Annotated in this window: 48 protein-coding genes (2 of these 48 cut by a window edge); 23 read left to right on the top strand and 25 right to left on the bottom strand. The window is 67.5% G+C overall.

Annotation, left to right across the window (positions count from 1 at the left end):
- Both FOZ70_RS19440 and FOZ70_RS19435 read left to right on the top strand, forming a co-directional pair.
- Positions 1 to 501: the end of an MFS transporter gene (locus FOZ70_RS19440; RefSeq protein WP_219706520.1), read on the top strand. The gene continues 900 nt to the left of window position 1, outside the view; 501 of the gene's 1401 nt are visible here — the last part of the coding sequence; its start codon lies beyond the left edge, outside the window; its stop codon occupies positions 499 to 501.
- 138 nt (positions 502 to 639) lie between these two features.
- Positions 640 to 1188: a GNAT family N-acetyltransferase gene (locus FOZ70_RS19435; RefSeq protein WP_219706519.1), complete on the top strand. Its 549-nt coding sequence runs from the start codon at positions 640 to 642 to the stop codon at positions 1186 to 1188.
- A gap of 119 nt (positions 1189 to 1307) precedes the next feature.
- On the opposite strand, the gene FOZ70_RS19430 is transcribed toward FOZ70_RS19435, so the two are convergent.
- Both FOZ70_RS19430 and FOZ70_RS19425 read right to left on the bottom strand, forming a co-directional pair.
- Positions 1308 to 2234 carry an ADP-ribosylglycohydrolase family protein gene (locus FOZ70_RS19430; protein WP_219706518.1) on the bottom strand — a complete coding sequence of 309 codons (927 nt, stop codon included), beginning with the start codon at positions 2232 to 2234 and terminating at the stop codon, positions 1308 to 1310.
- 169 nt (positions 2235 to 2403) lie between these two features.
- Positions 2404 to 3306 carry a hypothetical protein gene (locus FOZ70_RS19425; RefSeq protein WP_219706517.1) on the bottom strand — a complete coding sequence of 301 codons (903 nt, stop codon included), beginning with the start codon at positions 3304 to 3306 and terminating at the stop codon, positions 2404 to 2406.
- Positions 3307 to 3623: 317 nt separating this feature from the next.
- Between FOZ70_RS19425 and FOZ70_RS19420 the strand changes: the two genes are divergently transcribed.
- Entirely contained in the window at positions 3624 to 4037 is a 414-nt protein-coding gene (locus tag FOZ70_RS19420; protein ID WP_059553645.1) for a PPC domain-containing DNA-binding protein, read from the top strand.
- 124 nt (positions 4038 to 4161) lie between these two features.
- On the opposite strand, the gene acnB is transcribed toward FOZ70_RS19420, so the two are convergent.
- Entirely contained in the window at positions 4162 to 6747 is a 2586-nt protein-coding gene (gene acnB, locus FOZ70_RS19415; RefSeq protein WP_042976365.1) for a bifunctional aconitate hydratase 2/2-methylisocitrate dehydratase, read from the bottom strand.
- Between the two features lie 602 nt (positions 6748 to 7349).
- Between acnB and FOZ70_RS19410 the strand changes: the two genes are divergently transcribed.
- On the top strand, positions 7350 to 8105 hold the full coding sequence (locus FOZ70_RS19410; RefSeq protein ID WP_219706515.1) for a BPL-N domain-containing protein: 756 nt from the start codon (positions 7350 to 7352) through the stop codon (positions 8103 to 8105).
- Positions 8106 to 8116: 11 nt separating this feature from the next.
- Here FOZ70_RS19410 and FOZ70_RS19405 read toward each other — a convergent pair whose 3' ends face one another.
- The 3 genes from FOZ70_RS19405 to FOZ70_RS19395 all read right to left on the bottom strand — a co-directional run bounded on the left by FOZ70_RS19405 (position 8117) and on the right by FOZ70_RS19395 (position 10215).
- The gene (locus FOZ70_RS19405; RefSeq protein WP_048022623.1) at positions 8117 to 8590 is read right to left on the bottom strand and encodes a nuclear transport factor 2 family protein; all 474 of its coding nucleotides are present in this window, start codon (positions 8588 to 8590) and stop codon (positions 8117 to 8119) included.
- A 302-nt stretch (positions 8591 to 8892) separates the two neighbouring features.
- Complete coding sequence (locus FOZ70_RS19400) at positions 8893 to 9141, bottom strand: hypothetical protein (protein ID WP_021161497.1); 249 nt, start codon at positions 9139 to 9141, stop codon at positions 8893 to 8895.
- A 639-nt stretch (positions 9142 to 9780) separates the two neighbouring features.
- A complete protein-coding gene (locus tag FOZ70_RS19395) occupies positions 9781 to 10215 on the bottom strand; it encodes a universal stress protein (RefSeq protein ID WP_021161496.1) in 435 nt (144 codons plus the stop codon).
- Between the two features lie 368 nt (positions 10216 to 10583).
- On the opposite strand from FOZ70_RS19395, the gene FOZ70_RS19390 reads away from it, so the two are divergent.
- The 6 genes from FOZ70_RS19390 to FOZ70_RS19365 all read left to right on the top strand — a co-directional run bounded on the left by FOZ70_RS19390 (position 10584) and on the right by FOZ70_RS19365 (position 15813).
- Positions 10584 to 12068 carry an amidase gene (locus tag FOZ70_RS19390; RefSeq protein ID WP_060126379.1) on the top strand — a complete coding sequence of 495 codons (1485 nt, stop codon included), beginning with the start codon at positions 10584 to 10586 and terminating at the stop codon, positions 12066 to 12068.
- A gap of 623 nt (positions 12069 to 12691) precedes the next feature.
- On the top strand, positions 12692 to 13378 hold the full coding sequence (locus FOZ70_RS19385) for a hypothetical protein (RefSeq protein WP_027789362.1): 687 nt from the start codon (positions 12692 to 12694) through the stop codon (positions 13376 to 13378).
- 120 nt (positions 13379 to 13498) lie between these two features.
- A complete protein-coding gene (locus tag FOZ70_RS19380) occupies positions 13499 to 14329 on the top strand; it encodes an arylamine N-acetyltransferase (protein WP_048022621.1) in 831 nt (276 codons plus the stop codon).
- Positions 14330 to 14416: 87 nt separating this feature from the next.
- Entirely contained in the window at positions 14417 to 14593 is a 177-nt protein-coding gene (locus FOZ70_RS19375; protein ID WP_021161490.1) for a ribbon-helix-helix protein, CopG family, read from the top strand.
- Position 14594: 1 nt separating this feature from the next.
- Positions 14595 to 14945: a hypothetical protein gene (locus FOZ70_RS19370; protein ID WP_021161489.1), complete on the top strand. Its 351-nt coding sequence runs from the start codon at positions 14595 to 14597 to the stop codon at positions 14943 to 14945.
- 7 nt (positions 14946 to 14952) lie between these two features.
- Complete coding sequence (locus FOZ70_RS19365) at positions 14953 to 15813, top strand: class I SAM-dependent methyltransferase (RefSeq protein ID WP_060277720.1); 861 nt, start codon at positions 14953 to 14955, stop codon at positions 15811 to 15813.
- 89 nt (positions 15814 to 15902) lie between these two features.
- Here the strand turns inward: FOZ70_RS19365 and FOZ70_RS19360 are convergent, their stop codons facing one another.
- The 4 genes from FOZ70_RS19360 to FOZ70_RS19345 all read right to left on the bottom strand — a co-directional run bounded on the left by FOZ70_RS19360 (position 15903) and on the right by FOZ70_RS19345 (position 22832).
- Positions 15903 to 20744 (bottom strand): NAD-glutamate dehydrogenase, encoded by a 4842-nt coding sequence (locus tag FOZ70_RS19360; protein WP_059484029.1) that lies wholly within the window; start codon positions 20742 to 20744, stop codon positions 15903 to 15905.
- Positions 20745 to 20939: 195 nt separating this feature from the next.
- The gene (locus FOZ70_RS19355) at positions 20940 to 21128 is read right to left on the bottom strand and encodes a 4-oxalocrotonate tautomerase (protein ID WP_048022618.1); all 189 of its coding nucleotides are present in this window, start codon (positions 21126 to 21128) and stop codon (positions 20940 to 20942) included.
- 59 nt (positions 21129 to 21187) lie between these two features.
- Positions 21188 to 21964, bottom strand: coding sequence for a class II aldolase/adducin family protein (locus FOZ70_RS19350; RefSeq protein WP_027789355.1), 777 nt, complete (start codon positions 21962 to 21964; stop codon positions 21188 to 21190).
- Complete coding sequence (locus FOZ70_RS19345) at positions 21939 to 22832, bottom strand: urea transporter (protein ID WP_219706513.1); 894 nt, start codon at positions 22830 to 22832, stop codon at positions 21939 to 21941. Before FOZ70_RS19345 ends, FOZ70_RS19350 begins: the two co-directional genes overlap by 26 nt.
- A 257-nt stretch (positions 22833 to 23089) precedes the next feature.
- Here FOZ70_RS19345 and FOZ70_RS19340 point away from each other — a divergent pair, with 257 nt between their 5' ends.
- A complete protein-coding gene (locus FOZ70_RS19340; RefSeq protein ID WP_059622609.1) occupies positions 23090 to 23650 on the top strand; it encodes a putative glycolipid-binding domain-containing protein in 561 nt (186 codons plus the stop codon).
- Here FOZ70_RS19340 and FOZ70_RS19335 read toward each other — a convergent pair.
- The 5 genes from FOZ70_RS19335 to FOZ70_RS19315 form a co-directional block, all read right to left on the bottom strand.
- Entirely contained in the window at positions 23605 to 24516 is a 912-nt protein-coding gene (locus FOZ70_RS19335; RefSeq protein WP_219706511.1) for an alpha/beta fold hydrolase, read from the bottom strand. The genes FOZ70_RS19340 and FOZ70_RS19335 overlap by 46 nt on opposite strands.
- 4 nt (positions 24517 to 24520) lie before the next feature.
- A complete protein-coding gene (locus FOZ70_RS19330) occupies positions 24521 to 25426 on the bottom strand; it encodes a metal-dependent hydrolase (RefSeq protein WP_021156859.1) in 906 nt (301 codons plus the stop codon).
- The gene (locus FOZ70_RS19325; RefSeq protein WP_021156860.1) at positions 25423 to 26358 is read right to left on the bottom strand and encodes an SDR family oxidoreductase; all 936 of its coding nucleotides are present in this window, start codon (positions 26356 to 26358) and stop codon (positions 25423 to 25425) included. The genes FOZ70_RS19330 and FOZ70_RS19325 overlap by 4 nt, the downstream gene beginning before the upstream one ends.
- 21 nt (positions 26359 to 26379) lie before the next feature.
- Complete coding sequence (locus FOZ70_RS19320; protein ID WP_060220334.1) at positions 26380 to 27969, bottom strand: NAD(P)/FAD-dependent oxidoreductase; 1590 nt, start codon at positions 27967 to 27969, stop codon at positions 26380 to 26382.
- Positions 27970 to 28215: 246 nt separating this feature from the next.
- Positions 28216 to 28887, bottom strand: a complete 672-nt coding sequence (locus FOZ70_RS19315; protein ID WP_219706507.1) for a lysoplasmalogenase — start codon at positions 28885 to 28887, stop codon at positions 28216 to 28218.
- Between the two features lie 410 nt (positions 28888 to 29297).
- Between FOZ70_RS19315 and speB the strand changes: the two genes are divergently transcribed.
- Positions 29298 to 30260, top strand: a complete 963-nt coding sequence (speB, locus tag FOZ70_RS19310) for an agmatinase (RefSeq protein ID WP_059589102.1) — start codon at positions 29298 to 29300, stop codon at positions 30258 to 30260.
- A 253-nt stretch (positions 30261 to 30513) separates the two neighbouring features.
- Here speB and FOZ70_RS19305 read toward each other — a convergent pair whose 3' ends face one another.
- Entirely contained in the window at positions 30514 to 31812 is a 1299-nt protein-coding gene (locus FOZ70_RS19305) for a citrate synthase family protein (RefSeq protein WP_219706559.1), read from the bottom strand.
- Between the two features lie 103 nt (positions 31813 to 31915).
- Between FOZ70_RS19305 and FOZ70_RS19300 the strand changes: the two genes are divergently transcribed.
- Entirely contained in the window at positions 31916 to 33349 is a 1434-nt protein-coding gene (locus tag FOZ70_RS19300) for a CoA transferase (RefSeq protein WP_219706505.1), read from the top strand.
- Between the two features lie 276 nt (positions 33350 to 33625).
- On the opposite strand, the gene FOZ70_RS19295 is transcribed toward FOZ70_RS19300, so the two are convergent.
- The 4 genes from FOZ70_RS19295 to FOZ70_RS19280 form a co-directional block, all read right to left on the bottom strand.
- Complete coding sequence (locus FOZ70_RS19295; RefSeq protein ID WP_048022540.1) at positions 33626 to 34606, bottom strand: sulfonate ABC transporter substrate-binding protein; 981 nt, start codon at positions 34604 to 34606, stop codon at positions 33626 to 33628.
- A 123-nt stretch (positions 34607 to 34729) separates the two neighbouring features.
- On the bottom strand, positions 34730 to 35566 hold the full coding sequence (locus tag FOZ70_RS19290) for a MerR family transcriptional regulator (protein WP_021156869.1): 837 nt from the start codon (positions 35564 to 35566) through the stop codon (positions 34730 to 34732).
- Between the two features lie 87 nt (positions 35567 to 35653).
- Positions 35654 to 36199 carry a GNAT family N-acetyltransferase gene (locus FOZ70_RS19285; protein ID WP_048022539.1) on the bottom strand — a complete coding sequence of 182 codons (546 nt, stop codon included), beginning with the start codon at positions 36197 to 36199 and terminating at the stop codon, positions 35654 to 35656.
- A gap of 134 nt (positions 36200 to 36333) precedes the next feature.
- Complete coding sequence (locus tag FOZ70_RS19280; RefSeq protein ID WP_219706502.1) at positions 36334 to 37353, bottom strand: AraC family transcriptional regulator; 1020 nt, start codon at positions 37351 to 37353, stop codon at positions 36334 to 36336.
- 424 nt (positions 37354 to 37777) lie between these two features.
- On the opposite strand from FOZ70_RS19280, the gene FOZ70_RS19275 reads away from it, so the two are divergent.
- Together FOZ70_RS19275 and FOZ70_RS19270 are read left to right on the top strand one after the other, a co-directional pair.
- Positions 37778 to 39142, top strand: coding sequence for an MFS transporter (locus FOZ70_RS19275; RefSeq protein ID WP_219706500.1), 1365 nt, complete (start codon positions 37778 to 37780; stop codon positions 39140 to 39142).
- Positions 39143 to 39262: 120 nt separating this feature from the next.
- A complete protein-coding gene (locus tag FOZ70_RS19270; protein WP_042972972.1) occupies positions 39263 to 40348 on the top strand; it encodes a porin in 1086 nt (361 codons plus the stop codon).
- A 13-nt stretch (positions 40349 to 40361) separates the two neighbouring features.
- Here FOZ70_RS19270 and FOZ70_RS19265 read toward each other — a convergent pair whose 3' ends face one another.
- A complete protein-coding gene (locus tag FOZ70_RS19265) occupies positions 40362 to 41234 on the bottom strand; it encodes a LysR family transcriptional regulator (protein WP_219706498.1) in 873 nt (290 codons plus the stop codon).
- A 131-nt stretch (positions 41235 to 41365) separates the two neighbouring features.
- Between FOZ70_RS19265 and FOZ70_RS19260 the strand changes: the two genes are divergently transcribed.
- Complete coding sequence (locus FOZ70_RS19260; protein ID WP_219706496.1) at positions 41366 to 42364, top strand: quinone oxidoreductase; 999 nt, start codon at positions 41366 to 41368, stop codon at positions 42362 to 42364.
- A 59-nt stretch (positions 42365 to 42423) separates the two neighbouring features.
- On the opposite strand, the gene FOZ70_RS19255 is transcribed toward FOZ70_RS19260, so the two are convergent.
- Complete coding sequence (locus FOZ70_RS19255) at positions 42424 to 43938, bottom strand: MDR family MFS transporter (protein ID WP_219706494.1); 1515 nt, start codon at positions 43936 to 43938, stop codon at positions 42424 to 42426.
- 231 nt (positions 43939 to 44169) lie between these two features.
- Between FOZ70_RS19255 and FOZ70_RS19250 the strand changes: the two genes are divergently transcribed.
- The gene (locus FOZ70_RS19250; RefSeq protein WP_060052250.1) at positions 44170 to 45729 is read left to right on the top strand and encodes a methyl-accepting chemotaxis protein; all 1560 of its coding nucleotides are present in this window, start codon (positions 44170 to 44172) and stop codon (positions 45727 to 45729) included.
- 56 nt (positions 45730 to 45785) lie between these two features.
- Here FOZ70_RS19250 and FOZ70_RS19245 read toward each other — a convergent pair whose 3' ends face one another.
- Both FOZ70_RS19245 and FOZ70_RS19240 read right to left on the bottom strand, forming a co-directional pair.
- The gene (locus tag FOZ70_RS19245) at positions 45786 to 47453 is read right to left on the bottom strand and encodes an ATP-binding domain-containing protein (RefSeq protein WP_219706492.1); all 1668 of its coding nucleotides are present in this window, start codon (positions 47451 to 47453) and stop codon (positions 45786 to 45788) included.
- A gap of 126 nt (positions 47454 to 47579) precedes the next feature.
- Positions 47580 to 48434, bottom strand: coding sequence for a helix-turn-helix domain-containing protein (locus FOZ70_RS19240; protein ID WP_006485970.1), 855 nt, complete (start codon positions 48432 to 48434; stop codon positions 47580 to 47582).
- Positions 48435 to 48658: 224 nt separating this feature from the next.
- Here FOZ70_RS19240 and FOZ70_RS19235 point away from each other — a divergent pair, with 224 nt between their 5' ends.
- Positions 48659 to 49993, top strand: a complete 1335-nt coding sequence (locus FOZ70_RS19235) for an FAD-binding oxidoreductase (RefSeq protein ID WP_021156879.1) — start codon at positions 48659 to 48661, stop codon at positions 49991 to 49993.
- Between the two features lie 82 nt (positions 49994 to 50075).
- Positions 50076 to 51170 carry a potassium channel family protein gene (locus tag FOZ70_RS19230; RefSeq protein ID WP_021156880.1) on the top strand — a complete coding sequence of 365 codons (1095 nt, stop codon included), beginning with the start codon at positions 50076 to 50078 and terminating at the stop codon, positions 51168 to 51170.
- A gap of 178 nt (positions 51171 to 51348) precedes the next feature.
- Here the strand turns inward: FOZ70_RS19230 and FOZ70_RS19225 are convergent, their stop codons facing one another.
- Entirely contained in the window at positions 51349 to 52278 is a 930-nt protein-coding gene (locus FOZ70_RS19225; protein ID WP_021156881.1) for a LysR family transcriptional regulator, read from the bottom strand.
- Positions 52279 to 52587: 309 nt separating this feature from the next.
- On the opposite strand from FOZ70_RS19225, the gene mdlC reads away from it, so the two are divergent.
- The 4 genes from mdlC to FOZ70_RS19210 all read left to right on the top strand — a co-directional run.
- Positions 52588 to 54177, top strand: coding sequence for a benzoylformate decarboxylase (mdlC, locus tag FOZ70_RS19220; RefSeq protein WP_219706491.1), 1590 nt, complete (start codon positions 52588 to 52590; stop codon positions 54175 to 54177).
- A gap of 55 nt (positions 54178 to 54232) precedes the next feature.
- Complete coding sequence (locus FOZ70_RS19215; RefSeq protein ID WP_059650337.1) at positions 54233 to 55684, top strand: aldehyde dehydrogenase; 1452 nt, start codon at positions 54233 to 54235, stop codon at positions 55682 to 55684.
- Positions 55685 to 55825: 141 nt separating this feature from the next.
- Positions 55826 to 55951 carry a hypothetical protein gene (locus FOZ70_RS38105; protein ID WP_258025663.1) on the top strand — a complete coding sequence of 42 codons (126 nt, stop codon included), beginning with the start codon at positions 55826 to 55828 and terminating at the stop codon, positions 55949 to 55951.
- Positions 55948 to 57086: the 5' portion of an MFS transporter gene (locus FOZ70_RS19210; protein WP_048022527.1), read on the top strand. 208 nt of this gene lie beyond the right edge of the window; only the first 1139 of its 1347 coding nucleotides appear in the window; the start codon lies at positions 55948 to 55950; the stop codon falls past the right edge of the window. The genes FOZ70_RS38105 and FOZ70_RS19210 overlap by 4 nt, the downstream gene beginning before the upstream one ends.

Here is a 57086-nt window from a genome sequence, read left to right as displayed (position 1 = left end):
ATCTACAAGAACTTCTATCACGCGCCGCTGCAGCTCGCGCTGAACCTCGCGGTGATCGGCTCGGTGATGGGCGTGCTCGGGTCGCTGGCGTCGGCGCTGCTCGTCGACAAGCTCGGCCGCAAGCCGGTGATCGTGTGGTCGTTCGTGCTGTGCGCGCTGTCGCTGGCGTTCGCGGGTGTCTGTCACGCGTCGTCGGTGTATGTCGTCTCGATCTTCTGCTCGCTGTCGCTCGGGTTGATGGCGTCGGGGTTCATCACCGCGTACGTCTATACGCCGGAGCAGTATCCGACGAGCATCCGCGCGTCGGGCTGCGGGCTCGGCAGCGCGTGGCTGAAGATCGCGTCGTTCGTCGCGCCGATGGTGGTGCCGCACGCGATCATCGGCGGGAATCTCGCGCCGGCGTTCTACCTGATCGGCATCGTGCCGCTGATCGCGGCGGTGACCGTGCACTTCGTCGGGATCGAGACGAAGGGGAAGGTGCTCGAAGCGCTCGAAGCGTAAGCGCGGCCGGCGGTAACAGATGACGTGCGCAGGCCCGGGCGATGCCCGGGCTTTTTGTTTTTCGCGGCGACGTTGGCATGGCCGACTCGAGGCTTGCGTGTTCTAATTCACGCTCCCGTTTTTCGATCGAGTGTCGTCATGCCCCTGTTCGAACCCGTCACGCTGGAAACATCCCGCCTCGTCCTGCGGCCGCTGCGCGAAGCCGACGCGCACGCCTTCTTCGAGATCTGGTCGGATGCGGAAGCGATGCGCTATTTCTCGTTCTCGCCGATGACGCACATCGAACAGGCCGTCGAGCGCGTCACGCGCAACCTGAACACGTCCGCGAGCGGGCAGAACCTGATCTGCGTGCTCGAACTGCGGGAAACCGGCGAAGCACTCGGCGAATGCGTGCTGTTCCATGCGAACGAGCAATGCCGGCGTGCGGAGATCGGCTTCAGCCTGCGGCGCCGGTACTGGCGCGGCGGCTACATGCGCGAGGCGGCGTCGGCCGTGATCGATCACGCGTTCGGCACGCTGCGGCTGAACCGGATCGAAGCCGATATCGATCCGCGCAACGTCGCGTCGGCGCGGCTGCTCGAACGGCTCGGCTTCGCGCGGGAAGGGTTGCTGCGCGAACGCTGGATCGTCGGTGACGAAGTGTCGGACAGCGCGCTGTACGGGTTGCTGGCGAGCGATCGCGGCTGATGCTGCGGCGGCGGTCTATTTCGCGGCGGAGACGATCGCGCATGCGTTGATGCAATTGCATGGCGCAATCGGGCTCGGCCCGCCAGGTTCGAATCGACGGCCGGCCGATGAGGTTGTATTCACAACTGTGCGAGCCAGCCCTCGACCTTGTCTTTCCCGCGCAGCGTCGCGACCCATCGGTCGGGCAACGCCCGTTCGCCGTACAGCACGCCGGCGAGGCCGCCGGCGATGGCTGCCGTCGTATCCGTGTCGTTGCCGAGCGCGATCGCGCGCTTCACGCAGTCCTCGTAGCTGCGCGTCGACAACAGGCAATGGATCGACGACCAGAAGCTGTCTACCACGTAACCCGATCCTTGCGGCGCGTCGAGGCGGCCGTCGAGCACGATCTTCAGTTCGATTTCGTCGGCCGTGCCTTCGTAGCGCGCGAGCAGTTCGTCCTCGGCTGCGCGCACCGCATCGGGCGCGGGCTGGCCATCGACGATCCCCAGCGCCGTCAGGCAATAGAGCGCGCAGCAAAGCTGCGAACGCACGTGCCCATGCGTGACGACGCTCTGCTTGTGCGCGAGCCGGATTGCGTCGTCATAGGACGCGGCGACCATCACGACGGGGAAGCAGCGCATCAGCGAGCCGTTGCCGTTGTCGCGCTCGTCGCGGGGCCCGGCCGATGCGGGCGCGGCGCCGGCCGCCAGCGCATGGAATGCGCGTTGCGTCTGCAGGCCGACGTCGAATACGCGGCCGTCCGGTGTGAATGCGCCGCGATGAAACCAGTCCAGCAGGTTGCCGGCGAACGTATCGAGATCCAGGTCGCGCTCGCGCAGCAGTGCGTCGAGCAGCGCGAGCGCCTGCGCACCGTCGTCGCTCCAGGTGCCGGGCGGTACGCCGTCGTGCGCGCGGGCGAAGCCCGGCGGCGGGGTCATGTCGATCGCGGCAGGGGGCGGAATCGAAGCGGCGTCGTGGAATTCGTACGGCACGCCGAGCGCGTCGCCAATCAGCAGACCAAGCAGGCCGCCGCGCAGGCGGGATCGTCGGTTCGGAATCGGTGTCATCGAAAGGAATTCGGGTTGGGGCGGCTTGCGTCGCGGAAGACCATGCACAAGACCTTGAGTCGAACCCCGTCATTATGCCGTCGCCGCCAATTGACGTATTTATCGGACTGTTCGCCGGGCGCCTGCGCGCGGTGGCGGCCGCAGTCGTCGTTGAAACGACCCGCGACGATTACGTCAACGCTCGCCCGGCCGGCACGTCGACAGGCACTTCGCGCTCCAGTGCCTTGGCGGCGAGTTCCCCGACCCAGTCTGCATCGGCGGGGTCGACGACGCCATATTGGTCCGGCGGAAAAAAAGCATGGTGGTGAGCCGCCGCAGACAGACGCTCACATTCGGCGCGAGCCAGCAGATAGGATGTCACGGCCAATGGCGCCGCCGGTCCACTCCATCTCAATCCGATGCGGACATGGGTGCGTGGCGCAAATGCGATTGCCAATTCTCGCCGCGGGATCAATCGTTTCGTCTCCGACGGGAACGTTGGCGGCGCGTACCAATTGTCTGCCGCAATTCGATGATCCAGCACCAGCCAATGACCGACGGACGTTCGGGCCAGGATCCACTGCCTGAGTCGGGTCCTGCTGGATTTGAGCTTGCCGTCGATCCATTCGTCGACGTAGAGGGGTTCCGGATCGTAGTCGTCCGACCACACGACGATTGCCGAGCATAGCGTATGGCGCTCCAATTCGACATGTCCGTTGGACGGCATTTCGCGCCAGTACCGCTGTCGGGTGCCGTACGTCGCGACGCACCAGTTCAGGCCGATCCACGCCGCGATGAAGAGCGCCGTGACCCATATGATGGTGACGGCTGTTCCGTCCACCGCACGATCCATGTCGAAGGTCGGATCGACCGTTCCGTGGTAAGCCAGCATACCCAGCAAATACGCGAGCACAGGGATCACAGGCCCGACTACGACCGGCAGCATCAGAATGGCGAGCCAGCTTCGGACATGCACGGTCCCCGCCGACCTGGCGCGCGCACGCTCCTCGTCGCTCATCGCCGCGACTTCCCGCGCGGCAATGTCGTCGCTCGGGGTGTGGAACCGCTCATACGTATTCGGGCATTCGGGCATTCGACGGGGCGTTCGGTGAAGGGGGGGGCGATAAAGCAGGGATTTCCTCGAGGAACTGATTCTTGCATACGTTAGGGGCGGTTCTCAGACGGACGCGTGTGTGTTTCACACGGAAAACAAGACCGATGCGCTGCGGCCGGTGCGAAACCATGCGGCAGGGGCCCGTATGCGCGGTTGGCCCGGGGTCGAACGACATCGGATGAAACGACGCCGGGAAGACACCGACGCGCGGGATTATCGAGCGCGGATGACTTGCCGGATTCACGGGACGAACGTACGCTGGGTCGATACCGCGATCGACCCACAGGTTCTCGACCATGCAAGCCCATCCTTTGCGTCTTTCCCCCGGCGACGATCTGCGCGGCGCCATCGAGGCAGCGCTACACCAGCATGAAGCGCGTGCGGCCTTCGTGATCCAGGGCATCGGCAGCCTGAGCGTCGCGCAGTTGCGCTTCGCCGGCGTCGATCAGCCGACCGAGCTGCGCGGCGACCTCGAAATCCTGACGCTGGCCGGCTCGGTGTCGCCGGACGGCGCGCACCTGCATATGTCGATTTCCGATGCGGCCGGCCGCGTGACGGGCGGCCATGTTGCGAGCGGCTGTGTGGTGCGCACGACGGCCGAGATCCTGCTCGCGCTGCTGCCCGCGCATCGCTTCTCGCGCGAGCCCGACGCGGGCACCGGCTTCAACGAACTGGTGATCCGTCGCGAGCCGGGCGGCGACACCCTATGAATGCGACTATGCATCGATCGCTGCGTCCTTTTCTCGCCGCATAAAAAAGCGCCGCGGCCTTTCGGCCCGCGGCGCCTTCCAGTGCGCTGCGACGTCGACCACCCGCCGCAGCCCGACTACGTGCTTACACCTGCACGGTGTCGGCCACTTCCTTGAAGTCTTCGATCTGGTCGAAGTTCATGTACTGGTAGATCTTGTCGCCATTGGCGGTGAGCACGCCCATGTCGGCCATGTACTCTTCCTTGGTCGGGATCTTGCCCAGGCGCGAGCAGATGGCCGCCAGTTCCGCCGAGCCGAGATACACGTTCGTGTTCTTGCCGAGACGGTTCGGGAAGTTGCGGGTCGACGTCGACATGACCGTCGCGCCTTCGCGCACCTGAGCCTGGTTACCCATGCACAGCGAGCAGCCCGGCATTTCGGTACGCGCACCGGCCGTGCCGAACACGCCGTAGTGGCCTTCTTCCGTCAGCTGCTTCTGGTCCATCTTGGTCGGCGGCGCGACCCACAGCTTGACCGGAATGTCGCGCTTGCCTTCGAGCAGCTTCGACGCGGCGCGGAAGTGACCGATGTTGGTCATGCACGAACCGATGAACACTTCGTCGATCTTGGCGCCGGCGACGTCCGACAGCGTCTTCACGTCGTCCGGGTCGTTCGGGCAGGCGACGATCGGCTCGTGGATGTCGGCGAGGTCGATCTCGATGACGGCCGCGTACTCGGCGTCGGCATCCGGCGACAGCAGTTGCGGGTCGGCCAGCCACTGTTCCATCGCCGCGATACGGCGCTGCAGGCTGCGCGGATCCTGGTAGCCCTGCGCGATCATCCACTTCAGCAGCGTGATGTTGCTGTTCAGGTATTCGATGATCGGTTCCTTGTTCAGGCGCACCGAGCAACCGGCGGCCGAACGCTCGGCCGACGCATCCGACAGCTCGAACGCTTGCTCGACCTTCAGGTCGGGCAGGCCTTCGATTTCGAGGATGCGGCCCGAGAAGATGTTCTTCTTGCCTTGCTTGGCGACCGTCAGCATGCCTTGCTTGATCGCGTACAGCGGGATCGCGTTGACGAGGTCACGCAGCGTGACGCCCGGCTGCATCTTGCCCTTGAAGCGGACCAGCACCGATTCCGGCATGTCCAGCGGCATCGTGCCGGTGGCGGCCGCGAACGCGACCAGGCCCGAGCCTGCCGGGAAGCTGATGCCGATCGGGAAGCGCGTGTGCGAATCGCCGCCGGTGCCGACGGTGTCGGGCAGCAGCATGCGGTTCAGCCACGAGTGGATCACGCCGTCGCCCGGGCGCAGCGCGATGCCGCCGCGCGTGCTGATGAAGTTCGGCAGCGTCTGGTGCGTCTTCACGTCGACCGGCTTCGGATATGCGGCGGTATGGCAGAACGACTGCATCACGAGGTCGGCCGAGAAGCCGAGGCAGGCGAGATCCTTCAGTTCGTCGCGGGTCATCGGGCCCGTGGTGTCCTGCGAGCCGACCGAGGTCATCTTCGGTTCGCAGTACGTGCCCGGGCGCACGCCCTGGCCTTCCGGCAGACCGCATGCGCGGCCGACCATCTTCTGCGCGAGCGAGAAGCCCTTGCCGCTGTCGGCCGGCTGGTGCGGCAGGCGGAACAGCGTCGACGGCGCGAGGCCCAGCGCTTCACGCGCCTTCGCGGTCAGGCCGCGGCCGATGATCAGCGGAATGCGGCCGCCGGCGCGCACTTCGTCGAACAGCACGTCCGACTTCACCTGGAATTCGGCGATGACCTTGCCGTCCTTCAGCGCCTTGCCTTCGTACGGGCGCAGTTCGACCACGTCGCCCATTTCCATCTGCGACACGTCGAGCTCGATCGGCAGCGCGCCGGCGTCTTCCATCGTGTTGTAGAAGATCGGGGCGATCTTGCCGCCGAGGCACACGCCGCCGAAGCGCTTGTTCGGCACGAACGGGATGTCTTCGCCGGTGAACCACAGCACCGAGTTGGTGGCCGACTTGCGCGAGGAGCCGGTGCCGACCACGTCGCCGACGTAGGCGACCAGGTGACCCTTTTCCTTCAGCGATTCGATGAACTTGACCGGGCCGCGCTTGCCGTCTTCTTCCGGCGTGATGCCCGGGCGTGCGTTCTTCAGCATCGCCAGCGCGTGCATCGGGATGTCCGGGCGGGTGGTGGCGTCCGGGGCCGGCGACAGGTCGTCGGTGTTGGTTTCGCCCGTGACCTTGAACACGGTGATGGTCAGGCTTTGCGGCACTTCCGGACGGCTCGTGAACCATTCGGCGTCGGCCCAGCTTTGCAGCACGGCCTTCGCGTGCGCGTTGCCCTTGTCGGCGAGTTCCTTGACGTCATGGAACTGGTCGAACATCAGCAGGGTTTTCTTCAGTGCGTCAGCGGCGACGGCAGCGACAGCCTCGTCGGACAGCAGCTCGATCAGCGGCTGGATGTTGTAGCCGCCCAGCATCGTGCCGAGCAGTTCGGTCGCGCGTTCGCGCGAGATCAGCGGGCAGGCGGTCTCGCCCTTGGCCACGGCGGCCAGGAAGCCGGCCTTCACGCGGGCGGCTTCGTCGACGCCGGCGGGCACGCGATGGGTGATCAGGTCGACGAGCGTCTGCTCTTCGCCGGCGGGCGGGTTGGTCAGCAGTTCCACCAGTTCGGCGGTCTGCTGAGCCGTCAGCGGCAGGGGAGGAATACCGAGCGCGGCGCGGGCGGCCACGTGAGCACGAAAGTTTTCAAGCATGGGGAGACCTGCTGATATTGCGTTTGAGGGGAAGGCCTTGCCGGCACTCCGGGGCTGTTCCAGGCACTGCTTTGAGCGGGATTCTAATCTCAATGATCTGTAACGTCAAATGTCTTATGTCTTATATAAGAGTTGAGAGTTGGGGTGCGGGAAAGTGTGGGGGGCGGGGGAGCCGGTGTTTGCGGATGTGCTTCGGCGGCTCGCCAGGGCATGCCTGCGGGCGAGGTGTCTCGGGTGTCCCGACTGTTGATGGGAGAAGCGGGGGCGGCGGTGTGCGTGACCGTGATCCGGGGCCGTCCGTCCGCGCCGGGTCGCCCGCGTTGCGGCGCCGGCCGCTGTCGTGTGAACAGGCAAGGGGCGCCCGAGGCTGCGGCCCGCGCGGGGGCGCTTCCGGAAGCCCGGAAGCCCGGAAGCCCGGAAGCCGGCGGCGCACATTTCTGTACAAGCACACAGGAAACGGTACACACATACCGCTTTCGGGCGCCTACGCTGTATTTCACGTGCCTTTCAGCGAGATTTCAAAACACGGCGGCATTGGCGCGTGCCGGTTGCTTCGTCGTGAACGGCCGACCGCGAACCCTCGAGTCCCGTCAATCCGGAACATGCGATCCAGAGAATCGATTTTCGTTGTCCTGTCGCTCGTCGCGTCGTCGCTCGTTCATGCGGCGGCGGCCGACGACGAAACGCGCGGCTTCGACAGCCGTCCCGTCGCACTGGTCTATCGCGGCCCGGCCGCATGCGACGGTTGCCCCGAGACGATTGCGAGGCGCCTGCGGGAATCGGAGCACAAGTTCCGGGTGCTTTACGTCGGGCCGGCGGAAAAGCGCCGGATCACGCCTGCCGTCCTGTCCGGCGCCGCGCTGTATGTCCAGCCCGGCGGCGGGCAGGACATCCCCGGCGCGGCGGCCAGCATCGGGAAAGACGCGATCGAGGCCGTGCGGCACTACGTGTCGAACGGCGGGCGCTATCTGGGCATCTGCATGGGCGCCTACCTGGCGGGCGACCCGGGTTTCGGGCTGGTCGCGGGCCAGATCGACTCGGAGGTCGACCGGCCGCGCTCGACGCTTCACGGTATCGCGGACACGGTGACGCCGGTGGTATGGCGCGGGAAAAAACGCTGGATCTACTTCCAGGACGGCGCAATGCTCCCGGCCGCCCCCGGCGCGGCCGTGCTGGCGATCTATCCGAACCGCGACATCGCAGCCGCGACCTATCGCTACGGCAAAGGGCGTGTCGGGCTCGTCGGCCCGCATCCCGAAGCCGACGAAAGCTGGTATCGCGAGTACGGTCTCCGGAATCCGGACGGCGTTCTGCCGGACATGGCGTACGACCTGATCAACGCGACGATGAAGCCATGACGGTGCGCGAGCTAATTCCGCCGCGCGCGATACGCGTCGAGGTTCTTCCGCGCCTGTGCGCGGATCGCGCGTTGCACGAAAGGCGTCCAGCCGAGCAGTGCGCCTTTCAGTCCAAGCGCCTGACGCGCCCAGCGCCACAGGTCGAAGCTGTCGCGATGCTCGACGATGCGCCCGTCGCGAAACCGGAACCGCGCGTCGATCCGGTTGACCACCATCCGGCCGGTCGTGGTGAACCGGTAATGGGCGATCCATTCGGCGCGCCCGGCCTGCTGATCCGCGGCGACGTCGCTGAACGTCAGGGAAAAGTCCTGCGCACGCGCGACCAGCATGCGCCACATGTCGCGTGCGAGGTCGCCGCGCAGCTCGCCGAACGCGGGATCGCTGAAGACGACGTCATCGGCATAGCAGGCGAGCATCGCGTCGATGTCGCGCTGCTGGAACGCCGTGTAGAAGCGCTGGATCAACTCGGTGTGCGGATGGCTCATCGTTGGGTGGGGTGTCGTTGCAGATGAAACGGAGTCTCGACGGAGTGGCCGGACGTTCGACCGGTTGATCGACGGGGCATGCCATACGGCAGGAATGCCCCGATCGAGCGGATGTCGACGTGTCTTCCACGCGACGATGCAGGTCACGTGCCGCGTTCGGCATGACTGCCGTCCTGAACGTGACATGCGTCGCGGCATGTCGCGATATCGATCGAAACAAGCGGGAAGGGATGAGGGCGTGCGCGGCTCCTCCGGTTCAGCCGTCGCGACCCGAGCCCGGCCGGAGCGTCGGCGAATGCACGTCAGCGATTCGCCAGTGCGACGTCCTGGTTGCCGCGCCCCGTCACCAGGCAGCCCGACATGAATGCCTCGCCCTGGCTGCTGGCCGCTGCTTCGCCGAAGCCGCGGCCGAGCGCGTCGACCTTCACTTGCGCGGCGCCCTGTTCGCATGCGAGCGGGCTGGTGTCGCGGCCCTGCGCATGCAGGATCGCGCGATCGCCGATGAGGTACGCCAGCAGCGCGAAAACAGCGATATGTACGGCTCGTCTCATGGTTCGTCTCCTCGTCGCACAAGCGTAACGCGGACACGTTCGACGAAGCACTTGGGGGTTCCCCCGGTAAACGTCTGCTGAATCGAGGGCGGGCGGGGTGATCGTGTCCCGTTTTTCGCGTGTTGCGGGCGGAGCGAAGGCAAGGTTTCCATGCGGCCGGCGGGCGAAACCGGACGGGCGGCGAGACATTCGCGCGACGGTTTTCAGCGCGACAGGCCCGCGATTCGCGCGAGTTTGACGAATGTCAGGAGACGGGCGGGAGGGGGCGGCCGGACGGCCGTTCACAGCGATAGCATGAACGCATGATTTGACGGAACGCGATCGCGGAGGAATGCATCGGTTCCGGCAAGCAGGTGCGAATTGAACATCGCTGTCGAAATAGTGAGGAATCCAAATGCTTAACGTCTCTTCCGTCCTGATCAGCCTCGCTCCGATGTGGGCCATCCTGCTCGTTGCGTCTTCGGCAGCCGCCTATTTCGTGTTCTGGCGCAAGGTCATCAAGTAAGCGCGGCGTGAACGCCGGTGCGTGCGTGGGCGGTAACGCGGAACGCGGTAACGCACACCGGTGTCGCACGGCTCGCTGCAAACCCACGGTCCGTCAGCGAACGGCCGCCGTCGCGTTGCCGCGCGTCATCGCCGTCATTGCACGGCCGTGACCGGCACGTTCGTAATCCGCACCAGCCGGCTCATCACGCTGCGGCGGAACACCGACATCAACGCATGTAACGGATCGTGCCGCGGCGCGGCGACCACGATCTCGTCGCACCCCGTCTCGGCCGCCACGGCGGCGATCGTATCGGCCACCGGGCCGACCTTCATCACGACGCTGTACTTGACGCCGGCTTCCTGCAGGATCCGCTCTGCCATGGCCAGGTCGGCGGACGCGAACTTCTCCTCGATCGAACGCAGCCGCGACAGCGGATGGTAGGCCTCGAGCCGCGTCGATTCGAGCGGCGCCTGTACGTTGATCAGTACGATTTCCGACGCGCACCGTTCGCGATACAGGAATGTCGCGTGGCGAACCGCCTGAAGCGAGCGGGGCGAGTGGCCGACCGGAACCAGCAGCTTGAGCATGAACGTTATCCAGGAAACGAGATGATTCCAGCGTAGCGTGCGGCCGGGACGAACGATCTAAAGAGAACGGGCGGCCGCGTAAAAATGTCGTTAACGCGCACCGTCTCGTCACGCACCTGATAGAAATATAAGAAATTTAAGTTTATGCGCATAAACGATTTCATCCGCGCGGGCGGCGCGTGCGAAGCGCGGCCCGTCGCCCCGATTCAGTCGGAACCGCAATGAATCGCGGCGGAAAATATCGGAGGTTGCCGATCCGGCGTCGCGTAGAGTAGTGCATCGGCCGCGGCGCGGCCCCCGCCCGGCCGTTTCGGGGGCGTCCGCCGCCATGCGGCCCGCCATTCCATTCCGATTCCAGGAGACTCCGCATGCCGCACGGCGCCCCGCAGCTTCTCGCTCCCGCTTCCATCCCCGTCGACCCAATCGTGCGCCTGTCGGCCGGCGAACTCGCGTCGGCGATCCGCGGCAAGGCCGTGTCGTGCGTCGAGACGATGCGCGCGTATCTCGATCACGTCGAGCGCGTGAACGGCGCGGTCAACGCGATCGTCGCGCTGCGCGATCGCGACGCGCTGCTCGCCGAAGCCGCGGAAAAGGATGCGGCGCTGGCGCGTGGCGAGTACCACGGCTGGATGCACGGGATGCCGCAGGCGCCGAAGGATCTGGCGATGACGAAGGGGCTGCGGACGACCTACGGCTCGCCGATCTTCCGCGAAAACGTGCCGCAGGCCGATTCCGTGTGCGTCGCGCGGATGCGCGCGGCCGGCGCGATCTTCATCGGCAAGACCAACACGCCCGAATTCGGGCTCGGCTCGCACACGTTCAACGAAGTCTACGGCGCGACGCGCAACCCGTACGACCTGACGAAGAGCGCGGGCGGCAGCAGCGGCGGCACGGCGGCGGCGCTCGCGTCGCGGATGCTGCCGGTCGCGGACGGCAGCGACTTCGGCGGTTCGCTGCGCAATCCGGCCGCGTTCTGCAACATCTACGGCTTCCGCCCGTCGCAGGGGCGCGTGCCGCGCTGGCCGGGTGTCGACGTGTTCGTGCAGCAGCTCGGCATCGAAGGGCCGATGGGCCGCACGGTGGGCGACGTCGCGCAGCTGCTCGCGATCCAGGCCGGCTACGACCGCAACGATCCGCTGTCGCTCGCGGAGGATCCGGCCGTGTTCGCGCAGCCGCTCGACACCGACCTGCGCGGCAAGCGCATCGCGTGGGTCGGCGACTGGAACGGCTATCTCGCGACCGAGGCCGGTGTGCTCGCGCTGTGTGAACAGGGGCTGGCGACGCTGCGCGAGATCGGCTGCGACGTCGATGCCGCACTGCCGGCGTTCGCGCCCGACCGGATCTGGCGCCTGTGGCTCGCGCACCGGCACTTGTTGTCCGGCGGCGGGCTGCTGGCGCACTATCGCGACCCGGCGCGGCGCGCGTTGCTGAAGCCCGAGGCGATCTACGAGGTCGAAGGGCTGCTCGCGATGCAGGGTGCGGCCGTGTTCGAGGCGAGCGTCGAGCGCACCGCGTGGCATCAGGCCGTGCTGAGCTTCTTCGACCGCTACGACTTCATCGCGGCGCCGACTGCGCAGGTGTTCCCGTTCGACGTCGACCAGCGCTGGCCGATGGAGATCGCGGGCCGCGCGATGGATACCTACCACCGCTGGATGGAAACGGTCGTGCCGTGGACGCTGGCCGGCTGCCCGGTGATCAGCGTGCCGGTCGGTTTCAACGACGCGGGGCTGCCGATGGGGATGCAACTGATCGGGCGTCCGCGTGCCGATCTCGCCGTGTTGCAGCTCGCGCGCGGTTACGAGCAGGCGGCCGGATGGGTGGACGGGCGGCTGCCGGCGTGGATGGCGGGGTGATACGGCGGCCGGGCGATAGCCGGTTGCGGAGGGGGGCAAGCGGGCGGCGGCAAGCCGCTCGTTTTGCTTTTGTTTCCGAACGTGTTGCCGGGGAATGTCACGCCGAGCCCGTGCTGTTCGTCGGCGCGCATCACGCTGATCCCGGCACGGGCGCATTTGCGCGACGGTGTGGCGTCATGTGATTGATGCGGCACGGCACGTTCCGCGTCACGCCGCGCCGTGCTGTTCGTCGGCGCGCATCACACTGATCCCGGCACGGGCGCATGTGCGCGACGGCGCGGCGTCATGTGATTAATGTGGCCCGGTACGTTCCGCGTCACATGCCGCCGGTCGATGTTGAATCCGACGTGCGGTTCAAGACGTGCGACGGCTGGCAGGCCACTGGCCGCGTCACCGTGCAGACGCCGACTTTCGCCGCCATTGATGCGCGTCGAGAACGAATGTCGGCACACGCTCGATATCGCGCGGCAAACCGGGACAAATCCGCTCGAGCGCGTACGCCGGTCGCGGAATTGCAAGCCGCTGCACCGCATGATTTCGTTTCGATGTGTTTCAGTCGTTGCGGCGGCGCGCGGCGCGCTTCGACAATATTGGCCTCGATCATTCCGGCACGAGGAACACACATGAAACACATTCGCGCGACGGGCCGGTACCTGGCCTCGGCAGGCATCGCGTTCGGCATCCTGGCAAGCGGCGCCGCGCACGCGCAGCTCGACCTGCAGTCGCTCGGCGCGTCGCTGCTCGGCGGCGGGCAGCAGCAGGCGGCACCCGCGCAGGGCGGCGTTTCCCAATTGCTGCAGGCTTACGTCGGCGCGAACCAGCAGGTGCTGACCGGCCAGTCTTCGCTCGCGTCGGCGATGGGCCTGACCGGCGCGGCCGGGCAGGCGCAGCAGGCCGCGAGCCAGCTGGCCGGCGGCGACGCGCTGACGCCGGCCGCGCTGTCGCAGATGGGCGGCGCGCAGCAATCGGTGTCGCAGGCGCTCGGCCAGGCGTTCGCGAGCGGCGGCGCGACGCACGGGCCGATCGACAAGCAGGCGTTCAGCAACGGCCTCGCGTCGCTCGGGCAGGGGCTCACGCAGTATTCGCAGCTGCAGTCGGGGCTCGGCAATCTCGGCTCGACGAGCGCGGCGTCGCTGTTGCAGTCGGGCCTGAACCCGCAGAACATGCAGGCTGCGTCATATATCGCGCAAAGTGCGCCGGGCCAGCTGCAGTCGCTCGCGGCGACGCTCAGCCAGGCCGTGCAGTTCGCGACGAGCCAGGGCATTTCGGTGCCGTCGGTCGCGTCGTCCGCGCTGAAGCTGCTGCCGTAACGTTGCGCGGGGCCGCGCGATGCAGTGCCGGCATCGCGCGCGACGGCGAAGATCGCCCCGCACAACATGGGGATTTCGCGCGATGTTATCGTGGCGTGTCCCTTTTTTCGGTGCAGGTTCATGACTGACTCGTTCGACCTCTCGCGCTATTTCTCCCGCATCGGCTACGACGGCCCGGTCGCGCCGACGCTCGATGTGCTGCGCCGGCTGCACCTGCTGCACCCGCAAGCGATTCCGTTCGAAAACCTCAATCCGCTGACCGGCGCGCGCGTTGCGCTCGACCTGCCCGCGATCGTCGACAAGGTGATCGAACGCCGCCGCGGCGGCTACTGCTTCGAACTCAACAAGCTGTTCTACACCGCGCTCACGACGATCGGCTTTCGCGTGACGCCGATGATCGCGCGTGTGCGCTGGATGCAGCCGCCGGAAGTCGCCACCGCGCATACGCATATGCTGCTGCGCATCGATCTCGACGGCGCGGCCTGGCTCGCCGACATCGGTTTCGGCAGCGCCACGCTGACCGCGCCGCTACGGTTCGTGCCGGACGAGCGGCAACTGACGCCGCACGGCGCGTTCCGCGTCGTCGCCGCGCCGGTCGACGGTGAATTCGACATGCAGTTCGAGACGCCCGACGGCTGGCAGACCACCTACCGCTTCCAGTCGAAGCGGGTCGAATGGATCGATTACGACGCCGCGAACTGGTTCACGTCGACGTATCCCGAATCGATCTTCCTGCACAACCTGATCGCATGCCGCGTGCTGCCGGACGGCCGCGCTGCGCTGCGTAACACCACGCTGACGATCCGCGATGCGGCGGGTGCCGGGCAGTCCGTCACGTTCGACGATGCGGCCGCATGGGCCGCATGCCTGCGCGACACGATCGGCATCGATACGACGGGATTCGATCTCGACGCGCTGTTCGCGCGGCTGGCGGCGCGCGCTGCGACGTAACGCGGGCTCACGGTACCCGATCGCAGCCCGCGCAGATGGGCTGCATCCGCACTTGATTTTTGCTAGATTGCTAGCATACTAGCCATCATGACCGACGAAGAAGTGAAGCAATTCAACGTGTATCTGCCGCTGAGCCTGATCCGGCAGGTCAAGCATCGCGCCATCGAAACGGAGCAGTCGCTGTCCGCGCTGGTGGCCGATGCATTGCGCGCGTACCTGGCCGCGCCGCAGCCGGGCGCGGGGCCGTCCATCGAGGAGGAGTGACATGTCATCCGAGCGAATCGAAGCCGTATACCTGACGACGCACAACTGGGGCAAGTCGGCGAAGTTTTTCCAGGCGCTGGGCTTTACGCTGGAGTTCGAAACCGATCACAACTCGGGCCAGCTGCGTCATGGCGACGGCCCCTTCCTGTTCATCGCCGAAGTGCCGCCGGGCGAAACGCCGGACATGCAGGTCGTGCTCAAGGTGCCGAATGAACAGGCGGTGCAGCCGCAGCCGATCGTCGACGTCGTTACGCCGTTCGAGGATACGCACTGGGGCACGCGCGACATGACCGTACGCGATCCGGACGGTCGCGTGTGGCGCCTGCAGGCGCCAGGGCAGCAGGGCGCGTGAGGCCGACATGACCGAACCCCGTGAAAGCGCGCCCGACAGCACCGCCGCGCGCGTCGCGCTGTGGCGTGCGCTGCACGTCGAACTCGATGCGCCGCCGCATGTGCTCGCCGACGAAGTCGGGCGGCAATTGCTCGCACCGGAGCCCGGCTGGCAGCAGCGCGGTGACATGGATCCGCAGTTCACGCGGCCGTTTCGCGCGTCGATCGTCGCGCGGGCGCGCTTCATCGAGGATCTCGTGGTGGAGCAGGCCGCGCGCGGCGTGAGCCAGTACGTGATCCTCGGCGCAGGGCTCGACAGCTTCGTGCAGCGCCGGCCCGACATGGCGTCGCGTGTGACCGTCTTCGAAGTCGACCAGCCGGCGCCGCAGCGCTGGAAGCAACGGCGCCTCGTCGAGCTGGGCTTCGGCGTGCCCGACTGGCTGCGTTTCGTGCCGGTCGATTTCGAGGCGAAACAGTCGTGGCGCGCGGCGCTCGTCGGTGCGGGCTTCGATGCCGGCAAGCCTGCGGTCGTCGTGTCCACCGGCGTCAGCATGTACCTGACGCGCGAGGCGAACGCGGCGGCGTTGCGCGAAGTCGCCTCGCTCGCGCCGGGCTCGACGCTCGCGATGACGTTCCTGCTGCCGCTGGAAAATGCGGATCCGGACGTGCGTCCGGGGCTGGAAATGGCCGCGAAGGGCGCGCGCGCAAGCGGCACGCCGTTCATCAGCTTTTTCATGCCGGCACAGATGCAGGCGCTCGCGCGGGAGGCCGGCTTCACGAAGACCGAGCACGTTGCGGCTGCCGAACTGACGCGTCTCTATTTCGCGGATCGTGCGGACGGACTCAGGCCGCCGAACAACGCGGAGGAACTGCTGGTCGCGACGGTCTAGCCTCGCGCGTACGCAAGCATGCCGGCAGCGAGCCGGTTCCGGTCACGCGGAACCGGCGACGCTTGTCCACCGGGCGCCCGCCAGCCTGGTCACGCGCGTTCGAGCACGGCCATTTCCCGCACGACCACGAGCAGCACCGCGAGGCTTGCGCCGCCGGACGCGCGCAAGTCGGCGAGCAGGTGTTCGTAGCGTGCGAGCGCGGCTTCGCGGCGCGCGCGCCACGCGCCGACGATCGTCTCCGGCGTGGTCGAATCCGGCGATTCCGCAAGCGCGCTCGCCGCGAGCGTGCGCTTGAGGCGCGCGACTTCCGCGAGCGCAGCCGCGCGCGCCAGCATGTCCCAGTGCGTCGGGGTCGGCAGCGTCGCCGCGCGCTCGCCGATCCAGCTGTAATTGAGCAGCGTGCCGAGCGAGAAATACACGCCCGCGACGAGTTCGAGGCTGCGGTTGCTGGTCGCGGCCACTTCGGCGATGTCGAGCAGCGCGGCCGAGATGTCGCCGCTCGCGACGCGCACCGCGAGCGCGCTGTCGACGCCCGCTTCGACCAGCACGCGCTGCCGCCCGGACAGCGCTTCGAGGTCGTCGGCCGGCAACAGCGACGGCAGTTGCGGCGCAAGCCGCTCGGCCGCGTCGCGGCAGCGCGCGATCAGCTCGGCGACGCCGCCGTCGGCCACCGCGCCGGATTGCAGATGCCGCAGGAACCACAGCGCCGCGCGCTCCAGCAGCCGCGCGACGTCGACGAACATGCGCGCCTGCACGTCGTCGGCGACGCGGTTGTCGAGCGCATCGATGTCGCGCCACACCGCATCGAGGTCGAACACGTCGCGCGCCATGATGCACGCCCGCACGATGTCGCCGGGCTTCGCGTCGGTTTCTTCCATCAGCCGGTGCACGAATGCGCAGCCGACGCGGTTCACGAGCGCGTTGGTGAGATGCGTCGCGAGGATCTCGCGGCGCAGCGGGTGGCGGCGCATCGGTTCGCTGAAGCGCTGCTGCAGCGGCTTGGGGAAGTAGTCGACGAGCATCGCGGCAACCAGCGGATCCTCGGGCACGTCGGATTCGAGCAGCGCGTCGTACAGCCACATCTTGCTGTACGCGAGCAGCACCGCGCGTTCCGGCGACGTGAGGCCGAGCTTCGCGGCTTGCCGTTCGGCGACTTCGTCGTCGGTCGGCAGGAATTCGATCACGCGGTTCAGGCGGCCCGCGCGTTCGAGCCAGCGCATCAGGCGCGCCTCGGCATCGAGCAGCTCGACCGCATAACGACCGGCGATCGACAGCGCCTGCGTCTGGTAGTAGTTGTCGCGCAGCACGAGCAGCCCGACTTCGTCGGTCATCTCCGCGAGCAGCGCGTTGCGCTGCTTCTCGGTCATCTCGCCGTCGGACACGACGAGCCCGAGCAGGATCTTGATGTTGACTTCGTGATCCGAACAATCGACGCCGGCTGAATTGTCGATCGCGTCTGTGTTGATGCGGCCGCCGCGCTGCGCGAACTCGATCCGGCCAAATTGCGTGCAGCCGAGGTTGCCGCCTTCGCCGACGACCTTGCAGCGCAGGTCCGCGCCGTTCACGCGCACCGCGTCGTTCGCGCGGTCGCCCACTTGCAGGTGGGTTTCGCGCGCCGCCTTCACGTAGGTGCCGATGCCGCCGTTGTACAGCAGGTCGACCGGCGCCTGCAGGATCGCGCGGATCAGCTCGGCCGGCGGCAGCGCGTGCGCGTCGATGCCGAGCGCGGCCTGCACGGCGGGCGACAGCGGGATCGTTTTCGCGGTGCGCGGATAGACACCGCCGCCCGCCGAGATCGCGGCCGGATCGTAGTCGGCCCAGCTCGAGCGTTCGAGCGCGAACATGCGTGCGCGCTCCGCGAAGCTCGTCGCGGGATCGGGGTTCGGGTCGAGGAACACGTGCCGGTGATCGAACGCGGCGACGAGCCGGATATGCGGCGACAGCAGCATCCCGTTGCCGAACACGTCGCCCGACATGTCTCCGACGCCGACCACGGTGAAGTCGGTCGTCTGCGTATCGATGCCCATCTCGCGGAAGTGGCGCTTGACCGATTCCCACGCGCCGCGCGCGGTGATCGCCATCTTCTTGTGGTCGTAGCCGACCGAGCCGCCGGACGCGAACGCGTCGTCAAGCCAGAAGCCGTATTCGTGCGAGATCGCGTTCGCGTAGTCGGAGAAGGTGGCCGTGCCCTTGTCGGCGGCGACCACCAGGTACGGATCGTCGGGGTCGTGACGCACGACGTCGGGCGGCGGCACGATCGCGTTGCCGGCCAGGTTGTCGGTCAGGTCGAGCAGGCCGCGCAGGAAGGTCTGGTAACACGCGATGCCTTCGCGCATCCACGCTTCGCGATCGCTCGGCGGCGGCGGGTTCTTCACGACGAAGCCGCCTTTCGAGCCGACCGGCACGATCACGACGTTCTTCACCATCTGCGCCTTCATCAGCCCGAGCACCTCGGTGCGGAAATCCTCGCGGCGATCCGACCAGCGCAGGCCGCCGCGCGCGACGCGCCCGCCGCGCAGGTGCACGCCCTCGACACGCGGCGAGTACACCCAGATCTCGAACATCGGCTTCGGTTCGGGCAGCCCGGGCACCTTCGCCGGATTGAACTTGAACGACAGGTACGGTTTCGATTCGCCGTTCGCGTCGACGAGGAAGTAGTTCGTGCGCTCGGTCGCGTTGATCACGCCGAGGAACTGCCGCAGGATGCGGTCTTCGTCGAGGTTCGGCACCTGGTCGAGCGCGCCTTCGATCGCCTTCAGCAGCCGCTCGGCCTGCACGTCGCGCGTGTCGCCGGTGGCCGGGTCGAAGCGCAGCAGGAACAGCTCGACGAGCTGCCGTGCGATCGCCGGGTTGCCGGTCAGCGCGCGCTCGATATACGCGTCGCTGAAGGTCGAGCCGACTTGCCGCAGATACTTCGCATACGCGCGCAGGATCGTCACTTCGCGCGCACTCAGATGGGCGCGCAGCACGAGGCGGTTGAAGTCGTCGTTCTCGATCCGGCCGCTCCAGATCTGGTCGAACGCATCCTCGAACAGGCCTTTCACGCGCTCGATGTCGAATTCGGTGTCGTCCGCGAGCTCGAGGCCGAAGTCGTGCACCCACGCATGCGCGGCGTCCTGCGTCTGGATCCGGTACGGCCGCTCCTCGTCCACGCGCACGCCGAGATGCTCGAGCATCGGCAGGCTGCGCGACAGCGCGATCGGGTCGCCCGCGCGATAGACCTTGAAGCGGAACGCACGCGCTTCCGCCTCGATCGGCCGGTACAGGTTCATCGCGAGCTGCCCCGAATCCTTCACCCGCTCGATCAGCTCGATGTCGCGCACGGCCGTGCGCGCCGGATAGTCGTCGCGGTAGCCGGCCGGGAACGAATCGGCATAACGCTGCAGCAGCCGGTTGCCTTGCTCTTCACCGAAGGCGTCGAGCAGCGCGTCGGCGAGATCGTCCTGCCAGCGGCGCGTGACCTGCACGAGCCGCGTTTCGAGCTCGCGCGTGTCGACGTCGGGCATCGTGCCCGGTTCCGCATGCACGACGAAATGAATGCGCGCGATCGCCGATTCCGACAGCAGCGGCGTGAATTCGACGTTCACGCCGTTGTACGCATCGACGAGCAGCTTCGCGATGCGCCGGCGCAGGTCGGTGTTGTACTTGTCGCGCGGCACGAACACGAGGCACGACACGAAGCGGTCGAAGCGGTCGCGCCGCACGAACAGGCGCGTGCGCTGGTGTTCCTGCAGCCGCAGGACGCCGAGCGCGATGTCGTAGAGCTGGTCTTCGTCGGCCTGGAACAGTTCGTCGCGCGGATAGGTTTCGAGCACCGTCACGAGCGACTTGCCGAGATGGCCCTTCGGCAGGAAGCCCGCGCGCCGCACGATGTTCGCGCACTTGCGGCGCACGATCGGGATCTCGGTATACGAACCGAAATAGGCGGTCGACGTATAGAGCCCGATGAAGCGGCGCTCGCCGGCGACCTTGCCGTCGGCGCCGACGAGTTTCACGCCGACGTAGTCGAGATAGCCGGGCCGGTGCACGGTCGCGCGCGAATTCGCCTTGGTCAGGAAGATCGGCCAGGGGCCGGTGATGATGTCGGCGGCGGCCTGCGGCAGCGGCGTGACGTCGGGGGCGCCGGACGTGCGCAGCGATTCGCGCAGGATGCCGAAGCCGGTGCCCTCGATGCCGCGCAGCCCGAAGCCCGTGCCGTCGGACACAAGCGCGTAGTCGCGCTGGCCGAGGAACGTGAAGTGATCGGCGGCCATCCATTCGAGGAACGCGCGCGCCTCGATGTCTTCCGCGGTCGATTCGCGCGCCTTCATCTCCTTGATCGTCGCGCGGGCGATGTCGACGATCTTCGGCCAGTCTTCCACCGATGCGCGCACGTCGCCGAGCACGTGCGCGATGTCGTTGCGCAACGTGTTGAGCAGCGCGGCATCGCCGCAGCGATCGACTTCGAAATGGATGAACGACGCGAGCTGCGACTGCCCGTCGCCGGGCGTCGCGCCGCCCGCATCGACGCGCTCGATGCCGCCATCGGCGCCGCGCCAGATGCGGAACACCGGGTGCAGTGCCGAATGCAGCGCGAGCCCGAGGCGGTTGACGGCCATCGTCACCGAATCGACGAGGAACGGCATGTCGTCGTTGACGATCTCGATGACCGTGTGGTCGGAATGCCAGCCGTGCTGTTCGAGGATCGGGTTGTACACGCGCAGCCGTTCGCTGCCGGGCACGAATTTCTGGGCGGTCTGCCAGTGCGCCATCGCGGCGCCGTAGAGATCGGCGATGCTGCGGCTCTGCAGATCGTCGGCATCGGCGAAATCGTAGTAATGACGCAGGAAGGGTTCGACGATCCGGAACGTGGCTTCGGGCAGGCGCCCGCGCGCGAATTCGACGACGTCCGAGAGCAGGTGTGCGACGACTTCCTCGTTCTTCGCTTCCATGGCGGTCTCCTCGTCGGGTGGCCATCGGCTGCTGCGTCTGAGCCGCATTATATGCACCGATCGCGTGACAATGCGATGTGCGCGCGCACAACGGGAGGCGGAGAAGGAAGCCGCCTGCAGCGCCGCCGGGCGGGCGCCGCAGGGGATGAATCAGTGCGATGCAGGCGGGTGCTCAAGCATCGCCGGGGGTGACGTTCAGCGCTCGTCGCTCCACAGCTTCCCGGCCGTCGCCCAGTTCTCCTTCCTCACGTCGGTGAGGATGATGTCGACCGCGCCCGGCTCGCAGCCGAGCGTTTCGCACGTGACGCGCGTGATTGCTTCGACGAATTCGCGCTTCTGTTCGACGGTGCGGCCTTCGAAGAGCTGGATATTGAAAGTCGGCATGACAAGTGCTCCGGTTGAGTGTGTCGGGTTCGGCCGCGATCGCGGCCAGGGATGCGGCGTCAGTCGCGATACGACGGATCGATCCGGTCGAGCCGGCGCAGCAGCGCCGGCCATTCCAGTTCGCCCTCGATCGCGCCGCCGTCGCGCAGTTGTTCGGCGGTGCGGTCGGCCACTGCCGGGTCGGGCAGCACGAGCGGCCCGCCGCCGGCCTGCGCGCGCACCTGGATATCGCAGGCCTTGATCAGCGTGTCCATCAGCACATAGGCTTCGGCGACGGTGCGGCCGACCGTCAGCGTGCCGTGGTTGCGCAGCAGCATCGCGGATTTCGCGCCGAGGCTCGCGGTCAGCCGCGCGCCTTCGGCCGGCGAGAACGCGAGCGCCTCGTAGTCGTGGTACGCGAGGTCGCCGTGGAAGCGCAGCGCGTGCTGCGACGCGGGCAGCAGCCCGTCGCGCTGGATCGATACGGCGATGCCGGCCGTATTGTGCAGATGCATCACGCAGACGGCGTCGGCGCGGGCGGCATGCACGGCCGCGTGCAGCGCGAAGCCCGTCACGTTGACCGCGTGCTCGCCGGCGCCGATCCGGTTGCCGGCCAGGTCGATCTTCACGAGGTTCGATGCGCGGACCTCGTCGAACGTCAGGCCGAACGGATTGATCAGGAAGTGGCCGGGCTCGCCGGGCACGGTCGCGGAAAGATGCGTGTAGATCAGGTCGTCCCAGCCGTTCAGCGCGACGAGCCGGTAGGCGGCGGCGAGGTCGACGCGCAACCGGCGTTCGGCGTCCGAGATCGGGCCGCCGGGTTTCACGGCATCAGGACGGTGTGCGAATGACGACATCGGGTTCTCCGAAGGTGAGGCGGCGCGAGACGGCTACGGTCACCCACGATGCAAGGGCGAACGGCGCCGTGAACACGGGGATGCCGGCGCGCATCGCGAGCCACTGGATCAGCGCGGCGAGCGCGGCGGCTGCAAGTGCCGCGCGCGGGCCGCGCGACATCAGCGCCAGTGCGGCGAGCGTGCCGTTGAAGCCGAGCAGGCCGTCGGCGAGCGGCGCGCCGTTCGCGCCGAGCATGAGCAGCAGCACGGTCGACACGATCGCGCCGCCGAACGCGAACGCGGCCGCGCGGCGCGACGCGACGGCGAGGCCCGCGACGATCAGCGCGCCGGCCCATGCGCCTTGCGCGAAGGTGGTCTGCGCAACTCCCGACAGCAATGCGTCGGTGACGGACGACGGCGTCAGTGCCATGCCGGCCGTCGCATCGGTCGCGTGTTGCGGTGCGACAAACGGCAGCCACAGCGCGGTGACGGCGAGGCACGGGCTTGAATACGGGCACTGGCGCCAGCGGGCGAGCGGGGTGCGCATCGCGCGCTGCACGAGCGCCGCGCCGATCGCGGCTAGCGGCGCCAGTGCGACGGCTGCAAGGGAAGCGGGCGCGAACAGCGCCGCGATCAGCGCGGCGAGCGCGCCGTTGAAGCCGTGCAGCCCCTGTTCGACGTCGTGGCGCACGGCGCCCGTCAGCACGGCGGTCATGCTGGCGGCGGCGGAGCCGAGCAGCGCCGCGCATGCCAGCCGCAGATCGGTCAGCGCCAGCGCGGCGAGCAGCAGCGCGCCGGTGAGCGCGTTCGCCTGCAGTACGATCTGACCGATGCCGCGCAACAGGATGCGCAGGTCGATCGACGGCGAGGCGGAGCGGGCGGTAGGCATGATGGCGGCGGAACAGGACGAGCCGCGAGCATAGGACACAATCCGATGCACCGGAATAGGGAATTCTGGATAGTCAGGATTTGTCGGCGCTGCCCCGAAATGGGGAATGCGGGTGGTTGGCCGTGTCCAGGCGGGTGCCGCATGGCGTTTTTCGGGACGAACGTTCCGTGGTGAGGGAATTCAGGCATCCGCCGGCGCTTTCGTCGGCGGATTCGTGCGACAGTGTCCCGCAGCGGAGAAACCGGAGGGGGGGAACGATGCGTGAAGTGCGATGGGCGTCGCTCGAAGGCGACGGGGTCGAACATCTGACGTTCGACCGGAGCGGCGGCGGGATCGTCGTCGAAAGCGCGGTAGTCGGCCAGCGGTACGGCCGTGCGTACGGGCTCGCGTATCGCGTCGAGTGCGACGCGCACTGGCGCGTGACGTATGCGGTGTTGAAGGTGATGGGCGGCGGCACGCTCGAACTGCGCGGCGACGGCGAAGGCCACTGGCGCGACGGCGCGGGCCGTGCGCTGCCCGAACTCGACGGCTGCATCGACATCGACATCGCGGCGACGCCGTTCACGAACGCGCTGCCGATCGGCCGCCTTGGGCTCGCGCGCGGCGAGCGGCGGCCGATCGACGTCGCGTACATCTCGACGCCGGACCTGAAGGTCACGCCGGTCAAGCAGGCTTACGCGTGCATCGAGCCGGGCCGGCGCTACCGCTACGAAGGCATCTTCCGGAATTTCACCGCCGAGATGGACATCGACGAAGACGGGCTCGTGATCGACTACGAGACGCTGTTCAGACGCCTGCCTGCGCCGACGGGCCGTTGAACCGCGGCGTTCGCGATGGCCGGCCGCTCCTGCGCGGACGCGAAGCGGTCGATCCGCGACGCGATGATGTCGGGGTGGCGCAGCACGACCCAGTGGCTGCCGTCGATTTCCTCGCGCACGTGGTCGCCGAGCCAGCGGTCGAGGTCGACCGACATTTCGGGCGTCACGTAGCGGTCGCGCACCGGCACGAGGATCTGCACCGGCGCCTGCGCATACCGTTCGCGCGGTTTGCGCGCCCGCGCAAGGAAGTTCGCGCGGTAAAGCTGCATGCCGTTCAGCGCATTCTTCAGTTGCACGGGATCGCGCTCGGCACGCACGCGTTCGGTGATCTGCAGCCAGCGCGGCCACAGCGCCGCGCCGCCGAGCCGCCACACCAGCGACGGTACGACCGGCAGGTGGAAGAACGCGATGTACCACGACTTCAGGCTCTGCTTGAGCCGCATCTTCGCGCGGAACACGTGATCGAGGCAGGGGCCCGAGATCGACGTGTACGATGCGATCCGGCCGCGGAACGCGGGGTCGGTCACGGCCTCCCAGCACTGGATCGAGCCCCAGTCGTGGCCGACGAGATGGAACGGCCGGCCGCCGCAGGTCGCGTCGGCCACGGCCTTCAGGTCGCCGGCGAGCCGTTCGAGCGTGTAGTCGGCGCGGCGGCGCGGTGCATCGGACGCGCCGGCGCCGCGCACGTCGTACGCGATCACGCGGTAGCGCTTCGCGAGCCGCGCGCGGATCGGCGCCCACACGGCCGCCGAATCGGGGTAGCCGTGCACGAGGATCAGCGGCGGGGCGCGACGCGACCCGCTCACGTAGACGGCGATTTTCACGTCGCCGGACTGGACGGTCAGCATCTCGTGGGCGCGCGCCATGGCGTCATGCCTGCGCAACCGGGTGCAGCGGCACGCGGCGCGGGGCGGCTTGCGCGGCGTAGCGCGCGTTGGTCGCGTCGATGTTCTCGAGCAGCGTGTCGAGCCCCTGCAGGTACTGGTGGTTGTCGTGGTCCCACGGGTGGAAGCCGGGGCGGAAGTAGTCGAGCCACTCGCGCGCGATGCTCGGGAACACGCCGTGTTTCGGGCCGTACAGGTACTTCACGAGCCGCCACATGCCGCCGAACTTGCCGTGTTCGCGACGGTGTGCGCGCATCAGGCGCACGTGGAAGTCGAACACGATTGTCCAGAAGAACACGGTCGTCGTCAGCATCGTGCCCGTGCGCAGCAGGTAGCTGCCGAGGCCCGGCTTCATCACGGTGGTCCATACGTCGTACGACACGGCCTTGTGCTCGGTTTCCTCCATCGCATGCCACATCCACATCTGCTGGTAGCCTTCGACCGAGCCGTCGATCCGGTGCTCGTGACCCGACAGCAACTGGTTCGCGAGGATCGCCGTGTAGTGCTCGAGCGCGATCGTGATCGCGAGCTGCATCGAATGCGGCAGCACCTTCTTGAACCAGCCGAGGATCGTCCACAGGCGCTTGTCGAGCTTGTGCGCGGGCAGGCCGGACGACTGCAGCAGGTCGTTGTATTCGATGTGCTCGCGTGTGTGCATCGCTTCCTGGCCGATGAAGCCGAGTACCTGCTTCTTCAGTTCGGGATCCTCGATCCGGTCGCGATAGTTGCGCACCGAGTCCATGAAGAAGCGTTCGCCGGCCGGGAACAGCAGCGACAGCGCGTTCATGAAGTGCGTGACCGGTACGCCCTGTACATGCCAGTCCTTCGCGCGTTCCGGCGGCAGCGCGAAACGGATGTCGCGCCGCACCGGCATCATGTTCGGGGTCGTCATGATTGTTCTCCTCCCTGATTGCCTGCATTGTTGTAGGTGGCGTGCAGCGGCGCGGGTGCCGGCGTGCCGCGCGCGGCGTCACGGCGCGCGCGGGCGGCCTCGCGGCGCGTCGCGAACACGACGAGCGCCTGGTACGCGGACGGCAGCACGCGCGCCATCCAGTCGCCGGCCTTCGCGTCGCGTCCGATCAGCACGCGGCGCTTGTTCTTGCGCACGCCCGCGAGGATCGTGCGCGCGGCATCGTCGGCGGTCGTGATGAAGAACTTCTCGAACGTGTCGCGGCCTTGCTGCTCGCTCGCGACCATGAAGCCGACCATGTTCTTCGACACGCGGCTCGCCTGCGCGATGTTCGTGCGGATGCCGCCCGGATGCACGCAGGTCGCCGAGACGCCGCACTTCATCATGTCGAGTTCCTGGCGCAGCGATTCGGTGAAGCCGCGCACCGCGAACTTGGTCGCGTTGTAGCCGCTCATGCCCGGTTGCGCGAAGATCCCGAACAGGCTCGACGTGTTGATCACGTGGCCGTCGCCCGATGCCTTCAGGTACGGCAGGAATGCCTTCGTGCCGTGCACGACACCCCAGAAATTGATGTTCACGATCCACTCGAGATCGTTGTAGTCCATCCCTTCGATCGTGCTCGACAGCGCGACACCCGCGTTGTTGAAGATCAGGTTGACCTTGCCGTGTTCTTTCGCGGTGTCGTCGGCCCACGCGAACATCGCATCGCGCTCGCCGACGTCGAGCACGCGCGTCGAGACACGCACGTTCGGTGCGATCGTGCGGACGATCCGTTCGGTTTCGGCGAGGCCCACGCCGTTCTTGTCGGCGAGCGACACGTGGCAGCCTGCCTGTGCGAGCTGGATCGCGAGCGAGCGGCCCATGCCGGAGCCGGCACCCGTGATCGCGGCGACCTTGTTGGCGAAATCTCTCATGTCGGTTGCTCCTTGTCTGGCTCAGGCCGCTTCGGCGGAAGTCGAAGTCGAAGCAGCAGCGGCCGGCGCGGCGGCGGGCTGCGCCGTGGTGTCGAGTTGCGGCGCGCGATACGCGTGGTAATCGGCGATCGAGAAATGCGCGGTCGCCTGGCGGAAGCGCCACGTGAAGCCCGGCCACAGCGTGGTGTTCTTGCCGGTGCGCGGATCGAGGTACCAGCTCTTGCAGCCGCCCGTCGACCAGATCGCCTTCTTCAGCTTGCCCTGCAGGTCGCTGTTGAATTGCGCCTCGACGAGCGGGCGCACCTCGATCGCATCCGCGCGTTCGCGACGCATCGCCTGCAACGCGCCGAGGATGTACTCGATCTGCGACTCGATCATGAACACCATCGAGTTGTGGCCGAGGCCCGTGTTCGGGCCGACGATCATGAAGAAGTTCGGGTAGCCGGGCAGCGTCGAGCCGAGATACGCGTGCGCGCCGTCGCGCCATGCGTCGACGATGTCGAGCCCGCCGCGGCCGATGATCGCGCCGCGCGGAAACGGATCGGCCACCTGGAAGCCGGTGCCGTAGATCAGGCAGTCGACTTCATGGCGGCGGCCGTCGGTCGTCACGACCGCGTCGGCTTCGATGTGGTCGATGCCGGTCGTGATCACGTCGACGTTCTTGCGCGACAGCGCCGGGTAGTAGTCGTTCGAGATCAGCACGCGCTTGCAGCCGAGCGTGTAGTTCGGCGTGACGATCTTGCGCAGTTCCGGATCGGGAATCTGCTTGCGGATGTGGCGCAGCGCGAGCTTCTGCACGTTCTTCATCAGCGACGGATGGATCGCGAAGCCGAGCACGCGCGATTCGAGCATCCAGTAGATGCCGCTGCGCACGGCCTTCTGCGTGAACGGCAGCGTACGGAACAGCCACTTCTCGAACCCGGTCAGGTTGCGGTCGGGCTTCGGCATGATCCACGGCGGCGTGCGCTGGAACAGCGCGAGTGCCTTCACGCGCGGCGCGATCTGCGGCACGAACTGGATGGCGCTCGCGCCGGTGCCGATCACCGCGACGCGCTTGCCTTCGAGCGCATAGTCGTGATCCCAGTGCTGCGAGTGGAACGCGCGGCCCTTGAAGTTCTCGACGCCGGGAATCGACGGCAGCGCGGCGCGCGACAGGCCGCCCATCCCGGACACCAGCACGCGTGCCGATAGCCGCTTGCCGTTCGCGAACGTGAGGCGCCAGCGTTGCGCGGCGTCGTCGTACTCGGCGCGCTGCAGTTCGTGGTTCAGGCGCAGGTGCGCGCCGATCCCGAAGCGCTGCACGCAGTCTTCCAGGTAGGCGCGGATCTCCGGCTGCGGCGCGAACATGCGCGTCCAGCGAGGGTTCGGCGCGAACGAGAACGAATAGACGTGTGATTGCACGTCGCATGCACACCCGGGGTAATGATTGTCGCGCCACGTGCCGCCGACCGACGCGGCCTTCTCGAGGACGACGAAGTCGGTCACGCCTGTTTGCCGCAGGCGGATCGCCATCCCGAGGCCGGCGAAGCCGGTGCCGATGATGGCGATGTCGATGGTTTCGTCCAGGCCGTCGTGGCCGGGCGGACCGAAAGGCAACGTGCGAGCATTCATCCGGGTGTCTCCGATTTGGCTCATTTTCGAATGTTACATTGTTTGATGTAACGATAGTGGGTGAACCCGGAAACCGCAAGTGGCTAGAAGCGGCGCTCTAAGGGCCGGAAGCCAGGCTGGAAAAGGCTGAGCGGGGTTTGGAACGGGCCGGTTCCCGCCTCGCGGAATGCGCGGAAAGGACCGTCGGCAGGGCAAGAGAGGGAGCGGACGAGACCGCCGGCATGCGGCGGTCTGTTTGAAACGGTATCAGGGACGGATCGGTTGGGCGGCCGTCTCATGGAAAACCCCGGCCACGATCGTGACCTGCGCGAGCGCGTAGAGGCCCCAGATCAGGTACTCGATGCCGGGAAAGCCGCCGAGGAAACGGCCGACGCCGATCAGCGTATCGGAGCCGACGAAGATCAGGCTGCCGACGGCCACCAGCGGGCCGCGCGTGCGGGCCGCGAGCGCGAAGCTCGCCATCACGCAGAGCACGAGCATGTAGACGGCGACGGGCGCGAGCAGCTCGCCGAGGTGCGGGAAGAACGCCACGTAGAACGCCGGGGCGGCGATCCACAGCCCGACGAGCGCGACGACGCGCCAGCCGTGCGGCCGTGCGCGCCAGCGCATGAAGATCGCGCAATAGCACAGGTGCGTGAGCAGGAACGCGCCGAGGCCGAGGACGAACGACAGCGGCCAGTCGGGCAGCGCGAGCAGCACGTCGCCGAGCACGGCGGTCACGAGCGCCGCGCACAGCCACGCGCGTTCGCGCGCCGCGCCGCAGGTGCTGCCCGCCGCGAGCAGCAGGATGCCCATCACGGCTTTCGCGGCGGCCTGGCCGGGATAGGGGGCGGCAGCGAGCGACAGCCCGTACAGCAGCGCGGCGACGACGGCGAGCGGCCAGAGCCGGCGGTAGGTGGCGGGAAGCGTGGCGATCAAGGCGGGTGTCTCCGGTTTGTTGTTGTCTGCGGTGGACGGCGCACGGTCGAGGGCGCGGCTGCCGGCCATTATCCGGAAGAACGGGCGCGGGAAAACCGGCGAACCCTTCTAGGACGCGGCAGGCAGGGTACGCAAAGGCGCCTGGCCGCAGCCGTGGCGGTCCGGCGTTGCCGCGCGCACGACGGGCGAACGCCTTCACCCGGTTTCTTCGACGTGTTGCCCCGGTCGAGCAGGGGCAACGACATCGATTCGGCTTGTTATGATCGCCGCGGTATTGCCGTTGTCGTTGTTCCGCCCGGCCGCGTGACAGGATGCGCAAGCCGGTGCGTGCCCGATGAATCCATGCCGTGCCCGCTCCGCGCGCCGATGCAACGCGGCGCGGGCCGGCCTCCACGAAAAATGGTCCGACCATGACCGAACTTCTCCATGGCGACGGCGCGATCCGTCGCACGACGCCGTACGGCTCGTCGATCGAAAACACCTATGCGGGCGTGCTGTCGTTCATGCGCCGCAATTATTCGCGCGCGCTCGACGGGGTCGACGTCGCGATCTCCGGCGTGCCGCTCGACCTCGCGACGACCTATCGCTCCGGCGCACGGCTCGGCCCGGCCGCGATTCGCGCGGCGAGCGTGCAGCTCGCGGAGCTTCACCCGTATCCGTGGGGTTTCAACCCGTTCGACGATCTCGCGGCCGTCGACTACGGCGACTGCTGGTTCGACGCGCACAACCCGCTGTCGATCAAGCCCGCGATCGTCGAGCATGCGCGCACGATCCTGCGCTCGGGCGCGAAGATGCTGACGCTCGGCGGCGACCACTACATCACGTATCCGCTGCTGGTCGCGCACGCGGAGCGCTACGGCAAGCCGCTTTCGCTGATCCATTTCGACGCGCACTGCGATACGTGGGCCGACGACGATCCGGACAGCCTCAATCACGGGACGATGTTCTACAAGGCCGTGAAGGAAGGGCTGATCGATCCCGCGACGTCGGTGCAGGTCGGCATCCGCACGTGGAACGACGATTTCCTCGGGATCGAGCGGCTCGATGCCGCGTGGGTGCACGACCACGGTGCGCGCGCGGCGGTCGAGCGGATCGTCGACATCGTCGGCGCGCGGCCCGCGTACCTGACGTTCGACATCGATTGCCTCGATCCGGCGTTCGCGCCCGGTACCGGCACGCCGGTCGCGGGCGGGCTGTCGTCGGCACAGGCCCTCGCGATCGTGCGCGCGCTCGGCGCGATCGACCTGGTCGGTGCGGATGTGGTCGAGGTGGCACCTGCGTACGACCACGCGGACATCACGGCGATCGCGGCCGCGCATGTTGCGTGTGACCTGCTGTGTCTGTGGCGGCAGAAGAAGGTGGCGGGGCGCTGAAGTAAGCAGGCATTCCGGGTGCGCGCGTGCCGGCGGCGCGGCGCGCGCACGTTGTCGGCTCGGCTCGATGCGCGGTGTGCCGATTGCCGTTTGCATCCGGTGGCTCCGGCAAAGGGCCATCGGGGAATTCCGTGGAAGGTCCTTGCCGATCCGTTGGCGACATCCGCGAAACGTCAGCGGGTGGCTGCCTTCGTCCTCCGGCGAGGCATTCGCGTATCACCGATGTTGCGTGCCCGGGGCATCGAGCGAAAAGCTATCGATTCCTGAAGAAAGCGGAAAGCATGTCGTCGACCGGAGCAGCGCGGTGCTGCGTCGCTCGCTGCTTTCCCGATCGTCCGCGGGATCGCGCGCGATCCGGCTCGACACCGGTGGCAACCGGCCATGTTCCTGTATAAACCGCACGCGGCCGGATGAGATCGGATTGCGCGCGCTGCTCCAGCCCGTGCGCGATCCAGCCGATCGAGCGGCCCAGTGCGAACAGGCCGAATGCGGCACCGACGGGAAGCCGCAAATGTCTGCGCAGTGCCACCAGCGCGAGATCCACGGAGGGCTTCTGGCCGGTGAGCGCGCTCCCTGCATCGAGCATCCTGTTCCATTGAGGATGGCGCGGCAGGATCCGCGACAACAGGTACGTCGCGCGCACGTCGCCGTCGGGATAGAGCGAATGCCCGAAGCCCGGCAAGCCGTCGCCCCGGGCGAGACGCTCGCTCATTTTCCGTTCGACATCCTTATTGCCTATTTCATCCCACAGTGCTTCGCCGCGCGCCGTGGTGGCGCCGTGACGTTCGCCCGACAGCCCGGCCAGGCCGCCGACCACGACGGCCCGCAGGCTCGCGTTCGTCGACGCAATGCACCGGCCCGTGAAGCTCGACGCGTTCAGTTCGTGATCCGCGCACAGCACGAGCGCCGCCCTGATCAGCTCAGCGCCTGCGGGCCCGACGCCCCACGCCCGCGCGCATTGCACGTGGACGGGGGCCGTATCGATCCGGGTGCGCAGCAGGCATGCCGCCAGAATCCGTACGAGATCGCCGCAGCCCTGTGCGTGACGATCGGACGATTGCTGCCAGATCGCCGTCGGCGCGTCCTCGCTCGCGACGGTGAAGAGCGGCAGCAGCGCCTGCTCGGCACGTTGATTGGCGTAGTGCCTGAAGAGCGTTCGCAGTATCGCGGGCGTAGCGGCGGCCTGGCGGCCGAAAGCGGTCTGCTCGTCGTTTCGCCATAGCAGCGCCGCGACTTCCTCGAGGCTCGCCCGGCTCGCGAGATCGAGCGCATCCATACCGCGATAGAAAAGCCGGCCGCCGTCGATCAACGTGATGCTCGATTCGAGCACCGGGGCGCCCCAGTTCAGCGCGGCCTTTGCCACTTCCTTCGGCTTGCGGCCTCGTGCGCGTTGATCCGCGAGCCGGTCGACGTCGGCCGCGAGGTAGCGGCTTTCACGGTGGCTGCCGCCGGGTTCCGCGCGAAGCAGGCCGCGGCTGACGTACGCATAGAGCGTTTGCCGCGAGACGCCGAGCCTTGCCGCGGCGTCGGTCGAATTCAGGTAGGTCGACATCGTGCGCAGAGTGAATCGTTCGACAGGTTGATCAGGATAATCAACGTTGACAGCAAATGCGAGCGAGACGATCTTTGCGTCACCTAATTCATGCGAGGCGAACATGCGTGTCGATCGAATATCGCGGGAACGGGCCACGGACGACGAGGATCGGGTGTCGCGCCATCTGCGGACGTTCTGGCTGGCGGCCGGCGGCTCTCCGGCGTTTCTCGAATCGTGCAGCTTCAGCGGCGCCGGAGAACTGGTCTCCGCGTTTCGCGTAACCGACATGGCCGCGGCGGCAATCGGGGCGGCGGGGACCTCCGTCGCCGAATTGCTGCATGCGTCGGCAGGAACGTTGCCGGCGGTACAGGTCGACCGGCGCATGGCGTCGCTGTGGTTCGGCACGTCGCTGCGTCCGCAGGGCTGGACGATGCCGCCTCAATGGGATCCGGTGGCCGGCAACTATCGGGCGCGCGATCGCTGGATCAGGTTGCACACCAACGCGCCGCATCATCGACTGGCCGCGTTGTCGGTACTCGGCTGTGCCGCCGATGCGGAGTCGGTCGCGCAGGCGGTGAGTCGCTGGGATGCCGGTGCGCTGGAGGCGGCGATCGTCGAGCGCGGCGGGTGTGCCGCGGCGATGTACTCGGCGCAGGAGTGGGCCGGGCATCCGCAGGGGCAGGCGGTCGCAACCGAACCGTTGCTGCACGTTCATCCCGCGACGGATGCCGTCGCGCATGCGTGGCGTCCTTCGAGCGACCGGCCGCTGCGTGGCATTCGCGTGCTTGACCTGACGCGCATTCTCGCCGGCCCCGTGGCGACACGATTTCTCGCGGGCCTGGGTGCCGAGGTGCTGCGCATCGATCCGTACGGCTGGGAAGAACCGGGTACGGTGCCCGAAGTCGTCCTCGGCAAGCGCTGTGCGCGGCTGAACCTGAAGGATGCCGCGGATCTCGATACGCTCAGGCAGTTGCTGCGCCGCGCGGATATCGTCGTGCACGGTTACCGGCCGGATGCGCTCGCGCGCCTCGGGCTCGATGCCGCGCAACGGCGCGAACTGAATCCCGCGCTCATCGACGTGTCGCTCGACGCCTATGGCTGGACCGGCGCGTGGCATTGCCGGCGCGGCTTCGACAGCCTCATTCAGATGAGCACGGGAATCGCCGAGGCGGGCATGCGCGTGACGGGCAGCGATGAACCGGTGAACCTGCCGGTCCAGGCGATCGACCATGCGACGGGCTACCTGATGGCGACGGCCGCCATCCGCGGGCTGACGACGCGAATGACGCAGGGTGTCGGTACCGAGGTCCGCGCCTCGCTGGCGCGCACGGCGGCCGTCTTGCAGTTGCGCCCGGAGCCGATGAGCGAGGTGGTCGAACTGGTCGCCGACGGTCAGCGAGATCGGGCGGACCACGTCGAGCTCACATCGTGGGGGCCGGCATCGCGGCTTCGCCCGCCATTGCAGATCGACGATGCGCCGCTGCGATGGTTTTATCCGGCACGTGCACTGGGTGCATATGAACCCGGGTGGTTGTCGTCGAACGACGATCTTTGAGGAAGCGCGTTTCCCGGTCTTCGGCGCCGCCCGCCCGGAAGCTCAACGTGATGCGAAGAAGGCGCAGGCGACGAACGGCCGGACGGCTGCCGACACCATCGGCCGGCACGTGACCACGTAGAGCAACCGGGCAATGGACGCGCGGAGCGGGGACGTTGGCGAAGCGGGCAGTTGCTCGCCGCCCCGATTCCGCAACGTCGGGCAATGCAGAAAAGGCCGGCGGGCAGCATGCCCGTCGGCCTTTTTCGTATGGACGTATGCGAGCGTGGGTTCGCGCTACTTCGCGGCGAGCGCGGATGCGATGCTCTTGTCGCTCCACGCGTTGTCGGCCACGCTCAGCTTCTGCGGAATCAGCTTCGCCGCGTAGAACGCATCGGCGACGCCTTGCTGGGCCGCGACGATCCGGTCGTCGATCGGCACCGCGCCGAACGGGACACGCTTGATCCACGTCTCGACGAGCGGTTGCGGCAGGCCGACCTTCGGCGCGATCAGCGCGGCGGTGTCGGCCGGATGCGCGTTGACCCACAGGCCCGTCTCGCGCGCCTGCTTCAGGATCGCGCCGACCACGTCGGGATGCTGCTGCGCGAAGTCCCGCGTCGCTTCGTAGAAGTTGTTGGTCGCCGCAAGGCCCGTGTAGTCGGACAGCGTGCGTACCTTCAGCGTGTTTTGCGCGGCCGCGTAGTACGGATCCCAGACGACCCACGCATCGACGTTGCCGCTTTCGAACGCGGCGCGCGCGTCGGCCGGCGCAAGGTACACGGGGTGGATTTCGTCGTAGCGCACGCCGGCCTTCTGCAAGGCTTCGAGCAGCAGGTAGTTCGCGCTCGAGCCCTTCTGCAGCGCGATTTTCTTGCCGCGCAGGCCCGTAACCGAACGGATCGGCGAATCGGCCTTCACGAGCACGGCTTCGTTGTGCGGCGCCGGCGGTTCCGCGCCGACGTAGACGAAGTGCACGCCGGCCGCCTGCGCGAACACGGGCGGCGGCGCGCCCGTGTAGCCGAAGTCGATGCTGTTCGCGTTCAGTGCTTCGAGCAGCTGCGGCCCGGCCGGGAATTCGAACCACTGGACGCCGTAACCGAGCGGCTTGAGCCGCGCTTCGAGCGAACCTTGGGCCTTGACGACCGACAGCAGGCCGGCCTTCTGGTAGCCGATGCGCACGACCTTGTCGGCGCTACCTTGTGCGAAGGCCGATGCCGCAGACAGCGTGACGAGCGTGACGGCGGCGGTGCGGGCGATCCAGCGGGTGAAACGAATCATCGAACGGACTCCATGCAAAACGTCTTCGGGCGAGCGGTGGTGCCGCTCGGTTGGAAGAATCGTCGCATGGGCGATCGCGCCCGCAAACGAAGCATTGCCGATATGAATATGACGGCGGCGCGCCTATGCTTCGTCGTCGTGTTCCGATGCCGGCGTGCCGGACTGCCGCGCGGCCTCGTCGCTGAGCTTTTTGTCGAGGATCGTCGCGACGCGGCCGCCGAGATACGCGCTCGCGGCGGTTTCCAGCGCGCGGTTCGTCTCGCCTTCGACGAACACGGCCGCGAGCGGGCGCAGGCGCCAGATCGCGTCGACCAGCTCGGGCACGTCGGTGGCGGGCGGCAGCGTGCCGGCGTCGTAGCGGTCGAGCCGCTTCACGACGAGATCGACGAGCAGCCGCGCGATCGCGTCGAAATGCGGCCGCGCGAGGCTGATCACGTCGAGCAGTTCGCGCGGCGGGATGCCTTCCTTCGTCATCGCGGCTGCCGCTTCGAGCAGCGCGGGGCTCTTCGCGACGAACGACAGGCCGCGCCGTTCGAGCAGGCCGAGTTCGGTGACGCGTGACAGCTGCGTGGTCGCCTGCGGGCCGAACATCTGCGCGAGCGCGGCGAGCGAATAGGTTTTCGGCAGTTCGTGCGACCAGCGGCCGCCGATCGCGTTTTCGAGGCCGAGGATCGAGCGCAGGTCGTGGCCTTCGTCGATCGCCTTGATCAGGTCCTGGATGTTCGACAGCGTGTAGCCGCGCGCGAGCAGGTGGTTGATCAGCTTCAGGCGCGCGACGTGCGTGTCGTCGTAAATGCCGACGCGGCCGCGCTTTTCGGGCGGCGCGAGCAAGCCGCGATCCTGGTACGCGCGGACATTGCGCACGGTCGTGTCGGACACGCGCGCAAGCTCGTCGACCGTGTACTCGTTGCGGGAGTCCGGCGCGGCCTCGTCGGGTGTGGAATGAGTCTGTTTTGACATGCGGCCATTCTAGCGCGACGTGGCGCGCCAGGGTCCGTTCACGCGCATGAAGGGCCGGCGCGAGCCGGTCGTTCGCATGACCGGACCTTATGGCGAGACGGGGAGCGTGCGTGCGCCGTCGCCGAGCGGGCGCTGCAGCAGCGCCGTATCGATCCAGCGGCCGTGCTTGAAACCGGCCGCCTTCAGCATGCCGGCCGGCTCGAAGCCGAACGCGCGATGCAGCGACGTCGAGCCGCCGGTGCCGCCATCGGCGATCACCGCGATCATCTGCCGCCACGGGCCGGCCTCGCAGCGTTCGATCAGCGCCGCGAGCAGTGCGCGGCCGATCCCGCGCCCGCGCTGCGCATCGTCGATGTAGATCGAATCCTCGATCGTGAAGCGGTACGCGCTGCGCGCACGGTACGGCGTCGCGTATGCGTAGCCGGCCACGCGGCCGTCACATTCGGCGACGAGGTACGGCAGCCCGAGGCCCAGTACCGCGTCGCGGCGCGCGCGCAGTTCGGCGACGTCGGGCGGCGTTTCCTCGAAGGAGGCGACGCTGTGGTGCACGTGGTGCGCATAGATCGAGTGGATCGCGTCGAGATCGGCGTCGATCGCGTCGCGGACGACGCAGGCGGCTGGCGAGATGGACATGGCGACGGAGCGACAGGGTGGGGTGCGGGAAAACCACTACTATGCGGGCGAATGCCCGGCGCGTAAAGCGGTGGCTGCGGCGATGGCGAGCGGCGGCGACTGCGGTGGTAACCGCGCGTTCGGCGCCGCGGGGTTCAGTTCGGCGCCCGCTTCTTCTGCGTGTCGCGCGGCAATTCGTCGAAGCGGGCGAAGTAGTAGGCGGAAAAGCGGCCGAGGTGCCCGAAGCCGAACGTCAGCGCCGTATCGGTGATGCTGGCGGCCGGGTCGGTCAGCAACTGCACGCGCGCGGCGTCCAGCCGGATGTTGCGCAGCAGCTCCATCGGGGTCGTGCCGTGATAGCGGCGACACAGCACGTTCAGCGTCCGCAGGCTGACACCGGCCGCGCGGGCGAGATCCTCGAGCGAGATCGGCGCGCAGAGCCGCGCGTGGATGAATTCGTGCAGCGCATCCATCTGCCGGATGTCGCCGCGCGATCCGGCTTGCGCGGGGGCGCCGCGCGCTTGCAGCGCCGGGCCGGCTTGCACGGCGGCGGGCGACGGCGGGCAATGCACGAGCAGGAACAGCGCGAGGCTTTGTTCGAAGTGGTCGCGCCATTCGGCCCGTATGCCGCCGTCGTCGGCAACGGCGAGCACGTTGAGCAGCGACTGCGCGATCAGATCCCACTGCGACGCAAGCGCCGTCGGCAACAGGAAGCCTGGCGCGAGGCCGGGCGCCGCGTCGTCGGGCCGGCGGCCGCAGACTGCGCGCATCAGCGAATCGGGCACCTTGACGATCAGCTGCCGGGTGCCGGTTCGCCAGCGGAGGCGCACGCGCGACGTCGGTGCCAGTACGGCGGTGCGCCCTTCGGACACGCCCATCACGTGCCCGTCGCACTCGATTTCGGCGCCGCCCGCGAGGGACGTGTGAACGAGCGAAAAGCCGTCGAACGGGCGCGGGGCGACTTCGACCTCGGCGCCGTACTGCAGCGCGTAGACGCTCAGGTGATTCAGTTGCCCCTTGAACAGCGCTGCGTCGGGTACGCCCTGCTTCCAGCGCAGCGCATGCTCGGCCAGTTCCAGCGAGACCTGCTCGTGCGCATCCGTGCGCAGGCCGGATCGGAACACGCAATTCCGATACAGCGCGGACAATGCGTCCGCATTCGGGGTGAGGGGCATGGGGCGTCTCCTGCGTGGCGTTTTTCGCGCAGCACATCAGCTGGCCGCGGATGCGCGTCGTGCCACATCGGTTTCTCTTGTGAGCGAGATATCCTGAAAGGATGATATTGATCTTTGTCAGGCTTGTCGAAAGTTTCGCAAGAATCGGATAGTCCCGTCCCCGCCGGGGAAAAATCCGGATAGCGCGCGGCGTGCCGCACGAGAAAAACGAACCGGATTCGCGAGCGGCCTGCAAATTCCGGATAGTGGAAATCATTGTGGCTTCCTACACTGCGCCGGCAGCCGGACGAACAGCGGCGCATTTCACGCCAATGATTCGTACAACTACTAAATTGATGGGTCGATCGATCGTATTGGTTCGAACTCGCGTCATGCGGCGGCTACCGCCGGGCCCGGATCCCCTCTGGAAAAGGAAGGAAGCTCCATGCGTCAAATCAACCTGCAGGCGCTCTCGGACGATGCGCGCCTGGGCAAGCTGCACGGCGTCGTGCTGTTCTGGTGCGCGCTGATCATCGTGTTCGACGGATACGACCTGGCGGTGGCCGGCATCGCGCTGCCGGCGATCATGAAGGAGATGGGCGTCAACCCCGCGCAGGCCGGCTTCATGGTCAGCTCGGCGCTGTTCGGCATGATGTTCGGCAACATCGTGTTCGGGACCGTCGTCGAGCGGATCGGGCGCCGCCGGGCCATCGCGGCCTGCCTGACGTTGTTCAGCGTCTTCACCGCGGCGGCCGGACTGGCGCCGACGCCCGTGCTGTTCGGCGTCGCGCGCTTTCTCGCCGGCATCGGCATCGGCGGCGTCATGCCGAACGTGATCGCCCACATGACCGAATACGCGCCGCGCCGCGTGCGCAATACGCTGGTGACGCTGATGTTCAGCGGCTATTCCGTCGGCGGCATGCTGGCGGCGGTCATGGGCAAGGGGATGATCGACGCCCATGGCTGGCAATCCGTGTTCGTCGCCGCGGGCGCGCCGGTGTTGCTCGTCCCGCTGCTCATGAAATGGATGCCGGAATCGCTGCCGTTCCTGATCCGGCACGGCAGGACGGACGAACTCGCGCGCATCGCGCAGCGGCTCGATCCCGCCTATCGGCGGCAACCGGGCGACTGTTATGTCGTTCCGCGCGTCGACCACACGGGCAACGCGCCGGTCCGGCAGCTGTTCGACGACGGCCGCGGGTTCAGCACGGTCATGTTCTGGATCGCGTGCTTCATGTGCCTGTTCATGGTGTACGCGCTCAGTTCGTGGTTGACGCGGCTGATGGCGGGCGCCGGCTACAGCCTCGGCTCGGCATTGACGTTCGTGCTGGTGCTGAACGCCGGCGCGATGGCCGGCGCGATCGGCGGCGGCTGGCTGGCCGATCGCCTGCCGATCAAGACGGTGCTGGTGTCGATGTACCTCCTTGCCGCCGTGTCGATCACGCTGCTCGGCTACCCGATGCCGACCGCGCTGCTGTTCGTGCTGGTCGGCCTCGCGGGTGCGTCGACGATCGGCACGCAGATCGTCAACTGCGCATATGCGGGGCAGTTCTATCCGATGGCGATCCGGTCGACCGGCATCGGCTGGACGCTGGGTGTGGGCCGCAGCGGCGCGATCCTGGCGCCGATCGTGATCGGCGTGCTGGTGGGCATCGATCTGCCGCTGGCACAGAACTTCATGGCGATCGGGCTGCCCGCGCTGGTGGCGGCCGTCGCGGTCGGCTTGATCGATCAGCGGCGCTCGGCGTCGCGCCACGGCCTGGCGGCTTCGGCTGCCGAACGGCACGTGTCGTCCGCCCGGCAGTCCTGAACCGCTTATCCGCGGCGCCGGCGCGCGGCTGTCGGCCGTTCGCGCACGGCGACGCCGCGGCCCGCATCCTGTGAAAGGGGACAGTCAGTCATGCATCTCGATTCAAGGGCGTCGAAGGCGATGCTGGGGTGGAGTGTGTTCGCATCGTCGTTGACCGCGACGACGGGCACCGTACAGGCGCAGGGCAGTGTGACGCTGTACGGCATCGTCGACACCGGCATTTCGTACTACAACCATGCGGCGAAGGGCGGATCGGCGGTGGGCATGCCGCATCTGACCGGCGAATTGCCTTCGCGGTGGGGCGTGAAGGGTACCGAAGACCTCGGGGGCGGCAACCGGGCGTTTTTCGTGCTGGAGAGCGGCTTTCAGCCCGGCACTGGTCGGCTCAACTACGGCGGGAGACTGTTCGGCCGGCAGGCGAACGTGGGGCTGAGCAGCGCATACGGAACGCTCACGCTCGGCAGGCAAATGAACATGACGGCCCATGCGCTGGCCAATGCCGACGTGATCGGGCCGTCCATTCATTCGCCGAGCAACTTCGACGCCTATCTGCCGAATGCGCGCAGCGACAACGCGATCGGTTACCTGGGCAAGTTCCGCGGGCTCACGATCGGCGGCACCTACAGCTTCGGCCGCGATGCCGCCGGGCCGGCCGGGCCTTCCGCGACCGGCTGCGCGGGGCAGGTGCCGGGCAATCCGCTCGCCTGCCGGCAATATACGGCGCTGGTCGCTTACGACGCGGCGCGCTTTGGCGTTGCAGTGTCATACGACGTGAAGCGCGGCGGGGCCGGCGCATCGGCGCCGCTCGACAGCAGCGCCCATACGAGCACGCACGGCGTCGTCGGCGGCTATGCGGTGATGGGGCGCGCGAAGCTCGGTGCGGGATGGATCAGGAACAACGTCGCGGCGGCCGGCCATTTGCAGACCGATATCGTCTTCGCGGGCGTGGCCTATGCGATGACGCCCACGGTCACGTTCGATGCACAAGGCACGCGTTATCTGCAACGCGGGCCCGCGAGCAACGCGAACGCGACGTTGCTGGCCGGGCGCGCCAACCATCAGCTGTCCAGGCGGACGCGCGTCTATACGTCGGTCGGCTACATGCTGAACGGCGCGACCGCAGGCAAGGCAGTCGCCGCCGGTGGCACCGTCGAAACGGGGCAGAGCCAGCTGGGGATCATGGCCGGGCTGCAGCAGCGGTTCTGACGAGGCCGGGGCGTCAGAGCCGCCCATCCGCCGCACGCACCGCCTCGGCGATCGCATCCGCGACATGCTGTACGCGCGGCGAGCGGCGCACGTCCGGGTGGACGACGAGCCAGATTTCGCGCTCGATATCGCAACGCGGCGCGGCGGTGAGTTCGACGAGCGGCGCAGCGGCTTGCGCGGCCGGATCGGCGACGAGAAAGCGCGGCAGCAGCGCGACGCCGGCGCCCGCCGCGCACGCGCGATGCTGCGCGGCGAGGTCGTTCGCGATGAACGCGAAACGGCGCCCGGCCGCGAAACGCTCGAGCCACTGCTGCTGCGGCGTTTGCGCGAGCGCGTCGTCGTAGCCGACGAACGGCCAGGTGTCGGGCGGCGCGCTCGCCCATTCCGGCGACGCGCACAGCGCGAAGCGCATCGTGCCGAGCCGGCGCGCCGCGAGCCCCGGCTCGGTCGGCCGCGACAGCCGCACCGCGAGATCGGCTTCGCGCGCGTACAGGTTCGCCGCGTGCATCTCGCCCATCAGGTCGATCCGCAGCGCCGGCCACGCGCGCTGCGCGCGGGCCAGGCGCGGCGCGAGGAAATGGCTGGCGAACACCGGCGACGCCGATACGCGTACCACGCCGTCGAGTGCCGCCGCACCCTGGGCGGCGCGCGCGAACGCATGCGCGTCCGCTTCGAGGCGTGCGGCGTGCTCGGCAAGGTGCAGCCCTTCGTCGGTGGGCGGCCAGCCGCGCGGCAGCCGGTCGAACAGCCGGATGCCGAGCGCGGATTCCAGCGCGTCGATGCGGCGCGCGACCGTCGAATGCTGAACCTGCAGCGTCCGCGCGGCCGCCGACAGGCTGCCGCCGCGCATCACCGCGAGGAAGTAGCGGATGTCGTCCCAGCTCATCGGCGGCGCGGCCGTGGGCGGGGATGCTCGATCGGTCGAATTTTGCACAGTGGATGGGCGATCAGAGGGAATTCCGATCGATTATGCACGATGGGATGATCGTGTCACTTCATTCGATTGCGAGGAACGTCATGACCCAAACCACGACCGCCATCCGGATCGGGATCGACCGCTACGGCGACGCCGGCGTGCTGCGCCGCGTCGATGCACCCGTCGCGCCGCCCGATGCCGGCGAGGTACGGATTCGCCAGACCGCGATCGGCGTGAATTTCGTCGACATCTATTTCAGGACGGGCGCGCATCCGTTGCCCGCGCTGCCGGACGCGCTCGGCGTCGAGGCGGCCGGCGTGATCGACGCGGTCGGGCCGGGCGTGACGGATCTCGTCCCCGGCCAGCGCGTCGCGTATGCGGGCATGCCGACCGGCAGCTATGCGAACCTGCGCACGATGCCGGCCGAGCGCGTGGTGCCGATCCCCGACGGCTTGAGCGATGACGCAGCGGCTGCCGGGCTGCTGAAAGGGATCACCGTCTACATGCTGATGCATCGCGTCCGGCAGGTCGGCGCGGGCGACACGGTGCTCGTGCATGCCGCCGCCGGCGGTGTAGGACTGCTGGCGACGCAATGGGCACGTGCGCTCGGCGCGCGGGTGATCGGTACGGTCGGGTCGGCCGCGAAAGCCGCGCTCGTGCGCACGCATGGCGCCGAGGTGGTCGTCGATTATCGCGAGGAGGATTTCGTCGCGGCGGCGCGCGTGTTCGGCGGCGGCACCGGGGTCGATTACGCGATCGACGGAATCGGCGGCGACGTGCTGACGCGCACGCTCGGTGCGGTCCGTCCGTTCGGGATGGTCGCGAGCATCGGGCAGGTGGCCGCGATCGGCGCACGGCACACGTTCGATCTCGACGAACTGGGGCCGGCGCGCTCGATCGCGCTGGCGCGGCCGAGCGTGCTCGGCTTCATCGCGCGCGACGTCGACGGTTATCGGGAGGCTGCGCGCGCGACACTCGAACGGCTGGCGAGCGGGATGCACGTGGAGATCGGCGCGCGGCTGCCGCTCGAACAGGCGGCCGATGCGCACCGGCTGCTGGAGTCGCGCGCGACGACGGGCGGGGTCGTGCTGGTGCCGTAACGGCGGGTGGCCGCGAATCGCGAGGCGGCCCGGCGGCTGCATCGCGGTTCACCGGCCAGTCAGTTGTGCTTGCGCAACGGCGCATCCTCGACGAACCACGCGAGCACGAACGCGATCGCGATGACCATCGCCGCCGCGAGATAGACGACGTGCAGCGAGCCGGCGAACGCATGCAGGTACGCGTCGCGCACGGCATCCGGCAACTGGTGCACGGCGGCCGGGCCGAGCGCGGGCGGCAGCTCCGTGCCGGCCGGCAGCGCAGCCATCACCCGCGACTGCAGCCCGTGCGAGAACAGCGCGCCGAACGCCGCGACGCCGAGTGAGCCGCCGATCGAGCGGAACAGCGTCGCACCCGACGTCGCGACGCCCATGTGGCGGAATTCGACCGTGTTCTGCACGGCGAGCGTGAGCACGGGCATCACCATGCCGAGCCCGATCCCGAGCAGCGCCATGTACGCATACATCGTGTGCAGCGGTGTATCGAGCGTCAGTGTGGACAGCAGCGCCATCGCGACGCCGCCGGTCAGCGTGCCCAGGATCGGAAACATCCGGTACGAGCCGAGCCGCGAGATCAGCCGGCCGCTGACGACCGACGTCACGAGCATCCCGCCCATCATCGGCAACAGCTGCATCCCGGCCTGCGACGGCGTCGAACCCTTCACGACCTGCAGGTAAAGCGGAATGAACGTGACCGAGCCGAACAGCGCGATGCCGACGACGAAGCCGATCAGGCTGACCAGCACGAAGGTGCGATGGCGGAACAGTTCGAGCGGCATGATCGGCTCGGCCGCGAGCCGTTCTTCGTAAATGAAGCCGCCGATCGCGACGACGCCGAGCACGAGCGTCATCCACAGCTGCGGCGACGTCCACGGCAGCAGCGAGCCGCCTTCGCTCGTGAACAGGATCACGCAGGTGAGGGCGGTCGCGAGGAACGCGGCGCCCATGTAGTCGATCCGGTGCTTCACGTGCGCGGTGTGCGGCCGGAACGCGACGCCGATCACCGCGAGCGCGAGAAAGCCGAGCGGCAGGTTGATCGTGAAGATCCAGCGCCACGACAGGTGCTCGACCAGGAAGCCGCCGAGCAGCGGGCCGACGATCGTCGCGAGGCCGTACACGCCGCCGAACATCCCCTGATAGCGCGCGCGGCGATCGGGCGGCACCAGATCGCCGATCGCGGCCATCGTCACGACCATCAGGCCGCCGCCGCCGAGCCCCTGCAGCGCGCGCAGCACGATCAGCTGTGTCATGTCCTGCGCGACGCCGCACAGCGCGGAGCCGGCGAGGAACAGCACGATCGCGGCCTGCAGCACGATCTTGCGGCCGTACAGGTCGCCGAGCTTCCCGTACAACGGCAGCACGACGGTGGACGACAGCAGGTATGCGGTGACGACCCACGACAACTGGTCGAGCCCGCCGAGCTCGCCGACGATCGTCGGCAGCGCGGTCGACACGATCGTCTGGTCGAGCGCGGACAGCAGCATGACGAGCAACAGCGCGGCGACGATCAGCCCGGTCGGCGCGTCGCGGCGGGCCGTGTCGGCGGCCGGCGGAGTGAGGAGGGTGTCGGTGGTCATCGATATATCTGCCATGGCAGGGAATTGGTTCGAACTATAACGACGGATAGTTGACCAGTCAATTTCTGCCCAGCCTCGATCTGTTGCAACCGTAACAGTAGATTGCCGACGCGAAAAATTGACCGGGATCAGCCGGAAAGCGGGGCCGGGCTCAAGTTTTTTGCAGGCAAACCGTAATACAGCGTGCTGCGGACCGATTGCCGCGGCACTTTTCACCGCTCACGTCCCGTCATGAACCTGAACGCCCTGTTTTCCCGTTTCTCGATCCGCACGCGGATCTTCTCCACGCTCGGCCTTGTCGCCGCGCTGCTCGTCGTGTCGGGGCTGATCGGCCTCGCCGGCATGCAGAGCTCGAACCGCGCGCTCGACGAGGCCTATACGCAACAGCTGGCGGCGAAGACCGCGCTGTCGGCGGCCAGTCTCAACCTGACGATCGTGCGCACGACGCTCGACCGCGCGCTGCTGCACCCGGAAGCGCCGGACGTGCCCGATCTCGTCAAGAAGGCCGAGAGTTATCTCGCGAAGGCCGACACCGCGTGGCGCGGCTATGCGTCGATGCCGCACGACGGCGACGAAGGCCCGCTCGCGAGCCGCCTCGATGCCGCGCGCCAGGCGCTGATCGGGCAGGCGCTGAAGCCGATGATCGACGCGGTCCGCGACGGCCGCCGCGACGAGGCCGACCGGCTGCTGATGGCGGTCGCGCCGCCGCTGTCGGTTGCGCTCACGCAGGCGACCGATGCGCTCGATGCGTACCAGGGCGCACGCGGCAAGGAGGTGTACGACACCGCGCAGACCTACTACGGCTGGATGCGTGCGGGCGCGATCGCGGGTATTGCGTTCGGCCTGGCCGCGTGCCTCGGCTGCGCGATCGGCCTGCATTACGCGATCACGCAGCCGGTGAACCGCCTGCTGTCGCATTTCCGCCGCCTGTCGGAAGGCGACCTGACGTCGGAAGTGCGCTGGTCGTCGCGCGACGAGATGGCCGAACTGGTCAACGGCGTGACCGGCATGCAGCGCAGCCTCGCGGACACCGTGCGCCAGGTCAGCCAGGGTTCCGAGGCGATCTCGACGGCGACGCACCAGATCGCGGCCGGCAACACCGACCTGTCGCAGCGTACCGAGGAACAGGCGTCCGCATTGCAGGAGACGGCCGCGAGCATGGAGCAGCTCACCGCGACCGTGAAGCAGAACGCGGACAACGCAGTGGAGGCGCAGGCCTGCGCGGACACCGCGAGCGAGATCGCCACGCGCGGCGCGACCGTGGTCGGCGAGGTGATCGGCACGATGAACGAGATCGACCAGAGCTCGCAGAAGGTCGCCGACATCATCGGCACGATCGAGGGGATCGCGTTCCAGACCAACATCCTCGCGCTGAATGCGGCGGTCGAGGCCGCGCGTGCCGGCGAGCAGGGCCGCGGCTTCGCGGTGGTCGCGGGCGAGGTGCGCACGCTTGCGCAACGCTCGGCGTCGGCGGCGAAGGAAATCCGCACGCTGATCGGCGAATCGGTCGAGCGCGTCGCGAACGGCTCGCGGCTCGTCGGCGTGGCCGGTACGACGATGCAGGACATCCAGCAGGCGATCGGCCGCGTGACGGGCATCATGACGGAGATCGCGGCCGCGTCGAACGAGCAGCGCGACGGGATCGAACAGGTGAACCGCGCGGTGTCGCAGATGGACCAGGTGTCGCAGCAGAACGCGGCGCTCGTCGAGCAGGCTGCGGCTGCGGCGGCTTCGCTGGAGGAACAGGCGGACGGGCTGCGTCGCGCGGTGGGGGCGTTCCGGGTGGCGTGAGCGACGGTGGGCGGCGACACGACGGGCGCTTGCCCGCCGGTCGCCCGCCGATTACGTCAGACGGCCGCGAGCTGCGCGGCCGCGCGCGACGACGCGACGATCAGCAGCTTCATCGTCGCGCGCGTCGCGCCGACGAACAGCTTGCGCGCGGCACGCGCGTCGAGCGTGTCGAAGTCGACCTCGGTGAGGATCACGCACGGCGCCGACTGGCCCTTGAAGCGGTAGATCGAATCGAGCAGCACGTCGCCTTCGCGATATTCCGGGTTGCCGAACAGGTCGTACTTGCCGGTGAAACTCTTGAGCCGGTGCGGGCCGAGCTGGTCGAGCGGCGCGAGCACCGAGCCTTCGCGGCCGCGATACGACAGCACCGCGATGTCCTGCTTGCGAAAGCCAAGCGACAGCGCGTGCGTGATCGCCCGCTTGGTCGCGTCGACGCAGGCTTCGGCCAACGCGTCTTGCGACGCGCCTTCTTCCCCGTACGCCGACACCGACGGATCCGAACCGTCGAACGGGCTGCCCGAGCGCAGCTCGGCCGCGAGCGGCTCGACCCTGCCGACGATGTCGCGCACGAATTCGAGCAGGTCGCGCGGGCTCCGGTAGTTCGTGAGCGCCTTCAGCGTGACCCAGCCCGGCAGCGCGACGGGCTCGCGCATGTACAGGTTCTGCAGCGGATCTTCCAGCCACCACCATGCGCCGTCCGGCACCAGCAGGCGTTCCAGCGCGGCCGCCCACGGCGCATGGAAATCCTGTCCTTCATCGACGACCAGCACGTCGAAGCGCCAGCGTTCAAAAATGGGCGTTTGCGCGAAGCGCGCCTCGAGCCGTTCGAATTCGCCGGGCACCTGGAAGTCCGGCGTATATCCGCCGTCGCGCGCGACCCAGTCGCACAGCTGGTGGTAATTCGCGATCTTCGCGCCGGGCGGCGCGATGCGCGTGATGTAGTCGGCGAGCGGCCGGTTGAAGCACACGTAGAGCACGCGCTTGCCGGCCGCGACGGCATCGCGCATCGCCTGCACCGCGAGCTGCGTCTTGCCCGAGCCGGCCGTGCCGGTGACGCGCAGCCGGAACGGCGCGAATTCGAGCTGGCGCGCCCATGCGGCGAGCCCGCCCGACAGCCGCGTGACAAGCGTGCCCGCCTGCCCGACGAGCGCGCTCGTATCGGGCGTGAGCGCGAGCTCGTCCGCGAGGAAATGGTGGAGTTTCGGCGCGTTCGGAAAGTGCTCGTCGTCCTCGGGCAGGATTCGCAGGATCACCTGCGCGAGCTGCGCCTTGCGCGACGCATCGACGATGCGGTCGGCGGCGACGCCGGCGATCGACGCGTCGCGGATCGAGTAGTCGGGGCAGTACAGCAGCGCCTCGACGCCGTAGACACCCGCGCCGAGCGCGGCCGTCAGGCGCCGGTGCAGCGTTTCCTGCGTGCGCGCGAGCTGGATCGGGACGTTGCGTTCCTTCTGCAGATAGACCTTCACGAGCCCCTTCGGCGTTTCGCGCAGGAAGCCGGCTTTCTGCTCGATCAGCAGCACGCGGCCGGCCGGGCTCACGACGACGAACGCGGCCTCGCCGAACACCGAGAACGCCTGGTCGGCGCGCGTCCAGTGCACGCCGTGATACACGGTGTAGCCGTCGGGCAGCGCGTGTTCGAGGGCCGCGAGCGTTTCGCGCTCGCGTTCGGCCGCGCCGGTCGCGGCGAGGCTTTTCCAGTCGTCGGGAATGAGGCGGGCCATGGCGTCGGGCGGCGGATGCCGGCGTGGGCGTGAACGGGTGCGGCTATTGTACTGATCCACGACCCTGTTCACGACCGCCGTGCCGCGCGGACGATGGCCGTCCGGACGGGGAACGGCCCGGGGACGTTACCCGCGTGCGAGCCGTTTCGCGAGATCGGCGCTGAGGATCGCCATGCGCGCGGGTTTTTCGTAGCAGACGACGTCGAACGCGCGGATCACTTCGCTGATGTCGGCCTCGCTCGCGCGGCCGGTGAGCAGGTCGCCCGTCAGCACGAAGATCGGCGCGCCCGGGTTGTCGGACGTGCGCACGGCCTTGATCGCGGTGGCGGCCGTGCTGTCGTCGAACAGCCATTCGGTCAGGACGGCGTCGAAGGCCTGGCCCTGCAGCGCGTCGACGAACGGCGCGAGGCCGTCGAATGCGGCCGTCGCGAAACCCTGGCGTTCGAGATAGCGGCACAGCTCGGTCGCGCTGACGCGATCGGGGTCGATCACCGCGACGACGAGCTTGTCGCTCTCCGCGCGGCGCGGATAGATCTCGATCTTGTGCACGTCGTACGCGTTCTGGTACAGCACGCCGGTGTGGCGCAGCACGCGCCAGCGGCCGTTCTGCTCATATGCGACGAATTCGGGGCGCGCGCCGGCTTCGAGCGGCGCGCCGATCCATGCGGTGCACGGAATCTCGGCGACGCCCGCATAAAGTACGGCCTCCTGCGAATACGCGCCGACCATGCCGGGGTCGAGCGTTTGCGCGCCGAACAGCTGCGCGGCGGGTTCGCCGTACGCTTCGGCGACTTTCTTGATCTGCGCGAGCGTCCAGGGGCTGCTGCCGCGCAGCTTACGATGGCCTTGCGAAAAGCTCAGGTCGAGGATGCGGCACAGCTCGGTGGTCTGCTGGCGCTTGCCGATGCCGTTGCGGGTCATCAGCTCGCGCACGCGCTCGGCAACCGCGAGGGAATCCGTGGTGATTGCTTCAGTGGTCATGCTACGGGAACGGATCGTGACGTTCAGAACGACGCCTTGCGGCAGTCTCGACGGACAGTCTTCGTGACGTCCAGGGGCGAGCCGACCGGCCACGCGCGGAAAAGATAACTTTACCGCAAAATGGTCGTTATTCAGCGTGGTGAAAGGTGCGTTTGTGTGAAAGGTGTGTCACGACGTTACCACCGCCGCCCGTATCCGGATGCATTAACCCCTGACAGGAAACAATGACGACCACCTATCCGCTGCACGATACCCTGACCCTTGGCGATTCGCCATTCCCGGCCGACGCCGACGTCGTGATCGCCGGCGCCGGCATCATGGGCTGCGCAGCCGCGTATTACCTGGGTCTGCGCGGCCTGAAGGCCGTCGTGCTCGACAAGTCGCGTATTGCCGGGCAGCAGTCGACACGGGCCTGGGGCTTCGTGCGGCAGCAGGGCCGCGAAGCTGCCGAGGTGCCGCTGATGATGGCCGGCATGCGGATCTGGGAAGCGTTAGAGGAAACCCTCGGTTTCGATCTCGAATGGCGGCAGGGCGGCTGTCTTTATATTGCGGACAACGAAACGGACTGGGCGTCGTTCAACGCTTGGCTCGCGGTTGCGCGCGAACACGGACTCGACACGCGCACGCTGACGCGCGCGCAGATCGACGAGCGCGTCAGCGGCCTTTCGCCGCAGGCACGCACGCTCGGCGGGCTGTATACCGCGACCGACGGGCAGGCCGAGCCGCGCCGGGTGGCTGCCGCGTTCGCCGCGCGTGCCGTCGAGGCCGGCGCGCGCTTCTTCGAAGGCTGCGGCGTGACCGCGATCGAGACGGCCGGCGGCGCGGTGGTCGGCGTCGTGACCGAGCGCGGCACGATCCGCACGCGGCGCGTGATCTGCGCGGCGGGCGCGACCAGCTTCCGGCTGCTCGACGGCGTCGGCATCCGGCTGCCGCAGCAGGCCGTCCGCGGTACCTGCATGCGCACCAATGTGGTGCCGCCGGTGTCGGCATCGACGGTGTGGGGGCACGGCCTCGGCATCCGGCAGCGCAAGAACGGCGCGATCAATCTCGCCGACGACATGCAGGTCGACGTCGACCTGACGCTCGGCCACCTGCGCGGGTTGAGCCTGTTCTGGCCGGAGTTCTGGTCGCAGCGCGACAAATTCCGGCTGCACGTGAACGGGGCTGCCTGGCGCGATGCGCTTGCGCGCATCAACGGTGCGACCGGGCCGATCGAGCCGCGCGATCCGCAGCCGCAGCCGAATCGCGCGCATGCGCCGCGTGCACTCGCGAAACTCAAGACGATCTTTCCCGCGCTGAAGGACGCGCAGATCGTCGAGGCCTGGGCCGGCCTGATCGACGTGCTGCCCGACGGCATTCCGGTGATCGACGCGCCGGGCACGCCGTCCGGGCTCGCGATTGCGACGGGGTTCTGCGGCCACGGTTTCGCGATGGGGCCGATCGTCGGGCGGCTGCTTGCCGAATGGATCGACACCGGTGCGCCGTCGCTCGACCTGTCGGCGTTTCGCGCGCAGCGCTTCGTCGACGGCACGATGGTGCGGCCGCGCAGCATGCTGTAACGGACGAGTCGATGCGATGACGTCGGACGGTCGCGGCCGACCCATCGTAGAATCGAGCCCGCATCCTTCAGGAGATTCCCCGTTGGCATCGCCCTCCGCCCAGCGCCGCTCGTTGCGCTCACGCCTGCGGCGCGCGCGCAATCCGTGGCAGGCGCCGCGCGCACGCACGCTGTTCACGCGTCCCGCGACGTCGCCGCGCCGCACGCTGCTGTTCCGTCTCGGCGCGGTCGTGCTGCTGTGCACGCTCGCGTTCCTCGTGCTGTATCTCGATCGCGACGGGTTGCGCGATTCGACCAAGAGCACGCCGATGACCGTCGCCGATCTCGTGTACTTCACGATGGTCACGGTCGCGACGGTCGGCTACGGCGACATCGTGCCCGTCACCGCACGGGCGCGACTCATCGATGCGTTCTTCATCGTGCCGATCCGCATCGTCATCTGGTTCATTTTCCTGGGCACGGCCTATCAGTTCGTGATCCAGCGCGTCGTCGAGGAATTCCGCATGAAACGCCTGCAAAAGCAATTGTCCGATCACATCGTCGTATGCGGTTATGGCCTGTCGGGCTCGATCGCGGTGCGCGAATTGCTCGAGAGCGGTGTCGATCCGGCGACGGTCATCGTGATCGATTCGCAGCAGCAGGCGCTCGAGGCCGCGACGTCGCTCGGCGTGACGGGGCTGCTCGGCGATCCCGCGCACGAGGATCTGCTGCAGCAGGCGCAGGTGCGTTCGGCGAAGGCGGTGATCATTTCGGTGACCGATGATCCGACCGCGATCCTGCTGACGCTGTCGGTGCGCAGCATCGCGCCCGATACGAAGATCGTCGTCCGGATCCAGGAGAACCTGTACCAGCGGCAACTGCGGCAGGCGGGCGCCGACGTGATCGTGTCGTCGACGAAGATCGGCGCGCTGCTGCTCGCGGACGCCGTGCATAGCCGCTATATCGTGCCGTTCGTGAACGACATGCTGTCGACGCGCGGGCGCGCGACGCTGCTGGAGCGCGAGGCGATGCCGCAAGAGGTCGGCTGCATGACGAACGTCGTGCCGGGTGCGATCGTCGTCGGGCTCGATCGGTGCGGGAAGATTTTTTCGTTCTACGAGGATCCGCCTTGCAGGATCGAGGCAGGGGATACGCTGGTTGTGATTCAGTCGGCGCGGATTCCGGATCCGGATGTTTGATGCTTGATGCTTGAACTAACGCATCCTCATCAGGATTCCCTGGGTGGCGACTGCTGGCGACGGCGCATCAACGTGCAAACGCGGCGCCAGACCCGGGCTGACTTCAATTGAACAAGGCGGGGTGTGCGTCGGGTCATGCCAAAACGCACGAATCGCGGGCCCGCCCGATTCACGGCCATCAAGACAGGCTTTGCCCGTCCTTGCGCAAAGATCCCGTCAGGTGACGCAATTCGTCCAGCAGCTTGACGGCGGGCGCGGGTAGCGTGCCACGCCGGCGCCGGAATGCCGTCAGAGTGCGTTGCGCATCCAGGCCTTCGATGTCCAGCGCGTCAATGACGCCAGCCTTGCTTTCGGTGTCGTACATCGGCTCGGCCATCCATGAGACGAAGCCGCATCGTGCTACCAGGCTTTTGAGCACGGTCACCGAACGGGTCTCGACTGCAATGGCCGGCATCGGCAGACCGCGGGCCCTGAAGGTCTCCTGCATGTGGGCATAAGGTCCGGTTCCCTTGGGCGTGAGCGCCCACCGTTGTGTCAGTGTGTCTTCGAGCCGCAGACCGCGCGTCGAGCGCAACGGATGATCGGTCGCAGCGACCACGAAACTCCGGTCGGTCCATGAACAATCGGAGAGCGCAGCGACCTCGTCGGTTTCGATTCCCGAGGTGCAGAGCGCCAGGTCGATCTCGTAAGCGAGCAAACCCTCGACGAGACGATCCCACACGCCTTCGATCACCTCGACGCGCAGGTTGGGCCATTTCTCGAGCACGCACGCGATGGCCATCGGCAGCACGAGGCTCGCGATGCTGCCCACCGCGCCCACCTTGATGACGCCTTTCGCGAGGCCGCGCATCGCGTCCAGTTCCTCGCGCGCCTGTTCGGCTTCCCGTTGCAGCAACATCGCATGCGGCATCAATGCCTCGCCCAGCGCGGTCAGCTGCATCCCTTTCGTGTGGCGCTCGAACAGCGGCGCCCCGACCGATTCCTCGAGCCGCTTGATCGATCTGCTCAGCGCGGGCTGGGTCATGTCGAGCAGCGTCGCGGCTCGTCCCAGGCTACCGGCGGACACGATCGTCGTGAACATCGTCAACTGCTGCAGATTGAAACTCATCGCGGCGAACCTGATTGAAAGGGAATAAAGGGGGGGAACAGGGTCCCGGGTTGGACGGCGCTAGGTGTCTTCCCTGAAAGGCACCGCCGCGTACGCTCGCGGCGGCTGCCGGAAAACCGGTGCTGGCGGCGCTCAGCCCCGCCCGGTAAGGCTTCCGGCCTGAATGGGCCCGTCAGGCCACTCGGTGATGCCATGCTTAAATGTAATGACTTTGAGCATTATTGGCAATTTTCAAACAAGGTATCGAATCCCATACTGCGGCTCATCCAATCACCGCCAGCCCGAATGGCGAACCGCAGAGGATTCGAGATGCAACGAAATACAAGTGGGCAGCCGACCGTTCGCGATGCCGTCGTGGACTTGATGCGGCGCCTCGGCATGACGTCCGTGTTTGCCAATCCCGGCTCGACCGAACTGCCCATGTTCCGCGACTTCCCGGAGGATTTCCGGTACGTGCTGGGCCTGCAGGAAGCGGTTGTGGTCGGCATGGCTGACGGGTATGCCCAGGCGACCGGCAACGCCGCGCTGGTCAACCTGCATTCGGCGGCCGGCGTCGGCAACGCGATGGGCAACATCTTCACGGCGTTCAAGAACCGCACGCCGCTGATCGTGACCGCCGGCCAGCAGGCCCGCTCGATCCTGCCGTTCGAACCGTTTCTGTCGGCATCGCAGGCAACAGAGTTGCCGCGCCCCTACGTGAAATGGAGCATCGAACCGGCTCGTGCCGCCGATGTGCCGCTGGCGCTTGCCCGTGCGTACCACGTGGCGATGCAGGAGCCGCGTGGCCCGGTGTTCGTTTCCATTCCGGTCGACGACTGGGATCAACCGGCCGGCTTCGTCGAGGCGACACGGGTCAGCACCCGGTCCCGCCCCGATCCGGAACGGATCGCGGAGATCGGCGATGCGCTGGATCACTGCCAGCGGCCGGCCATCGTCGTCGGCGCGGAACTCGATCGCGCCGATGCCTGGAGCGAGATTATCCAGATTGCCGAGCGCCACAACGCGCGGGTTTATGTTGCGCCGATGTCGTCGCGCTGCAGCTTCCCTGAAGATCATCGGCTCTTCGCCGGATTCCTTCCGGCGATGCGCGAAAAAATCGTCCGGATTCTGCACGGGCATGACCTGATCTTCGTCGTCGGGGCGCCGGCGTTTGCGTATCACGTCGAAGGCAGTGGGCCGCATGTGCCTGACGGTGCGGCGTTGTACCAGCTCATCGACGATCCGGCCACCGCCGCGTGGACGCCGGTCGGCACGTCGGTGGTGGCGAACATTCGCCTGGGGCTTGCGGACCTGCTCGCCCGTCCGGCGCCGCGAGGCCGGCCGCTGCCGGCGCCTCGCGAGGCCGTCGAGCGCGCCGAGCCCTCCGCGGTCATGTCGGTCGCCTACGCGTTGCAGACGCTGTCCGAGGTCCGCCACGCTACCGATATCGTGGTCGAGGAGGCGCCCAGTTCGCGCCCCGTCATGCAACGTTATCTGCCGTTCACGCGCAGTCAGACGTTCTACACGATGGCAAGCGGCGGTCTGGGCTACGGCATGCCCGCCGCGGTGGGCGTCGCGTTGGCCAGACCCGGCAGCCGCGTGATCGGCCTCATCGGCGACGGCTCGGCGATGTATTCGCCGCAAGCGATCTATAGCGCGGTCCAGCTCGATCTTCCGATCACATTCGTGATCCTGAATAACTCGCGCTACGCCGCCTTGCAGGAATTCGCGCCCGTGTTCGGCTTCGCCGCATCGGATCCGGTACAGGGCACCGACCTGCCAGGGCTGGATTTCGTTTCCCTGGCCAACAGCATGGGGTGCGAAGGCGTTCGAGTGAGCGACGCGCTGTCGCTGAAGCCCGCGCTGGAAGACGCGTTGTCTTCGGGAAAAACACGCGTCGTCGAAATTGTCGTGGCCTGACCGCGAGCCGGTGATTCGGCAGGCAGGTTTTTCAAGAATATTCCAGGAGACGGTAATGAATCAGGTAACGATGTTGATCAACGGCGAGCGTGCGATGGCTCGCGACGGCGCGACATTCGAGCGCCGCAACCCGCTCGACGACACGGTTGCCTCGACGGCGCCGGCCGCGACGGTCGCCGATGCACAAGCGGCGGTGCATGCGGCGGCCGCCGCGTTTCCCGCATGGTCGGCGATGGGCCCCGGCGAGCGACGCTCTCTACTGAATCGGGCCGCGGATGCGCTCGAAGAAAAAGGCGACGCGTTCGCGCTGGCAATGGCAACCGAAACGGGCGCGTCCCGCCTGTGGGCGGATTTCAACGTCAAGCTTGCGGCCGACGGGCTGCGCGAAGCGGCTGCGATGATCACGCAGATTTCGGGCGAAGTGATTCCGTCCGATGTGCCCGGCAGTCTCGCACTGGGCGTTCGGCAGGCCGCCGGCGTCGTGCTCGGGATCGCGCCGTGGAACGCGCCCGTCATCCTGGGCGTGCGTGCGGTTGCGTTGCCGCTGGCGTGCGGCAATACCGTCGTGCTCAAGGGTTCCGAAATTTGCCCCGCGACCCACGGCCTCATCATCGAGGCATTGCAGGACGCGGGACTGCCGCGTGGCGTCGTGAACTTCGTCACGAACGCGCCGGCGAATGCCGGCGACGTTGTCGAAGCGCTGATTGCCGAGCCTGCGGTCAGACGGGTGAACTTCACGGGTTCGACGCGCGTCGGCCGCATCATCGCGACCCAGTGCGCGAAGTATCTGAAGCCTTCGGTACTTGAACTCGGCGGAAAGGCGCCGTTTCTGGTGCTTCACGATGCCGATCTCGACGCCGCCGTGCAAGGCGCGGCATTCGGCGCGTTCGCCAACTCCGGCCAGATCTGCATGTCCACCGAACGCATCGTCGTCGACACGGCGATCGCCGATGAATTCGTCGCGCGTCTGGCCGAGAAGGCGACGAGCCTGCCGCTTGGCGATCCGAGAAAGGGCCCGGCCGTCCTCGGCTCCGTCGTGGACATGGCGACCGTCAGGCGATGCAACGACCTGATCGACGACGCGCTGGCGAAAGGCGCGACCCTGGTGTGCGGCGGGAAATCCGAGACCACGCTGATGCCGGCCACGTTGCTCGATCACGTGACGGCGGACATGCATATCTACCGGGAGGAGTCGTTCGGGCCAGTCAAGGCGATCGTCCGCGTCGATGGAGACGACGAGGCCATCGCATGCGCAAACGACAATGAATATGGTCTGTCGGCGGCGGTCTTCAGCCGTGATGTCGCGCGGGCGTTGACGGTAGCGAAGCGGATCGAGTCCGGGCTTTGCCACGTCAACGGGCCGACGGTTCACGACGAGGCGCAGATGCCGTTTGGCGGGATGAAGTCCAGTGGTTTCGGGCATTTCGGCGGCAAAGCCGGAGTCGCGGAATTTACCGATTTGCGCTGGATCACCGTGCAAACGACGCCTCGTCACTATCCGTTCTGATCGTTGTCGCGGTCAGCGCGCGTGATGCTCGCCATGGATGCGATGGGCTTCCGGATGGTGGGCACGAACACAATAACAACCCGATACCGTTGAGATGCCTTCGCTCCTGGAACGACGAGCGATCGGCTTAAGGAGACTGCAATGCCTGTCATCAATTTCGAGTCGTCGCTCGATCGCACCTGGTTCGAGTCCGACCGTCACGTCGGAAAACCAATTGCTCAGGACTGCGATTCGGACTTCGCCGGCCGGGCCGGGAGCGCGAAATGAACGATCGTAATCCGCGTCTGCCCACCGTAGATATCGGCCGCACCCTCGACGATGGGCCGTTCTCGGCGTTCCAGCGAACGGTCGTCCTGCTCGCCGCACTTGCGATCGTGATGGATGGATTCGATGGGCAACTCATCGGGTTCGCCATTCCCAGCCTGATCAAGGAATGGGGCATCACGCGCAACGCATTTGCGCCCGCCGTTGCCGCCGGCCTCGTCGGCATGGGCATCGGCAGCGCGTTCGCCGGGCTGTTCGCGGACAGGTTCGGTCGGCGCTGGGCGATCATCGGGAGCGTGCTGGTATTTGGCCTGGCGACGAGCTCGATCGCGCTGTCGCCGGACGTCACGACCATTGCGATCCTGCGCTTTTTCGCGGGATTGGGTATCGGCGGCGCACTGCCGAGCGCGACGACCATGACGGCGGAATTTACGCCTGCTCGCCGGCGGACGCTCGCCGTGACCGCAACCATCGTGTGCGTACCGCTGGGGGGCATGCTTGCGGGGCTGTTCGCGAGTGTCGTGCTTCCGCATTACGGCTGGCGCGGGCTCTTTCTGATTGGCGGCACGCTTCCCGTCGCACTGGCGCTCCTGCTGTATTTCGTCATGCCGGAATCGCCACGTTATCTTGCGCGTCATCAGGAACGCTGGAACGAACTGCGTCACCTGTTGACCCGCATGTCCCGCTCGGTTCAGCCGGACGCCGTGTTCGCCGATCAGAAGGAACAGAAAGCGGTACAGCGTCCAGGCTTTCGTGCGCTGTTCGCGGACGGTCAAGGCCGCGACACGATTGCAATCTGGGTCGCTTTCTTCATGAACCTGATCGCGGTCTACAGCGCATTCAGCTGGCTGCCGACGATGCTTGCAGGGGAGGGGCTCAGCCCTTCGGTGGCGGGTTCGGGTCTTACCGCCTACAACCTGGGCGGCGTATTCGGCGCAATAAGCTGCGCGGTGGCAATCGGTCGGTTCGGATCACGCTGGCCTTTGCTCGTCTGTTGCCTGATGGCGTGCGCGAGCGCACTTTTCCTGCGCGGTCTCGACGTCTCTGCCCACACGACGCTGCTCGTGTTCGGAATCGGGTTGCACGGTCTGTTCGTGAACGCGGTTCAGTCGACGATGTATGCCCTTTGCGCGTATGT

This window comes from Burkholderia sp. COPS, from assembly GCF_019425585.1.
In the GTDB taxonomy this organism is placed as follows: Bacteria; Pseudomonadota; Gammaproteobacteria; order Burkholderiales; family Burkholderiaceae; genus Burkholderia; species Burkholderia cepacia.
Note: the sequence above shows the minus strand (reverse complement) of the source record. Positions and strands in the feature narration are given on the sequence as shown.

Coding starts and splice junctions, on each gene's coding strand:
- FOZ70_RS19435 (WP_219706519.1), top strand. CDS start 640: ATGCCCCTGTTCGAACCCGTCACGCTGGAAACATCCCGCCTCGTCCTG.
- FOZ70_RS19430 (WP_219706518.1), bottom strand. CDS start 2,234: ATGACACCGATTCCGAACCGACGATCCCGCCTGCGCGGCGGCCTGCTT.
- FOZ70_RS19425 (WP_219706517.1), bottom strand. CDS start 3,306: ATGCCCGAATGCCCGAATACGTATGAGCGGTTCCACACCCCGAGCGAC.
- FOZ70_RS19420 (WP_059553645.1), top strand. CDS start 3,624: ATGCAAGCCCATCCTTTGCGTCTTTCCCCCGGCGACGATCTGCGCGGC.
- acnB (WP_042976365.1), bottom strand. CDS start 6,747: ATGCTTGAAAACTTTCGTGCTCACGTGGCCGCCCGCGCCGCGCTCGGT.
- FOZ70_RS19410 (WP_219706515.1), top strand. CDS start 7,350: ATGCGATCCAGAGAATCGATTTTCGTTGTCCTGTCGCTCGTCGCGTCG.
- FOZ70_RS19405 (WP_048022623.1), bottom strand. CDS start 8,590: ATGAGCCATCCGCACACCGAGTTGATCCAGCGCTTCTACACGGCGTTC.
- FOZ70_RS19400 (WP_021161497.1), bottom strand. CDS start 9,141: ATGAGACGAGCCGTACATATCGCTGTTTTCGCGCTGCTGGCGTACCTC.
- FOZ70_RS19395 (WP_021161496.1), bottom strand. CDS start 10,215: ATGCTCAAGCTGCTGGTTCCGGTCGGCCACTCGCCCCGCTCGCTTCAG.
- FOZ70_RS19390 (WP_060126379.1), top strand. CDS start 10,584: ATGCCGCACGGCGCCCCGCAGCTTCTCGCTCCCGCTTCCATCCCCGTC.
- FOZ70_RS19385 (WP_027789362.1), top strand. CDS start 12,692: ATGAAACACATTCGCGCGACGGGCCGGTACCTGGCCTCGGCAGGCATC.
- FOZ70_RS19380 (WP_048022621.1), top strand. CDS start 13,499: ATGACTGACTCGTTCGACCTCTCGCGCTATTTCTCCCGCATCGGCTAC.
- FOZ70_RS19375 (WP_021161490.1), top strand. CDS start 14,417: ATGACCGACGAAGAAGTGAAGCAATTCAACGTGTATCTGCCGCTGAGC.
- FOZ70_RS19370 (WP_021161489.1), top strand. CDS start 14,595: ATGTCATCCGAGCGAATCGAAGCCGTATACCTGACGACGCACAACTGG.
- FOZ70_RS19365 (WP_060277720.1), top strand. CDS start 14,953: ATGACCGAACCCCGTGAAAGCGCGCCCGACAGCACCGCCGCGCGCGTC.
- FOZ70_RS19360 (WP_059484029.1), bottom strand. CDS start 20,744: ATGGAAGCGAAGAACGAGGAAGTCGTCGCACACCTGCTCTCGGACGTC.
- FOZ70_RS19355 (WP_048022618.1), bottom strand. CDS start 21,128: ATGCCGACTTTCAATATCCAGCTCTTCGAAGGCCGCACCGTCGAACAG.
- FOZ70_RS19350 (WP_027789355.1), bottom strand. CDS start 21,964: ATGTCGTCATTCGCACACCGTCCTGATGCCGTGAAACCCGGCGGCCCG.
- FOZ70_RS19345 (WP_219706513.1), bottom strand. CDS start 22,832: ATGCCTACCGCCCGCTCCGCCTCGCCGTCGATCGACCTGCGCATCCTG.
- FOZ70_RS19340 (WP_059622609.1), top strand. CDS start 23,090: ATGCGTGAAGTGCGATGGGCGTCGCTCGAAGGCGACGGGGTCGAACAT.
- FOZ70_RS19335 (WP_219706511.1), bottom strand. CDS start 24,516: ATGGCGCGCGCCCACGAGATGCTGACCGTCCAGTCCGGCGACGTGAAA.
- FOZ70_RS19330 (WP_021156859.1), bottom strand. CDS start 25,426: ATGACGACCCCGAACATGATGCCGGTGCGGCGCGACATCCGTTTCGCG.
- FOZ70_RS19325 (WP_021156860.1), bottom strand. CDS start 26,358: ATGAGAGATTTCGCCAACAAGGTCGCCGCGATCACGGGTGCCGGCTCC.
- FOZ70_RS19320 (WP_060220334.1), bottom strand. CDS start 27,969: ATGAATGCTCGCACGTTGCCTTTCGGTCCGCCCGGCCACGACGGCCTG.
- speB (WP_059589102.1), top strand. CDS start 29,298: ATGACCGAACTTCTCCATGGCGACGGCGCGATCCGTCGCACGACGCCG.
- FOZ70_RS19305 (WP_219706559.1), bottom strand. CDS start 31,812: ATGTCGACCTACCTGAATTCGACCGACGCCGCGGCAAGGCTCGGCGTC.
- FOZ70_RS19300 (WP_219706505.1), top strand. CDS start 31,916: ATGCGTGTCGATCGAATATCGCGGGAACGGGCCACGGACGACGAGGAT.
- FOZ70_RS19295 (WP_048022540.1), bottom strand. CDS start 34,606: ATGATTCGTTTCACCCGCTGGATCGCCCGCACCGCCGCCGTCACGCTC.
- FOZ70_RS19290 (WP_021156869.1), bottom strand. CDS start 35,566: ATGTCAAAACAGACTCATTCCACACCCGACGAGGCCGCGCCGGACTCC.
- FOZ70_RS19285 (WP_048022539.1), bottom strand. CDS start 36,199: ATGTCCATCTCGCCAGCCGCCTGCGTCGTCCGCGACGCGATCGACGCC.
- FOZ70_RS19280 (WP_219706502.1), bottom strand. CDS start 37,353: ATGCCCCTCACCCCGAATGCGGACGCATTGTCCGCGCTGTATCGGAAT.
- FOZ70_RS19275 (WP_219706500.1), top strand. CDS start 37,778: ATGCGTCAAATCAACCTGCAGGCGCTCTCGGACGATGCGCGCCTGGGC.
- FOZ70_RS19270 (WP_042972972.1), top strand. CDS start 39,263: ATGCTGGGGTGGAGTGTGTTCGCATCGTCGTTGACCGCGACGACGGGC.
- FOZ70_RS19265 (WP_219706498.1), bottom strand. CDS start 41,234: ATGAGCTGGGACGACATCCGCTACTTCCTCGCGGTGATGCGCGGCGGC.
- FOZ70_RS19260 (WP_219706496.1), top strand. CDS start 41,366: ATGACCCAAACCACGACCGCCATCCGGATCGGGATCGACCGCTACGGC.
- FOZ70_RS19255 (WP_219706494.1), bottom strand. CDS start 43,938: ATGACCACCGACACCCTCCTCACTCCGCCGGCCGCCGACACGGCCCGC.
- FOZ70_RS19250 (WP_060052250.1), top strand. CDS start 44,170: ATGAACCTGAACGCCCTGTTTTCCCGTTTCTCGATCCGCACGCGGATC.
- FOZ70_RS19245 (WP_219706492.1), bottom strand. CDS start 47,453: ATGGCCCGCCTCATTCCCGACGACTGGAAAAGCCTCGCCGCGACCGGC.
- FOZ70_RS19240 (WP_006485970.1), bottom strand. CDS start 48,434: ATGACCACTGAAGCAATCACCACGGATTCCCTCGCGGTTGCCGAGCGC.
- FOZ70_RS19235 (WP_021156879.1), top strand. CDS start 48,659: ATGACGACCACCTATCCGCTGCACGATACCCTGACCCTTGGCGATTCG.
- FOZ70_RS19225 (WP_021156881.1), bottom strand. CDS start 52,278: ATGAGTTTCAATCTGCAGCAGTTGACGATGTTCACGACGATCGTGTCC.
- mdlC (WP_219706491.1), top strand. CDS start 52,588: ATGCAACGAAATACAAGTGGGCAGCCGACCGTTCGCGATGCCGTCGTG.
- FOZ70_RS19215 (WP_059650337.1), top strand. CDS start 54,233: ATGAATCAGGTAACGATGTTGATCAACGGCGAGCGTGCGATGGCTCGC.
- FOZ70_RS38105 (WP_258025663.1), top strand. CDS start 55,826: ATGCCTGTCATCAATTTCGAGTCGTCGCTCGATCGCACCTGGTTCGAG.